The sequence below is a fragment of the Bradyrhizobium ferriligni genome (assembly GCF_056837965.1).
On sequence record NZ_JBXEJO010000065.1, the window covers coordinates 1 to 55,404 of the forward strand.

51 protein-coding genes and 2 tRNA genes are annotated in these 55,404 nt (G+C 62.3%); 34 read left to right on the top strand and 19 right to left on the bottom strand.

The features are described from left to right. Both AC1VNY_RS31375 and AC1VNY_RS31380 read left to right on the top strand, forming a co-directional pair. Positions 1 to 188, top strand: a 188-nt coding sequence (locus AC1VNY_RS31375; RefSeq protein ID WP_482408067.1) for a hypothetical protein, incomplete at its 5' end; no start/stop codon positions are given. A 108-nt stretch (positions 189 to 296) separates the two neighbouring features. Beyond that, positions 297 to 372: transfer RNA gene (locus AC1VNY_RS31380), tRNA-Thr, on the top strand. 752 nt (positions 373 to 1,124) lie between these two features. On the opposite strand, the gene AC1VNY_RS31385 is transcribed toward AC1VNY_RS31380, so the two are convergent. Further along, entirely contained in the window at positions 1,125 to 1,286 is a 162-nt protein-coding gene (locus AC1VNY_RS31385; protein ID WP_482408068.1) for a hypothetical protein, read from the bottom strand. Between the two features lie 249 nt (positions 1,287 to 1,535). Here AC1VNY_RS31385 and AC1VNY_RS31390 point away from each other — a divergent pair, with 249 nt between their 5' ends. From AC1VNY_RS31390 to AC1VNY_RS31425, 8 genes are all read left to right on the top strand, one after another. After that, entirely contained in the window at positions 1,536 to 2,666 is a 1,131-nt protein-coding gene (locus AC1VNY_RS31390) for an SIR2 family protein (RefSeq protein ID WP_482408069.1), read from the top strand. Beyond that, on the top strand, positions 2,663 to 5,413 hold the full coding sequence (locus AC1VNY_RS31395) for a hypothetical protein (RefSeq protein ID WP_482408070.1): 2,751 nt from the start codon (positions 2,663 to 2,665) through the stop codon (positions 5,411 to 5,413). The genes AC1VNY_RS31390 and AC1VNY_RS31395 overlap by 4 nt, the downstream gene beginning before the upstream one ends. A gap of 12 nt (positions 5,414 to 5,425) precedes the next feature. Next, complete coding sequence (locus AC1VNY_RS31400; protein ID WP_482408071.1) at positions 5,426 to 6,385, top strand: MrcB family domain-containing protein; 960 nt, start codon at positions 5,426 to 5,428, stop codon at positions 6,383 to 6,385. 274 nt (positions 6,386 to 6,659) lie between these two features. Further along, entirely contained in the window at positions 6,660 to 6,866 is a 207-nt protein-coding gene (locus AC1VNY_RS31405; RefSeq protein WP_482408072.1) for a hypothetical protein, read from the top strand. A gap of 536 nt (positions 6,867 to 7,402) precedes the next feature. Continuing rightward, the gene (locus AC1VNY_RS31410) at positions 7,403 to 8,071 is read left to right on the top strand and encodes a recombinase family protein (protein ID WP_482408073.1); all 669 of its coding nucleotides are present in this window, start codon (positions 7,403 to 7,405) and stop codon (positions 8,069 to 8,071) included. 758 nt (positions 8,072 to 8,829) lie between these two features. Continuing rightward, positions 8,830 to 9,036, top strand: coding sequence for a hypothetical protein (locus tag AC1VNY_RS31415; RefSeq protein WP_482408074.1), 207 nt, complete (start codon positions 8,830 to 8,832; stop codon positions 9,034 to 9,036). 403 nt (positions 9,037 to 9,439) lie between these two features. Continuing rightward, positions 9,440 to 9,580: a hypothetical protein gene (locus AC1VNY_RS31420; protein ID WP_482408075.1), complete on the top strand. Its 141-nt coding sequence runs from the start codon at positions 9,440 to 9,442 to the stop codon at positions 9,578 to 9,580. Between the two features lie 45 nt (positions 9,581 to 9,625). Then, the gene (locus AC1VNY_RS31425) at positions 9,626 to 9,814 is read left to right on the top strand and encodes a hypothetical protein (protein WP_482408076.1); all 189 of its coding nucleotides are present in this window, start codon (positions 9,626 to 9,628) and stop codon (positions 9,812 to 9,814) included. 562 nt (positions 9,815 to 10,376) lie between these two features. On the opposite strand, the gene AC1VNY_RS31430 is transcribed toward AC1VNY_RS31425, so the two are convergent. From AC1VNY_RS31430 to AC1VNY_RS31440, 3 genes are all read right to left on the bottom strand, one after another. Then, entirely contained in the window at positions 10,377 to 11,774 is a 1,398-nt protein-coding gene (locus AC1VNY_RS31430; protein WP_482408077.1) for an AAA family ATPase, read from the bottom strand. A gap of 117 nt (positions 11,775 to 11,891) precedes the next feature. Beyond that, positions 11,892 to 12,074 (bottom strand): hypothetical protein, encoded by a 183-nt coding sequence (locus AC1VNY_RS31435; protein ID WP_482408078.1) that lies wholly within the window; start codon positions 12,072 to 12,074, stop codon positions 11,892 to 11,894. A 539-nt stretch (positions 12,075 to 12,613) separates the two neighbouring features. After that, positions 12,614 to 13,927, bottom strand: a complete 1,314-nt coding sequence (locus AC1VNY_RS31440; RefSeq protein WP_482408079.1) for a tyrosine-type recombinase/integrase — start codon at positions 13,925 to 13,927, stop codon at positions 12,614 to 12,616. A 683-nt stretch (positions 13,928 to 14,610) separates the two neighbouring features. Here AC1VNY_RS31440 and AC1VNY_RS31445 point away from each other — a divergent pair. Then, the gene (locus AC1VNY_RS31445) at positions 14,611 to 17,244 is read left to right on the top strand and encodes a glycosyltransferase (protein ID WP_482408080.1); all 2,634 of its coding nucleotides are present in this window, start codon (positions 14,611 to 14,613) and stop codon (positions 17,242 to 17,244) included. Here AC1VNY_RS31445 and AC1VNY_RS31450 read toward each other — a convergent pair. Then, a complete protein-coding gene (locus tag AC1VNY_RS31450; protein WP_482408081.1) occupies positions 17,241 to 18,263 on the bottom strand; it encodes a hypothetical protein in 1,023 nt (340 codons plus the stop codon). The two genes, AC1VNY_RS31445 and AC1VNY_RS31450, sit on opposite strands and share 4 nt — an antisense overlap. Positions 18,264 to 18,616: 353 nt before the next feature. Here AC1VNY_RS31450 and AC1VNY_RS31455 point away from each other — a divergent pair, with 353 nt between their 5' ends. From AC1VNY_RS31455 to AC1VNY_RS31470, 4 genes are all read left to right on the top strand, one after another. Continuing rightward, on the top strand, positions 18,617 to 19,636 hold the full coding sequence (locus AC1VNY_RS31455) for a helix-turn-helix transcriptional regulator (RefSeq protein WP_482408082.1): 1,020 nt from the start codon (positions 18,617 to 18,619) through the stop codon (positions 19,634 to 19,636). Positions 19,637 to 20,129: 493 nt separating this feature from the next. After that, on the top strand, positions 20,130 to 21,047 hold the full coding sequence (locus AC1VNY_RS31460; RefSeq protein ID WP_482408105.1) for an NADP-dependent oxidoreductase: 918 nt from the start codon (positions 20,130 to 20,132) through the stop codon (positions 21,045 to 21,047). A gap of 97 nt (positions 21,048 to 21,144) precedes the next feature. After that, positions 21,145 to 21,762: a nitroreductase family protein gene (locus AC1VNY_RS31465; protein WP_092087784.1), complete on the top strand. Its 618-nt coding sequence runs from the start codon at positions 21,145 to 21,147 to the stop codon at positions 21,760 to 21,762. A 21-nt stretch (positions 21,763 to 21,783) separates the two neighbouring features. Further along, positions 21,784 to 22,329: a carboxymuconolactone decarboxylase family protein gene (locus AC1VNY_RS31470; protein ID WP_482408083.1), complete on the top strand. Its 546-nt coding sequence runs from the start codon at positions 21,784 to 21,786 to the stop codon at positions 22,327 to 22,329. A 354-nt stretch (positions 22,330 to 22,683) separates the two neighbouring features. Here AC1VNY_RS31470 and AC1VNY_RS31475 read toward each other — a convergent pair whose 3' ends face one another. Further along, entirely contained in the window at positions 22,684 to 23,736 is a 1,053-nt protein-coding gene (locus AC1VNY_RS31475; RefSeq protein WP_482408084.1) for a polysaccharide deacetylase family protein, read from the bottom strand. A gap of 312 nt (positions 23,737 to 24,048) precedes the next feature. Between AC1VNY_RS31475 and AC1VNY_RS31480 the strand changes: the two genes are divergently transcribed. Beyond that, positions 24,049 to 24,264 carry a hypothetical protein gene (locus tag AC1VNY_RS31480; protein ID WP_456783059.1) on the top strand — a complete coding sequence of 72 codons (216 nt, stop codon included), beginning with the start codon at positions 24,049 to 24,051 and terminating at the stop codon, positions 24,262 to 24,264. A gap of 60 nt (positions 24,265 to 24,324) precedes the next feature. Here the strand turns inward: AC1VNY_RS31480 and AC1VNY_RS31485 are convergent, their stop codons facing one another. Continuing rightward, positions 24,325 to 26,004 carry an MFS transporter gene (locus AC1VNY_RS31485; RefSeq protein WP_482408085.1) on the bottom strand — a complete coding sequence of 560 codons (1,680 nt, stop codon included), beginning with the start codon at positions 26,002 to 26,004 and terminating at the stop codon, positions 24,325 to 24,327. A gap of 197 nt (positions 26,005 to 26,201) precedes the next feature. Here AC1VNY_RS31485 and AC1VNY_RS31490 point away from each other — a divergent pair, with 197 nt between their 5' ends. From AC1VNY_RS31490 to AC1VNY_RS31520, 7 genes are all read left to right on the top strand, one after another. Further along, positions 26,202 to 27,563 carry a hydrolase gene (locus AC1VNY_RS31490; RefSeq protein ID WP_482408086.1) on the top strand — a complete coding sequence of 454 codons (1,362 nt, stop codon included), beginning with the start codon at positions 26,202 to 26,204 and terminating at the stop codon, positions 27,561 to 27,563. An 83-nt stretch (positions 27,564 to 27,646) separates the two neighbouring features. Continuing rightward, entirely contained in the window at positions 27,647 to 29,032 is a 1,386-nt protein-coding gene (locus tag AC1VNY_RS31495; RefSeq protein WP_482408087.1) for a cytochrome P450, read from the top strand. A gap of 41 nt (positions 29,033 to 29,073) precedes the next feature. After that, positions 29,074 to 30,483, top strand: coding sequence for an adenylate/guanylate cyclase domain-containing protein (locus AC1VNY_RS31500; RefSeq protein ID WP_016847257.1), 1,410 nt, complete (start codon positions 29,074 to 29,076; stop codon positions 30,481 to 30,483). A gap of 174 nt (positions 30,484 to 30,657) precedes the next feature. Further along, complete coding sequence (locus AC1VNY_RS31505) at positions 30,658 to 31,161, top strand: tellurite resistance TerB family protein (protein ID WP_016847256.1); 504 nt, start codon at positions 30,658 to 30,660, stop codon at positions 31,159 to 31,161. Between the two features lie 226 nt (positions 31,162 to 31,387). After that, complete coding sequence (locus AC1VNY_RS31510) at positions 31,388 to 32,167, top strand: SDR family NAD(P)-dependent oxidoreductase (RefSeq protein WP_482408088.1); 780 nt, start codon at positions 31,388 to 31,390, stop codon at positions 32,165 to 32,167. 248 nt (positions 32,168 to 32,415) lie between these two features. Continuing rightward, a complete protein-coding gene (locus tag AC1VNY_RS31515; protein ID WP_482408089.1) occupies positions 32,416 to 33,225 on the top strand; it encodes a glutamine amidotransferase in 810 nt (269 codons plus the stop codon). Positions 33,226 to 33,341: 116 nt separating this feature from the next. Beyond that, a complete protein-coding gene (locus tag AC1VNY_RS31520) occupies positions 33,342 to 34,151 on the top strand; it encodes an enoyl-CoA hydratase (protein ID WP_482408090.1) in 810 nt (269 codons plus the stop codon). 114 nt (positions 34,152 to 34,265) lie between these two features. Here the strand turns inward: AC1VNY_RS31520 and AC1VNY_RS31525 are convergent. Then, positions 34,266 to 34,341 (bottom strand) — tRNA-Ala (locus AC1VNY_RS31525). Positions 34,342 to 34,638: 297 nt separating this feature from the next. Between AC1VNY_RS31525 and AC1VNY_RS31530 the strand changes: the two genes are divergently transcribed. From AC1VNY_RS31530 to folD, 3 genes are read left to right on the top strand one after another with little or no spacing between them, the layout of a single operon-like run. Continuing rightward, positions 34,639 to 34,929: a YggT family protein gene (locus tag AC1VNY_RS31530; protein WP_016847252.1), complete on the top strand. Its 291-nt coding sequence runs from the start codon at positions 34,639 to 34,641 to the stop codon at positions 34,927 to 34,929. A 21-nt stretch (positions 34,930 to 34,950) separates the two neighbouring features. After that, positions 34,951 to 35,286, top strand: coding sequence for a DUF167 domain-containing protein (locus AC1VNY_RS31535; protein WP_016847251.1), 336 nt, complete (start codon positions 34,951 to 34,953; stop codon positions 35,284 to 35,286). Position 35,287: 1 nt separating this feature from the next. Continuing rightward, on the top strand, positions 35,288 to 36,172 hold the full coding sequence (gene folD, locus AC1VNY_RS31540; protein ID WP_212058118.1) for a bifunctional methylenetetrahydrofolate dehydrogenase/methenyltetrahydrofolate cyclohydrolase FolD: 885 nt from the start codon (positions 35,288 to 35,290) through the stop codon (positions 36,170 to 36,172). Between the two features lie 154 nt (positions 36,173 to 36,326). On the opposite strand, the gene ppa is transcribed toward folD, so the two are convergent. Continuing rightward, positions 36,327 to 36,857, bottom strand: coding sequence for an inorganic diphosphatase (ppa, locus tag AC1VNY_RS31545; protein WP_028343771.1), 531 nt, complete (start codon positions 36,855 to 36,857; stop codon positions 36,327 to 36,329). Positions 36,858 to 37,022: 165 nt separating this feature from the next. Next, positions 37,023 to 37,532 carry a GNAT family N-acetyltransferase gene (locus tag AC1VNY_RS31550; RefSeq protein WP_028343770.1) on the bottom strand — a complete coding sequence of 170 codons (510 nt, stop codon included), beginning with the start codon at positions 37,530 to 37,532 and terminating at the stop codon, positions 37,023 to 37,025. A gap of 373 nt (positions 37,533 to 37,905) precedes the next feature. On the opposite strand from AC1VNY_RS31550, the gene AC1VNY_RS31555 reads away from it, so the two are divergent. The 4 genes from AC1VNY_RS31555 to AC1VNY_RS31570 all read left to right on the top strand — a co-directional run bounded on the left by AC1VNY_RS31555 (position 37,906) and on the right by AC1VNY_RS31570 (position 41,203). After that, positions 37,906 to 38,373 (top strand): DUF2269 family protein, encoded by a 468-nt coding sequence (locus AC1VNY_RS31555; RefSeq protein ID WP_482408091.1) that lies wholly within the window; start codon positions 37,906 to 37,908, stop codon positions 38,371 to 38,373. 106 nt (positions 38,374 to 38,479) lie between these two features. Next, a complete protein-coding gene (locus AC1VNY_RS31560) occupies positions 38,480 to 39,808 on the top strand; it encodes an SDR family oxidoreductase (protein WP_482408092.1) in 1,329 nt (442 codons plus the stop codon). Next, complete coding sequence (locus AC1VNY_RS31565) at positions 39,805 to 40,212, top strand: thiol-disulfide oxidoreductase DCC family protein (protein WP_482408093.1); 408 nt, start codon at positions 39,805 to 39,807, stop codon at positions 40,210 to 40,212. Before AC1VNY_RS31560 ends, AC1VNY_RS31565 begins: the two co-directional genes overlap by 4 nt. 85 nt (positions 40,213 to 40,297) lie before the next feature. Further along, positions 40,298 to 41,203: an HNH endonuclease gene (locus tag AC1VNY_RS31570; RefSeq protein WP_482408094.1), complete on the top strand. Its 906-nt coding sequence runs from the start codon at positions 40,298 to 40,300 to the stop codon at positions 41,201 to 41,203. A gap of 21 nt (positions 41,204 to 41,224) precedes the next feature. Here the strand turns inward: AC1VNY_RS31570 and AC1VNY_RS31575 are convergent, their stop codons facing one another. The 7 genes from AC1VNY_RS31575 to AC1VNY_RS31605 all read right to left on the bottom strand — a co-directional run bounded on the left by AC1VNY_RS31575 (position 41,225) and on the right by AC1VNY_RS31605 (position 47,710). After that, entirely contained in the window at positions 41,225 to 42,475 is a 1,251-nt protein-coding gene (locus AC1VNY_RS31575; protein ID WP_482408095.1) for a flavin monoamine oxidase family protein, read from the bottom strand. Between the two features lie 193 nt (positions 42,476 to 42,668). After that, positions 42,669 to 44,495: a translational GTPase TypA gene (gene typA, locus AC1VNY_RS31580; protein WP_016847242.1), complete on the bottom strand. Its 1,827-nt coding sequence runs from the start codon at positions 44,493 to 44,495 to the stop codon at positions 42,669 to 42,671. A gap of 274 nt (positions 44,496 to 44,769) precedes the next feature. Next, a complete protein-coding gene (locus tag AC1VNY_RS31585; RefSeq protein WP_482408096.1) occupies positions 44,770 to 44,928 on the bottom strand; it encodes a hypothetical protein in 159 nt (52 codons plus the stop codon). A gap of 88 nt (positions 44,929 to 45,016) precedes the next feature. After that, positions 45,017 to 45,268, bottom strand: coding sequence for a hypothetical protein (locus AC1VNY_RS31590; RefSeq protein WP_482408097.1), 252 nt, complete (start codon positions 45,266 to 45,268; stop codon positions 45,017 to 45,019). Between the two features lie 18 nt (positions 45,269 to 45,286). Then, positions 45,287 to 45,568: a hypothetical protein gene (locus AC1VNY_RS31595; RefSeq protein ID WP_482408098.1), complete on the bottom strand. Its 282-nt coding sequence runs from the start codon at positions 45,566 to 45,568 to the stop codon at positions 45,287 to 45,289. Next, a complete protein-coding gene (locus tag AC1VNY_RS31600) occupies positions 45,565 to 47,010 on the bottom strand; it encodes a radical SAM protein (RefSeq protein ID WP_482408099.1) in 1,446 nt (481 codons plus the stop codon). Before AC1VNY_RS31600 ends, AC1VNY_RS31595 begins: the two co-directional genes overlap by 4 nt. Further along, positions 46,991 to 47,710 carry a prolipoprotein diacylglyceryl transferase gene (locus AC1VNY_RS31605; protein WP_482408100.1) on the bottom strand — a complete coding sequence of 240 codons (720 nt, stop codon included), beginning with the start codon at positions 47,708 to 47,710 and terminating at the stop codon, positions 46,991 to 46,993. Before AC1VNY_RS31605 ends, AC1VNY_RS31600 begins: the two co-directional genes overlap by 20 nt. Positions 47,711 to 47,998: 288 nt before the next feature. On the opposite strand from AC1VNY_RS31605, the gene AC1VNY_RS31610 reads away from it, so the two are divergent. The 4 genes from AC1VNY_RS31610 (at position 47,999) to AC1VNY_RS31625 (ending at position 53,492) form a co-directional block, all read left to right on the top strand. Continuing rightward, entirely contained in the window at positions 47,999 to 49,405 is a 1,407-nt protein-coding gene (locus tag AC1VNY_RS31610; protein WP_482408101.1) for a hypothetical protein, read from the top strand. 265 nt (positions 49,406 to 49,670) lie between these two features. After that, the gene (locus AC1VNY_RS31615) at positions 49,671 to 50,129 is read left to right on the top strand and encodes a hypothetical protein (RefSeq protein ID WP_028343759.1); all 459 of its coding nucleotides are present in this window, start codon (positions 49,671 to 49,673) and stop codon (positions 50,127 to 50,129) included. Positions 50,130 to 50,283: 154 nt separating this feature from the next. Continuing rightward, on the top strand, positions 50,284 to 52,023 hold the full coding sequence (locus AC1VNY_RS31620) for a type I secretion system permease/ATPase (RefSeq protein ID WP_482408102.1): 1,740 nt from the start codon (positions 50,284 to 50,286) through the stop codon (positions 52,021 to 52,023). After that, positions 52,020 to 53,492, top strand: a complete 1,473-nt coding sequence (locus AC1VNY_RS31625; RefSeq protein WP_482408103.1) for an HlyD family type I secretion periplasmic adaptor subunit — start codon at positions 52,020 to 52,022, stop codon at positions 53,490 to 53,492. The genes AC1VNY_RS31620 and AC1VNY_RS31625 overlap by 4 nt, the downstream gene beginning before the upstream one ends. A 15-nt stretch (positions 53,493 to 53,507) precedes the next feature. Here the strand turns inward: AC1VNY_RS31625 and AC1VNY_RS31630 are convergent, their stop codons facing one another. Together AC1VNY_RS31630 and AC1VNY_RS31635 are read right to left on the bottom strand one after the other, a co-directional pair. Further along, complete coding sequence (locus tag AC1VNY_RS31630; protein ID WP_038387713.1) at positions 53,508 to 54,284, bottom strand: response regulator transcription factor; 777 nt, start codon at positions 54,282 to 54,284, stop codon at positions 53,508 to 53,510. Between the two features lie 205 nt (positions 54,285 to 54,489). Next, positions 54,490 to 55,074, bottom strand: a complete 585-nt coding sequence (locus AC1VNY_RS31635; RefSeq protein WP_482408104.1) for a hypothetical protein — start codon at positions 55,072 to 55,074, stop codon at positions 54,490 to 54,492. Positions 55,075 to 55,404: the final 330 nt, after the last annotated feature.

The following is a 55,404-nucleotide window of genomic DNA, read 5'->3' on the forward strand; positions in this document are numbered from 1 at the left end:
AGATGTGTATAAGAGACAGGCCCAAGGCGGCGCCGGCACCGATTCCGGCCGTAATCCCGATCATCCGGGCTCCCGACGACCCCGGGGTCGACGAGGACGGCCCGGTGGACGAATTTGCGGAACAAATCGGCCCGCCCAAGGCCCAGGTGGGCGGTTGGCGCGGATTTCTGTCACGTTTGGGAAGCTAATTCGCGGTTAGGTAACGGCTGTATGGTTCGATAACCGCGTTGTCCTTGCCAATCGGGGTCATGCCCGATATCAGGTGGCCGCGTGATCCGGCCGTTGCCGAACGGTTCGCCGCAATAGCTCAGTTGGTAGAGCACGTCATTCGTAATGACGGGGTCGGGGGTTCGAGTCCCTCTTGCGGCACCACCTTAGTGTCGGATTTCTCGAAGCATTTTCTTCCCGTTTGAAATCAGCAAAAGCCACGACGGTCGTCGTGTAACCACCGCGTAACCACGGGTGGCCCGTTTTGGGCGACGAATGGCATTTGCAAGAGTCCCAAGGACAGGACAGATGGCGGGACTGCCGTCGCGAACCCACTTGGGGGTCTTCTCGTTGTTCGCCATGTTGATTGGCAGGAAATCGCTTGCGAAGCACGCAAATCGAGGTGATTGGGGTCGCCGCGGCACTCCCGTTCGCCGCCGAGGGCGCGGACATCGGCCATCGTAGCCTAACACGCGCAGCCTCGAGCGCCGCCGCGACGGCGGTGGCCCGCTGCGCCGCCAGTCTGGTCTTGCTGGCTGCGCGTCCACGTCCACTTTGTGTCGCGTGCGATGCGAACGCGCGCTTTTTTCAGCGGGAGGCCCTCGTAGCGGCGACGCTGGAATTTTGCTCAAAGAACTTGTGCACCTGTTCTTGCGTCATGTTGGCGTGCGCTTCCAGCAGCCAGTCGTAGAGATCGAAGGAACCGTCATCGCGCAGCCCGCGCGAGGCGTTGTCTTTACCGAAAACCCATCCGTGTAACGGCGCGCGGTCTGCGCTTCGTCTACTGTCAGTGGCATTTCCACGAGCCTAGTGACGACAGTTCGCGGCGATCGCGAGCATGGCTTTGTCGTCGCCCCATGAACTGAGTTCTTTCATCGTCGCGCGGACGGTTTTACCGTCCACGTCAAGCACCTCGATCATTGCGCCGATTTTGACCGTGGGCCGCGGCCGCAGTCGAGCAGTTCAGGCGGCGAACCGTCGAAGGTGGTCGGCACGGTTCTGGCCGTCTTCCACGCTTCCATGAGCCAGAAAATATCGCGGTGCTTATCGTAGCCCTCAAGCGCAGCTTCGATCTCCATTTGCCGCCCGAACGGGTAGTCGTCGATCTTGATGGTTTGCAGGAAGCCGAAGCACGGGTGTGGGAGCGACGATCGGAGGGCTTGACCAGTTCGGTGTGTTGACCGCTGATGCAACCGTGAAGATATGAAGAATTGGGTTCGCGGGGGACGGGCTTGGCATTGCTGGGGCGAGGGACGAGTACCGACATATCTATAGAGGATCGGGTCATAAGCCTTGGCCCTGACTTGGCGGCAATCCCAGAGAGGCTATTGCTGGCCCACGCCCGCGGTGAAGTGCTGTTCATATGCGGGGCCGGTATTTCGCGCCCAGCATTGCCGGACTTCCGACAACTCGTCCTCGACGTCTATCAAATTCTTGACACCGGAGTGCATGCGGTTCTCGGCGGCTTGCCGCGCAACGCATGTAGTCATTGGCAAGCAAATTGCGCTGGCTTGACTGAACGTCAGTCAGCCGAGGTACGGCGTTTCATTGCAGGCGATTATGACGTCGTCCTAGGAATGCTTGAACGCCGATTGGATAACCAAACGCGCGGCGATAGTCGCGTTCGTCGAGAAGTCGCTAACCGACTGCGTCAAGACGGAAACCGGCCGGGGCCTGTGCATCGCGCACTGGTGCGTCTATCCGATCGTGGGGGACCTACGACGGTAATCACAACTAACTTCGATCTGCTTCTCGAAGAAGCTGCAAAGACGGTTCGGCCAAGGGTGAATACCTATTCGCTCGGCTCAATTCCCCGGCCCGGCACACAAACTGAATTCGCAGGTGTTCTGCACATTCATGGAGCACTTGACCGCGATCCTCAGCGCTTTTCCGGACTGGTGCTATCAGATCAAGATTTTGGTGAGTATTACCTGAGGCGCCGTGTCGTTCCGGATTTCATCTACGACGCGGCTCGCCTTTTCCACTTAGTTCTCGTCGGCTATAGCGCGAACGATCCGCCGATGAGATATCTCCTTAATGCTGTCGCAGCCGACGGGCTCCGCTTCACCGATCTTAAGGAGCGGTTCACGTTCTTCGGTACCGACGCCCCCGATCCTGTGGCGCTAGAGGATTGGAAGGCACGTGGGATTACCCCAATTTGGTACGATGCGAATGGCGGCCACAGTACGCTGCGATCCACCTTGGACCGATGGGCGGATTTTTCGGCCATAAACGGCAAGCAAAGAAAAATTGATGCGGCGATCAAGCGGATCGTAAGAAGCACGAGAGCTTCGGCATCGGATGCGGACCGCGATTTGTTTGACCATCTTATAAGGCGAGGCAACGCGAGCGAGCGGGCTCGACTTTCGGCGCTGGCTTCTACCGCAAATGCCGATCTGGGTTGGCTTGATGCGATAGTGAAGATAGGCGCTGAGCAAGAACGGGTGCGCCGCAAATGATCCCCTCATGGGCATATCTCGATGCGCAAGACAGATCAGTATTTCAATCAGCGCTCGCCTTTTTGAACAATCGCCTGGTGGACCCGCGCACGGTCGAATGGGCTGCTCAATTGGGACCGGACAGGCGAGTTGAGCGCGCCGCCATCGAGCACCTTCTGAGCAGCCAAGGTGTCAGCATTAGAGAGGAGCCTTGGGCGACAGCATGGCGCTTCATCGAGGAGAGTTGGTCTGAAAAACCTGTCGAGCGCGGCCCGTCTACCGAGATCTACAACATACAAGAGAGATTGCGTGCTGGTGATCGTTCCGGCGCGGTCATATCGGCAATCGTCGATCTGGTCGCCCCGCGGTTATTGATTAAGCCGATCAGTGCGTCTCGTGGACGATTGGCCAAACTACCGAGAAGTCCACAAACCGTTGGCCAACTACTGGCCGCTCGTCTGAACAGCGGAGAGCTTGTTGATTTGAATGTGCTCGAGCTAGCAAGGCTTGATGACGTGCCATTTCTGAGAGCGCTGGCGAGCGCCTTGGAGAGCGCGGTCGATCGTGGGCTGGACATCGGGCGCCGCATCGGATGGGACGGCGAGCGTCGGATTTGGCTGCTGGGAGATTTGAACCGTGTCTATTACGTCATTCCTGGGCGGCGAACGCCGGATGGAATGGAAGACCCAGACGCCTATCATCATGGCATCGCACCGGCGGTAAAGCTGCTGTACGAGGTTGTCACTCGGCTGGGATACCTCAGTCCTGATGACCAGCTATCGTTTGTTCGCCGCTGGCGGCTAACGAATTCATTGGTGCACACTCGGCTGTGGGCCGCGGCCGCGAGGAATTCGCGACTGGCCTCCGTCGCAGAACTGGCGGAATTCTTCGTAGCACTAAGTGACGACGAGTTTTGGGATGTGCATGTGTACCCCGAAATCGCCGAACTTCGAGCGGAAAGATTTGTCGAACTAGACGCGACGACACAACACAAGCTGACTGTTCGTCTGCGCAAAGGGCCGCCGAGAGGCTTTTGGCCCAAGAAAGCCGAGCCAGATAAAGTCAAGAGCGGACGCCTATATTGGACCATTCGGGAGTTGAAGCGCATTGACCTGGCTGGTGGCAACTTGTCGCGAGAGACTAGGGCGTGGCTGGACGCGGAAATTGGACAGTTTCCCGACTTGGCCGCCATGTCAGGGGATGAAGGCTATCCTGAAGGGCCGAAGATCAGGGATGTCCTTCCGAACCCTGACCATAGCTATGATGTTCTTGTAGGTGTCTCCCGACTTCGAGCTCTTGAAACAGCACTCGGAAGCACCCGCAGTAACTGGAATGATGATCCATCCGCACGCGCCGACGAATGGCTAAGGCAGCCTGCAAAGGTTCAGCTTGTGCTCGGCGACCTCGAAGTTGCGGAACGCGGTGGAGATGAATTCCCGAGAGTATGGGATCGCTTCGGTTGGGCCCACACACCTGCACCTGCGCAGCCTGAAGGAATAGACGCTCCGCCGCGCGATCTGCAAAACGAAGCAGAGCGAGTCCTTGCCCTGCTTGTTCAGTTATCTGACGGAACCATTTCAACTGCCATTCAAGGCGTTAGCAGTTGGCTGGACTACTGGCGCATGCAAGTCGTGGCCTCCCACCTCGGTCTGATCGTGTGGCTGAAGGTTTGGCCGTCCGCGGTCGCGGCGACGAATGGTCAGGGGGAGAGCGACGACAAGCCAGATCTAAGTGTGACGGCTACAGTGTCGGATCGCGATCGAGAGCCCAAGGACCTCGATACGTTGAACACCCCTGCTGGAAAGCTTGTGGGTGTTTTCCTTGCTGCTTGTCCTTCCCTTGATCAAGTACGTGCTCCGTTTGCTGCTGAAACAACAGCGCGTCAAATGCGAGATGCGCTCATCGTCGCTGATGGGCGGAGTGGATTGGTTGCGCGGCACCGTCTAATCGAGGCGCTTCCCTATTTCCTTGGTGCAGATCTTGCGTGGACTCAAGAACATCTAGTTGCCCCGTTGTTGAACGATGACGTGGCTTCGCTCGCCCTCTGGCGTGCCATTGCGCGGGCCACGCGTTTTACAAAGGTCTTGGAAGTCATTGGCAACGCGATGGCGGAGAGGGCCACGGATCGTAGGTTGGGGAGAGAGACCCGCGGACGTCTCGTCTTTAGTTTGGTAGTAGAATCGCTTCATGCGTTTCGTGAGCAGCGCCCGCCCGCAGTTCCCAACTCGCGTATTTTGCAGATGTTACGAAATCTCGATGACGAGGTGAGAGCGACCGCTGCGAATGCCGTACAACAATTCGTACAGGAACTTTCCGCAAAACCAACGCAAGATGGTGAACCAACTTCTGCTGCATCCCTCTTCCGGGCCGCCGCGGCACCATTTTTAAACGATGTGTGGCCGCAAGAGCGCTCACTTGCCACACCCGGCGTGAGTAAGGCCTTTGCTGATCTTCCGGTTGCCTCGGGTGAGGCTTTCGCGGACGCCGTTGAAGTGATCGAACGATTTCTGGTGCCCTTCGAGTGCTGGTCGATGATTGATTACGGTCTCTATGGGGACGAGGGCGGCGTCAAAAAGCTTTCAGTGATCGATGACGAAGCCAAGGCCAGTGCTCTGTTGCAGCTGCTAGACCTTACAGTCGGAACATCCGAGGGGGCGGTTGTTCCCCATGATCTGACCGATGCTCTCGACCAAATTCGTTCAGTCGCGCCCCAGCTAACTAATAGCGTAAGTTATCGGCGCCTTTCGACGGCGGCGCGCCGTGTTTAAAGGATGTTGAACATGCCATTGCGGGAAACACTTCTGCGAATTTCAACAGAATATGCTGGAAGCAAGTTGGCTCCGTTGGAGGGCCATCCGCTTGCACAATTCATACGTGGCGCGGCAGCGGTCGCTGTGTCGGACGCCCTAGGCAGCGACAGCACTGGGACTGTCGTTCAAGGCAGTCCCGGGCAAGGAAATTGGGCGGCGGTACCATGGATCTCGATTTTCGATCAGACGATCACAACGACCGCGACGCAGGGGTACTACGTTGTGTATCTGTTTCACGCCGACAAGCCGGTCCTTCACCTATCCCTCAATCAGGGTACCACTGCGGTACGACAAGAATTCCAGAGTAGAACGCGGGATGTTCTTATTGATCGGGCAGAATTTATGCGGATGCGCCTGCAAGATTTCCGCGAACATTTAGCTGTTTCGACAATTGAGCTTGGATCCGAGGCGCGATTGCCGGGAGACTATGCTGCGGGTCATGCTATGGGAGTCAGTTATGACACAACCAACCTACCCGACGAGCCAACTCTGGTGCGAGACCTCAGACAGGCTGTGCGTGCTTACCGTGCCTTAACATTTCGAGGGGGTCTCGAGACAGACATTGAGCCCCCGGGCGACGTGGCTTCAGAATTTAAACTTCCCGAGAGTCTGTCCGTTACCGAGACGCGCAAGTATATTTATCACCGGAAGATCGAACGAAACCGAACCGCGGCTAAAAACGCTAAGAAGTTTCACGGGACGAGTTGTCAAGCGTGCGAGATGGATTTCGTAACGCGGTATGGCGACATCGGCCAAGGCTTCATCGAAGCACACCACCTCAAGCCAATATCGTCGCTCGAAGAGGGAGTGCCCGTAAAATACGACGTAGCATCCGACTTCGCGGTGCTTTGTTCAAACTGCCATAGAATGATCCACCGGGCCGACGACCCAAGCGATCTTGCGAGCTTCAGAGCGTTGATCAAACCCTAAGCTGGTGAATTGGAGCATTGACCTCTCAAGGGGTAGCGGGCCCCCGCAGGGCATCTGGTAGGTCTTGGCCCGTGGTCTCGAAGCTTCTCGCACGCTAACTCGGCCAGTACTGGCGGGCCCTCTTCCATCAGGAGGGTGCGCGCCTTCTGTGTTAAGCTGTTCGCGCCGCTATCGCGGCGCCGGATGCGGTTTTAATACCTGCGCCAACAGGAGGGGGGGAGGCTAACCCCGTAAGTATATGCCTCGAAAGAAAATACCTGCCGATTTGCGGTCATTGGCCCGGGGGCACACCGAGCTATGCATCAAGGTGCTCGCGGGGATCGTCAGCCAAGAAACCGTGCCACCGGCGGCGCGCGTGTCGGCGGCAGGCATTTTGCTGGATCGCGGCTGGGGCCGCGCGCAGCAGCCTCACACCGGAGAGGACGGCAACGACATCCGCGTCACCATCCGGCAGATCGTCGAGGGTAGCGGCAACCAATGAAAGTTGAACCGGCCTCGCGCCCCTTAGACGCCCATGCGCCTTCATCGTCGGCGATGGGGTTTAGGTTTTGGAGGGTTTGTCCCGGTGATTGCCCGATACCACGCTGCGTCCGACTGTGCGCGGGCCTTTGCGGCTGCAAGGTCCGATTGTCCTCGATAGAGCTGACTTAAGCCGAGATAGCAGTCGGTACGCTCCGGTCCTTTGGGGATCGCCTCGCAGTTCACCTGCGCGCTTGCGAAGGCGGGAAAGCTGGCCAGTAACATGGCGAAAACGACACGCGTGGCCCAATGTGTCATTCCGTCTCCAATCGTCACAAAAACCCCGAGGCGCGCCTTATTCGGATAATGCCCTATACACGGAGGCTCGGCCGATCTTTTAGCGACTTTGCAATGGCCGTTGCCCCACATGCCATCCGACTTCATTTTCTTGGAAACTTTGCTGTTGTCAGCGCCTTGCTGTAAAGCTGCAGTAGGAGGTTGACAGAACAGGCGCGCCCAGATACGCGTTGACAGGTTTACAGCGTCAACGAGGAACCGATGGCCGTTTACTCGTACACCCGCGTCTCGACCACTGCACAGGCCGAGGAAGGCGAAAGCCTCGGTGCCCAGCAGCGCCGGGTCGAGGGCTATGGCATGCAGTACGACCTGACCATCGACCGGCATTTCGTCGAGCGCGGCGTTTCCGGCTCGGTGCCGCTCGACGAGCGACCGGAGGGCAAGACGCTGCTCGCGATCCTCAAGCCCGGCGACGTGATCATCACGCCGAAACTCGACCGCATGTTTCGCTCCGCCCTGAACGCGCTCGGCGTGCTCGAAAGGCTGAAGCAACAGGGCATCAGCCTGCACATGATCGATCTCGGAGGTGACGTAACCGGCAACGGGATCTCGAAGTTGGTGTTCACCATCCTGAGCGCCGTCGCCGAGGCGGAGCGCGACCGTATCCGCGAGCGTATCGCCGACGTGAAGCGCGATCAAAAGACGCGCGGTCGCTTTCTCGGCGGCAGCCGACCGTTTGGCTGGCAGATCGCCGCCGACGGATCGCTTGAGCCACTCGAAAGCGAGCGCAAGGCGCTGCGCGCAATGCGCCGGATGCAGAAGGCGGGCAAGAGCCTGCGCGCCATCGCGACCGCGATGCAGGAGCGCGGGTTTGCAATCTCGCACCAAGGCGTCAAAAAGGCGCTGGCGCGCGTCGGCGAGGCCGCGTGATCCATGGCCAACATCGTCGGCGGGGTGGGGGCCTCGGGGGATATGTCGGGATTGAAATCGGTCAGGTACCGGGACCGGTTAGTGACACTTGTTTTTCACCCCGGCGGCTCGCTCGCTGCAGCATATCCGGCAAGCGGCTCGTCGAGGTCGACCCCAACGCCAGCGCGCTATTCATTCGCGCCTACGACGAGGCGGGCGCTGCCTGTTTCCATCCCCAGTGGCCGCTTTGATTTTCGAAGTGGCCTGTTTTGGTTTTAACCGAAGGGCAACTGAGCCTTAGCCGTTGTTCTCAGTAGAGCTACTGAACGGCACATCGGATGTTCTAGCTCCACCCGTTCCGCTCGACGGCCAAACGTTCTTGCCCGGGGTTCTCAGTGGGCGTGAAAGTTGCAATGGCACAAACTGCACTATGCGACCGCGCCACCTCGACTTAACGTATGCTGGTGACTTGAGGTTGTGCCATGACAGAATCGCTAGTCCGGGCGGGCATCATTATCTTGGGGCTATGCCCAATCGCGATAGCCGCCGTCGCGCTATTTATCTGAGCACGGAACTGGCCCGATCCCTTGGGCTGGTAGATGACCCCAGCAACAAAGCCCCTACTACCCCCACGTTGCTGGGGTCGCTCAGGCCCAGTTCCTCGACGGCCTAGGAACGCGGCAATTCGTTAACAATCCATCACCGCACGGTTCCCGGTATTTATCGGTGATGAGAACGCCCGGTCAGCGCTCCCGCCTCCTCTAGGAATGGAGCAGCGCATGACAAAACGTCGTCGCCGTTTTAAGCAGACCAGCACCTTCGAAGAGCGCCTTGCCGAAGAGGCTGCTGAGCTGCGCAAGGTCGCCGAGACTCTCCCCCGGAATTCAAAGAAGCGGGATGAACTCCTGCGAAAAGCCCGGCAGGATGAGACGACCCTGCATATGACCGAATGGCTGAATTCGCCCGGCCTGAAACCGCCGACTTAGCGCCGTTGAGTGCGCAAAGCTTTGGCGGATGAATGCCGCAGAAGAGCGGACAAATGCCGCGCGAATGCCGATCGGGCCCAGACCGAGTTCGATGCAGTAGCGTGGCTGGACCTGGCCTCCGATCGGATGAAGCTGGCGGACGCCTTGGAGCAAGAGGATATCCCGCCTTGGAAACAGTAAGGCCGCCTCAGTTGGCTTCGAGGCCGGGTAGGCGCGGCGCATCCGCGTTGGCTCTCCGACTGGAAAGTCGCTAAGAATACGAATGCCGTTGATGACATCTGGAAGGCCTACGACCGTGGCGACCTCAGCATTGGACAAGCACGCGACGCAATCTACGAGTTTGCGGGCGGAATTGGATTGCCTGAGTGGGCAGGAGGCGGCGCTGCGGCTCGCTCTCCGTTCCATGGATCAACATACCGGTAGCCTCGCTGACGCCTTCATCCAGATCAACTGGTGGGGCGAGGACCCCGGGGAGATCGAGCCCGAGGAGCAGCACATCATCGATCTGCTGCGCGCCTACGACCGCGAACTCGGACGCGGCTAACACCACCCGTTGAATTTCGTCCTGCTCAAACCGAGGAGGAACGCAGTGAATCTTGAGATCGAAGTGCCGCGCGCCGACGAGGTCGACAAGCAGATCGATGACGCAGGAATCGACACGCTGCCGTACACGAAGTGGGGGCGTTACAGACTTTCGCTTGAGGCGGAGGACCTCGCCAAGCACCGCGACCTCCTCAAGCAGCTGATGGAAGCCTCGTATCAACGCAGGGCACCGTGAATCGCACGGATTGACGGGCCTTGTTGATCGGGGCGACGGCTCGCAGGCCATTATGACCTAACACGCCCCGCCTCCAACGCCGCCGCAAAATCACAAACGGAGGCCCGCCCGTTAGGTCGGGATAAAAAACGCTTGGAACTCCTGTACCGGTTAATAGCCGTTGCTTTTCAACCACGGGCAATTCCCGGTAAACTTGCCGACGCCTTCAGCAACCCCCAGACGTTCATCGCCGACCGGAACGGCGCCGCTGGTCCGAGGTCGCGACCAGCCCTGCGCGAAGGCCGCTGCGGCGCATCATTAATGTTTGTAACACCAAATCGGTGGTGGTTGTCGGCGTCGGTATTGGCGCCGCTTTCGATGTTGTTGTCGGCGGCGGCGTCGTTGTGGCCGTGGGGTCGTGCCGGTGTTGGTGCCGTGGTTGGTGTCGGGGGTACACCGGCTCCCCGCGTAAGAACACGGGCATCTCGGGGAGGGGCACGGCACAGCCCGGAGTCCATACTTGCTCAACTTGCTCAAGTTCTCTCGCCTGAACACGTTGAGCAACGATGGAGATTTTGAGCAACTATGGCAGGGACCAGATGCTCTTTCCGTCAGCACCAAACCCATCCCTCGCCGGTTTGATGCCGAGAGCTGTCTGCGCCCGGCGAATGGCTGCCCACGAGATGCCGTCGTCAATAGCCTTCCGCTTTATGTCTTTGGCGGAGACAGGCCCACCGCTAAGCAGATCCGTCAGGAAGTCAATGGCTTCCGCCTTTGCAGACCAGCTATCACCGTGGCCGTCCAGCGCCGCCAATGCTTGATCGGCGGTCATCGTGATGGGCGTGGTCTCGTACATGATACGAGAGGTGGCGATTTCCTTTCCATCGTGAGCGACAAGGCAGCCTTCGATCCGGTAGGCGAGCCCGTCTTGGTCAGGTCCGATATTCATTTTGGACGGGATCAGCAACCTTCGGGCTCTATCATTCTCATCAGGGGTGACGATGTATGCGGCGCGGGCTTGATTGACGAACGCCACGCTGCCGATGATCCGGTTGTTTGCGCTTCCGCCTGTTGTCTTGTTGAAATGATTATTGCAGATAACCGCCACCCTCATCCTCGACGCCATCTCGCCCAGCGGGTCAAGAACCGCCCGAACATCAGCATTCGTGTGGCTATTGACTTTACCAAGGTAGCTGGTCACGGGGTCCAGCATGATTGCGCGGACATCGCCGTGCTTTCGTATCTCAACCTCAAGCGTCTCAAGGTCGGCCTGCAGGTTAAACCCGCGTCGCTTATTATTTTCGTCCATAAGGGACCGAACCACGTGGATGCGGCTTAAGTCCGCGCCAGCGGCCATCAGTCGGGGCGCGATGGTATCACCAAGGTCATCTTCAGAGGCGAGGATGATCACGCTTCCGGCAGGACCGGCGGACGCACCATCGGGCCACACCTCGCCCGTGGTTATTCTCGCCGCCCAGTCGCAGAGGAGGGTGGATTTGCCAATCCCACCATTTCCTGCCAGCGCAAACACTTTCCCGACGGCGATCCGATTTGGCCAAAGCCATTCAATCGGAACCGGAGCGACATCGGCCATGCAAACAACCTCAAGCCGGGCGTGGCGCGCAGGCACGTCGGCGCGGTTCCGGCGCTCCAATCGCCCGGTGATTTCTGCCGCCTCGTCGGCGATCTTCCTGTCGGCTTTGCGGAAGGCGTCAGAAATGGTTTGCTGGATACCATCGTCGCCGCCGAGCAGTTTTTCGAGGCTGTGGCGTTGCGCCAGTTCTGTCAGCGCGTCGGCAACGGCGGCGCGGTCGGCCCCGTGGGCGACATAGCCTGCGCCCTCGCTACAGCAATTGCAGAACACGTCGGCACGCTTGTCAGGTCGAGCGTTTGAGATCATGCGACCCCAACTGCGATAACCATCGGCGAAGTTACTGAGGCACGCCCCATAAGGGCGGTCAGTCAACTCGGTGCGTGTCATGTCGGCCTCCCTTCGCACGGAAAGGCCGGTGCTTGCGCAGCTTTCAGCGGACGCTTAGATAGGGACTCGATGTTCCGTCTATTTCCCGGTCCTGTGCTTCAGCCGCGCGGGACCGGCTTATTTTTCAACTGAACGCTGTTCCTGCTGCGGCTTTGCCGACGCTCGAAATTCGGAAGAAGAGCGCACCTTGGCCGAAAGCTTGGCCAGCGCCCATTCATCGAGATCATCAGGCTCGTACAGCGGAAACTTTCCTGCCTTGCGATACGCAGGACCACCTCCGACCACCGCGAGTTTGGCCAAAGTCTTAGGAGAGCATGGTTGCCCGTGCTCGTCCCGGACGTACTTGGCGGCGTCCCTGCGACGAGTGGAATGCGACGAGTAGGAGTGCGGGAGTGGTCGTTCGCGACCGCGACGCCATCAGCCCGCATGACGGTGTTCGTCATGTTCGATCCTTTCAGATCAAGGGATGTTTTGGGTCGCTCGGAAAGTTCGTCCGAACAGCGCGGAATAATCTGATCGCCTTAGGGCCTGAACCCTTGGCAACCTAGATACCCTACAGCCCGGTGTTTGAGACCGGCGCGGCTGCGCGTCTGAGGCGCTGGCGAATGGAGGGACTGAGCCTCTGGTGCGCGTCTGAGGCGCTGGGAGTGAGGGTCTGAACCCTCTGCGTTGCGCTTCTGAAGCGCCTGTAACACAAATCATATCCGAGTTAGGCAGTCCGTCAACAGGCGAACGCTGCCGATCAAAAGTTGGTCACTGCGCACCACCGAAAGCTTGCGGGCGAGGCGGTACTACTTCCGCCGGTTGCGTTCCGGCCATCATGTCCGCGACGAGATCCGCTATTCGCGCCGCGACCGACCTTTAACTTGCAAGGGAACAATATCTGCGCCTACGCCGCTTCTTTCTCCCATTGCCGACGCCAGTTGGCTCGCAATGTGCTCTGACGCCTTTCTCAACGGATCAGCATCCAAATGCGCATAACGTTGGGTCGTCACCGCTTGCGTGTGCCCCAACAACTTGCCGATGATTGGCAATCCCAGCCCCGCACCGGCACCTACCGACGCATGGGTATGCCGAAGGTCGTGGATGCGTACGCCTGTCAGGCCAGCCCGGTTCGACACTGCCCTCCACGGCTTCTTGAGATCGGCGCGCGGCTGGTCAGGAAATGTCCCGGCAATAACGTAATCACTCGCGCGTGGTAGTCCACGCAAAATCGCAAGTGCAGGCGCGTTCAGCATAATTGTCTTCTTGCCGGTCTTGCTGGTCGGCAGCAGAAGTAACCCGCGCTCAAAATCAATATGGTCCCACTTGAGGTGCAGAATTTCCCGGAGGCGGGCACCCGTAAAGATCAGCAGACGTAGTGCGGCGGCGGCATGCGGGCCAATGACGGTTCGACGGTTGGCCTCCTTCGGAGCGTGCTTGGCCTTCGGCTTCGATTGATCAACCGCATAGAGCAGCCCGACTGTTTCGGCTTCCCGGATGGCCTCACCGATGCGTGCCAATTCTGCCGTGGTCAAATATCGCTCGCGGCCCTCTTCTAAAAAATGTTCGATCCCCCGACACGGGTTGAACCCGACCGGCACAGCGTGGATCTTGCCAGCGAAAGTGAAGAGACTGCTTAGGACGCGCAGCAAGCGGTTGGCCTGATAGGGCCGGTGGGCATTTTTGATATGCAAGCGCTGTATTTCAGCTGACGTGATCTTGCCAGCCTTACGCTTTCCCAGCTCCGGCAAGACCAGCCGCTCCAACAGGTCCCGATACGAGCCTGCCGAGGATGCCGAGCGCTTGGCTTCGACGTGTTCGGTCAGAAATTGCTCCGCCACCTCCGAAAGGGTGGATGCGCGCTTGTCAGCAGCCCGCTGAGCAGCCGGATCGGCGCCATGGGCAACAGAGCCGAGCATTTTTTTAGCGAGCGTACGGGCCTCGTCAGGCGTGAGGGTGCCAACCTTCGCCAGTGTGAGCCGACGTGTCGGGGCTGCGCGACCGCTGCCAGCACGATATTTGACGACGTAGGACATAGCGCCCGTCGTTTGGACGCGTACCCCATATCCGGCCAGCGACCCGTCCCAAGCAAAATACTCGCTGGCGCGCGGCTTAAGACTGTCGATCAGGCGCTTCGTTATTTGACTGTTAGCCATCGTTTCAGGAACCACGGAACCACCGCGTAACCACCGATTGGCTATCACGGGTAACCTTGGGCGATCACGATAAAGCAGAAAACCCCCGCCACAAGGGCTTTTTCAACTTTCGGTAATGATGAGTAATCTCCGGAAATAGCTGAACCCCTAATTCGTAATGACGGGGTCGGGGGTTCGAGTCCCTCTTGCGGCACCACTCTCCGGGACCATTCCCCGCCTCCATACGCAGGCGAGATTTACTCGCCTGGATTCTCACACGGCACAATCTGCATATGATTGCAATCGCGGCCAGTCCGCCTGCTGCGCGCCCGGTTGCCCGGATCCGATTGGCGACTGTGGTGGCCCCCGGGCGCGTCAGGACGCCACACAACCCCGGCGGGAGACGCGAAAACACGAAGAAAACGCCGCACAATCCCGGTAGTATCGATGTGGTGCACACCCGCGCCGAGACGGCGCGGTATTCAGATGGGTCGCGATGAGCGTGGCGAGGTCGACGCGCATGCCAATCCGGAACCCGCGTCGCGCATCCGCCGGTAGTGACTCGAGCGCCACACCAACCGAACTCTAGCGTGCAAGCCGACTAAATGATTGGTGAGATGAGACGCGACATAGAGCAGAATGACTGTCGCGGAATCGATGTTCGTTGATTGTGCGTTTTCGTGCGGAAGACTTAGTGCCTGAAATACGATTGCCGGGGAATGACGTTGGGACCGAAGGATCGCGATAGCGAATTTCAACTACAGCTTGCCTTCCTGAGGGAGTTCCAACGCGCCCATAACCGCCCGCTGCGCGTCCTGCATATCGGCAATATCGCGAACAACGCCTACAACAATGCCTTGATTCAGCGGCGCTTCGGAATCGAAGCGGACGTCATTTGCTATAACTACTATCACGTCATGGGTTGCCCAGAATGGGAGGCCGCAAGCTTCGACGGCAACGTCGACAACATGTTCCCGGATTGGTGGGCCACCGAGTTGGGCGGTTGGCGGCGACCGGATTGGTTTGTGCAGGGCCCCGTTCTCGATTGCCTCTCGTACCTTCGTGCCAAGAACGCCGGCGACAGCGGAGCCGCAGCATTCTTTTGGACCCTGCTGCAGGCACGATATTGGGAGATGCTTGATGGCATCGCTGCCGCAGAGAGCCGGGTCCGTCCACCGATGCCGGAGCATCTGGCAGACACGATTTCAATTGCGCGCGATTTTCAGGACTTCCAGTCAAGTCAGGCATCCAGAATCCCGCAGCCTCTCGATCAGCCGGCCATCGTCCTGCCAGAGGCGGTCATAGAGCCTGAGTCTGCACTCTCCCGCATTTCGCCGGCCTCATCGAAGGCGGCCGCGCCAGATCCGCAGATTGAGCAGGGCCGAGCTCTCGCCGACGAATATCCAAATCCCGAAGGACCAGGCCGCCTCGTATCAACTTATCGCTCCCTTCTGACGAAGTACGTATTTGTTCATTTGCGGCGTGAAGCGGAAACCGGCGTTGTCGCCGGGCCGAGTTTGGCGGTCGCCATTTGGCGAGGTCAGAGACGCAGCCGCGGCTTGCCGCGCTTTGGATTCGAGTTTCCCGCTGCTGTCTTCACGATCTCAAATCCCGACGCCGCGACGCCGGCTGCAAGCGAAAGCAATAGGGATGGGACGATTCGCGATACGTCGTCACCAAATTCCAAAGGCCCAAGTCGCCTCACATCGATCTATCGCTCCTTACTGACGAAATATGTGTTTGTGCATTTGCGGCGTGAAGCGGAAACCGGAGTTGTCGCCTGGTCGAGCCTAGCGGTCGCAATTTGGCGAAGTCAGAGGCGCAGTCGCGGTTTGCCGCGTTTCGGCTTCGAGTTTCCTGCTGATGTCTTCACGATCTCAAATCCCGACGCGGCGACGCCGACTGCAAGCGAAAGCAATAGGGATGGGACGATTCGCGATACGTCGTCAGCAAATCCCAAAGGCTCAAGTCGCCTCACATCGATCTATCGCTCCTTGCTGACGAAATATGTGTTTGTTCATTTGCGGCGGGAAGCGGAAACCGGAGTTGTCGCCTGGTCGAGCCTGGCGGTCGCAATTTGGCGAAGTCAGAGGCGCAGCCGCGGCTTGCCGTGCTTTGGCTTCGAGTTTCCCGCTGATGCCTTCACGATACCGGATCCCGACGTCGCGGCGCCGATTGCGGGCGAAAACAACGTCTTCACGATCCCAACTGCTGACGCCCTGACGCCGGCCGCAGACAAAAGCGTGGCCGCTGACGTCGGTTCATCAGTCATTCCCATGGCGACCCGCCCGGAGATCGTCGATCGCCCGGAGTTCCGCTACTTCGAAAAGTACGGCAAGGGAGAGGATCGAAACGCCTCGCAACGTGCGGCACTGCTTGGTAACGTGTTGCAACAGTTTACGGATTATCCGGCAGAAGCCCTCGTCTCTGTCGAAGCTTTCGCATCCACCATTGCCAATGAATTCGCTGACGTATTGGAGCAATACGACATCATTCAGGGATATTCGATCGACGGGTTCATTCCGTTCATCAACGGATTCAAAAATTACACGTGTTACGAACATGGCACGTTGCGAGAGGTGCCTTTCGAGAAAAGCTACAATGGCATTCTTTGTTCGGCGTCGTACAAGAATGCGGCTTTCTCGTTCGTGACCAATTCGGACGTGCTGCCGTCTGTGCAGCGGCTGAAATTGAAGAGGGAGCGGACCGTTTACCTTCCGCATGCCTTCGACGATGAAAAGATTTCGACCTTCCGGGCAGGACTCAAGCTTCCGAAGCGGGACTCTAGGGTCACCACATTCTTTAGCCCCACGCGCCATCACTGGCACGCTGCACCCGCCTCAATGCAGAAGGGCAATGATCTCTTCTTGAGGGCGGCCGCGCAGGTTGCGCAAACGGATCGCGATTTTCGCATCATCCTGGTCGAGTGGGGCGTTGATGTTCACCGAAGCAAGGACCTGATTCTGGAACTTGGAATCAAAGATATGGTTTCGTGGATACCGTCGTTGAACAAGGCGGAATTGCGACAGCTTTACTGCGCGAGTGACGTCGTCGTCGATCAGTTCAGGATCCCGGCGATCGGCGGAGTTACCTTTGAGGCAATGGCGCTCGGACGTCGCGTCATAACGAATCTCGATGAAACCCAATCGGCCGAGTTCTTCGGAGCGGCGCCGCCTTGCCTGGCCGCCGACAGTGTCGAGACGTGCACGGCCCGGATTCTTGAGGTTCTTTCTGATCCGCTGGACGATAATCGCCGCGGCGATGCCGCGCGTCTGTGGTTCGAGAAATGTCATTCCGCGCAACGCGTCGTCGCGCTTCAATTGGCGGCCTATCAGACGATTTGCGCCGCCTAGGCCCGCGCGCCGCATAGTGCGCTCATGATCGCAATCGCCAGCAGGCCGCCTGCCGCGAGCCCGATTGTCCAGAACCGATTGGCGACCGTGGCGCCGACGCCGTGCGCGATCAGGACGCCGCGCAATCCCGACGCCAGATGGGCGAGCACGAAGAACACGCCGAGCGCGTAGTGCGGCACCAGGCGAATGCTCCAGGCATCGTGGATCAGTCCGGTCGGTGCACCCGATGCCCAGGCCCAGTTGGTTTCGATGTGGTGCACGGCCCGCGCCGAGACCAATGCGGAGTTCAGATGGGTGAGGATGAATGCCGCGAGATAAATGCCGGAGCCGATCTGAAACACGCGGTAGGCATCCGCCGGCAGCGAGCTCCAGCGCCAGGCGAGCCGCACCCCGACGGCGACCTGGAACAGCATCAGGCCGACGAGGATCGGTTCGACGAGGGACGATCGATAGACCGTGCGCCCCATCTTCATCACGGCGGCATGAACCTCGGGTCCGAGTAGGCCCAGCAGATGATTGGTGAGGTGAAACGCGACGTAGAGCAGGATCACCGCTGCGGCGACGCCGTGCGTCACGCGCCATTTGGCGATGGATGGCGCAATCGCGGCTGATCCTGCCGGGCGCTCTTGCTCACCGCCGAGCAGCACATAGAGACACGCGACCGCCCAACCCGCGACCCATACAAGCTCGTCGCTGACGGGGATGTGCAGCAATCCGAGACCGACGCCGGTCAGTACGAACAAGGGCGGCGCGGCGATGCTGAGATAGGCGAGCCGTCGGGCGCGCAGCTCGAACGACGAAGGCTCGGCCATGGTCATCCAGTACGCGCAGGCAAGACCCAGCAGGGGCGCGGCGGTCGCGGCCAACAGGCAAAGCGCCGCCAGGACCAGTCGTCCGAACGACACCGAACCAACAGCAGGAGAGACCGCGAAATGAAATGCATCGAGCAGGAACGGATAAGCCATCGCTCCAGCCGCCGGGATCATCGAACGCAGCTTTTCGGCGGCCGTATTCGCCAAGCCATTGTCGCCCGACCGTACGCGACCTTGTTCGAATGCACTCACAGAGCTCTCCAGGGTTCGGGCATCGTGCAAGAGAGGGCCGAACCGACGAATCTATTCCCGGATCATCGTCGGAGGCACGGCACGCAAGCTTGTGCTGTAGATGCTAGCGTGTACGGGCGCGGCGTGGCGCCGAGACCCTATCTCAAGGTGCAAAAACTACAGCGATGCTGTCCCACCGATAGGACCAAGTTCCAACAATCCGACTGGACCACGCCAAAACTCCTTTCGGCGCGCCACAAAATCCAGTTCAAGGGTGAAGACAGATTCGCCTAGCGGATTCACGGGTTGATCTTGTAGGCAGGTTGCTTATGCAAAACACGGCCAAATCGCGGGCCGGAAGCGGACAGGGCGAGCGGCCAGATTCGCGGATCGCCGTCTCTGCCTCGAAGCTCGCCACCGCTGATCTCAACAACCTCATGCGGGCACTTGAGATCGATGTCGTCGCGCTCACCGAAATGCTGATTCCATCAGGCCATCGCGCCGAGATGGGGACGATCGATGCGCCGGCGGTCCATTACACCATTAGTGGCAGGGGACGAATTTCGATCGGCGATGGGCCTTGGATGTCGCTCGAACCCCATCTCCTCATCATCAAGCCTCCGAGTACCCCGTTCGTAATCGAAGTCGACGGAACCAGTGGCCCGAAGAGGCTCATCTCCCGCGATTGCTGGAAGCAGCATGACAGCGTGTTGCGTATCGCAACACCGACCGAGCAGCCCGAGATCATCCAGATCTGCGGCTTCTTCAACGCATCCTTCGGACAATCCGTCGGGTTGTTTCGCGAATTGCGCGAGCCCGTGGTCGAGAAGTTCGAGCCGACGGACAAGATCGACCTGAAGCTTCGCGAAGCGGTCGAGGAGCTTTGCGTGCAGGAAATCGGTATGGGCGCCATGACGGCGTCCCTGCTAAAGCAGGTCATCATCGCCCTGGTGAGGCGGTCGATGAAGTCCTCCCGCAGCTGGACTGATCGGTTTTCGATTCTCGCGGATCGGCAGATCACGCGTGCATTCGCCGATATGGTGGCGCGTCCGGGGGCCGTTCATACGGTTCAGAGCCTTGCGCATTGCGCGGGTCTGAGCCGGTCGGCATTCATGGCGAAGTTCTCGGAGATCTTTGGCCGTTCGCCGATGGCCATCCTTCGGGATCTCAGGATGCGGCAGGCGGCGCTCGATCTCACGACGACATCAGCCCCAGTCGATGTTGTGGCCTACAACGCCGGCTACGAAAGCCGGTCAAGTTTCGTGCGAGCATTCCGCAAAGCCTACAACGTTGAACCTAGCGAGTACCGGCTGCGCGTGAAGAAAGGTGGGAGTGGTAAGGGCACTTGAGCCAAATACCGCCTCCGAGGCATCTCTCCCGTCAAGTGTGCGATTTTAGATGGGCGTGCCAATAGCGACATCCGCTCATCGATTGAAACTGTTCGTCGGGCCATCAGCGTTGGCTGAACTAGCTGCCTGATCGAAGAAAAAAACTGGAAACAGCAAAGGCCGAAAGCAAGCCGCGTGGGCTCGTGCATGCCCGACGCTGCGCCCCAACCGGGCTCTTTCCCGTTCCCTAGCCAGATTCGCGCACACTCGGCGACTGATCCTCGGCGTTGGCCAGCTCTGGAGTCCAGAATGCGTGTCCGCGCGTCCAGGAACGTCCGACGCGGGTTTCATCGCGCCGGGACCAGTGGCAACGTGGCTTTAGGAAATGCGCCGCGTCGAAGGCATCGATTCAATATCCAAGGTCATTGGAGCCATCGAGTTTCGCCTTCCTGTTTTCGCTCGTCTGAAAAGGAGTTCGGAAGATGATGAGCTGCCACACTCAGGCAGGTGCACGATGAAGGCAATCGTTGTGACGGACCAAGCGGCGGGAACGGCCGGAATGAAGCTCGTGGAGCGGCCCGAGCCGCAGGCCGCGATAAACGACGTCGTCGTTGAGATTCATGCGGCGGGATTCACCCGGGATGAGCTGACTTGGCCCTCGACTTGGACCGATCGCCGCGAGCGTGACCGAACACCGTCGATCCCCGGCCACGAGTTGGCTGGAGTGGTCAGCGCCCTCGGCTATGGCACGACGGGGCTGTCGGTTGGACAGCGGGTATTCGGTCTCGCGGACTGGTATCGCGACGGCGCCTTGGCGGAGCATGTGGCCATCGAGGCGCGCAACGTCGCGCCGTTGCCGGGCGATGTCGATTTCACGGTGGGCGCGGCCCTCGTGATGCCAGGCCTTACCGCGTGGCAGGGGCTGTTCGATCACGGCCGGCTTCGGGCGCGGCAGAGCGTCCTCGTGCACGGTGCCGCCGGCGTCGTCGGTTCGATGGCAACCCAGCTCGCACGTGAGGCTGGCGCTTACGTCATCGGTACCGGACGCGCTGCCGGCCGTCAGACGGCTCTCGACTTCGGCGCACAGGAGTTCGTCGACCTCGACAACGACACTCTGGAAGATGTCGGCGGAGTCGATCTGGTGTTCGATGTCCTTGGCGGCGACATCGCGAAGCGGTCCGCGCGCGTGATTCGAGCCGGAGGAACGCTGGTGACCATCGCCGGTCCGACTGATGCACGCCCCGCTGACGGCCGGACGATAGACTTCGTCGTCGAACCCGATCGCGCCCAACTGAGTGAGATTGTCCGGCGGGCGCGTGACGGACGAGTGCGGACAAACATCGGCAGCGTGGTTACCCTCGACGATGCCGTTGCTGCCTTCAACCCGACCGAGCGGGCCAGCGGGAAGACGATCATTTGCGCTCGTCCGTGAGCGGCGCGCGCCTATCGATGAATGCGGCCGGCCGGCTCTCAAAGAGAGCGAAAGCACTCTCGTGCCTCAACCTATCACTTCACTCCTAGGACCAACCATGACCAACGCTGTTATCGAATGTATCCTGAGCCGCAGCTCTACCAAGTATTACGACCCTGCCGCCACCCTGAGCGACGACCAAATCCGAGAGCTCGTGCGAATCGGCACCGCCGCACCGACATCCTTCCACATGCAGAACTGGCGCTTCATCGCCGTGCGCACGCCTGAAGCCAAAGCCCGGTTGAGTCCGATGGCTTGGAATCAACCCGCGATCACCGACGCAGCCGTTACCTTCATCGTCTGCGGCCAGTTGGCCGATTCCAGCGTAATACCGGAGCGCCTGGCGCCGCTGGTAGAATCGGGCGTCATGCCGGCGAAGATGGTGCCGGAATGGGAGATCCCCGCGCGCAATCTGTACATGGAGTACCCACAGCGCCAGCGCGATGAAGCGCTACGAACCGCCTCCTTCGGCGCGGCAGCGATCATCTATGCGGCCCGCTCGCTAGGCCTGGGGTCGACGCCGATGATCGGTTTCGACGCCGAACCGGTGCACCGCGAGTTCGGATTGGCGAAGGACGAAGTGCCGGTCCTGCTGTTGGCCGTGGGTCCGGAGCGTCCGGGAAACTGGGCGCAGAAGCCGCGCCGTCCGGTGGCCGATGTGCTGGACCTGGTATGATACGATCTACGGAGATTACTGATGGCTCGAACTGCATTGCCAACACCGGCTCAGGTGCCGGCAGATTCGAAACCGACCCTCGATGGATTCACCAAGAACATCGGGTTCACTCCGAATATGATGGCGACCTTCGCGCTGAGCCCGATCGCGTTCAACGCATGGGCTACACTGCTCAGCTCTTTGAGCAAGGCGCTCGACTTGAAGACGCGTGACAGCATCGGCCTCGCTGTCTCCGAAGTGAATGGGTGCAACTACTGCCTGACGGTTCACAGCTTTACGGCCGAGCATATGGCCAGGCTGCCGGCTAATGAAATCATTCTCGCTCGGAAGGGTCATGCCAGTGATCCGAAGCGGGACGCCGCTCTCCAGTTTGCGCGCAAAGTCATCACAACCCGCGGCAAGGTCGGTGACGCCGATATGAAAGCCGTCCGGGACGCCGGCTACACAGATGCGAACGTCATGGAGATCGTCGCGCTAGTGGCCATGTACTCCCTGACGAACTTTTTCAATAACGCGTTCGATCCCGAGCAGGATTTTCCCGCCGTTGCGCCGGCTGGCTCGATCTGAACTCTATCCGATCGCATCAGCGTTTCCGAAGATGGTTGGAGGTTTCATGTGATGGGAGCGTAAGACGGGACATTTCATCTCGGCCGATCCGAACACCCGCTACGCCCGCGCCTGGGCACTCAAACGGTTAGTCTGGAGACGGCATCCGCCGGCTCCTTTGCATGGGGTTGTTTTCGATATTTTTGTGGGAGCCGCAGCCACCGGGCGTGATGGTGCCTCTCTTGAAGGCGCACAGGCCTTTCCAGGCTGTCGCTCACATCGTATCGGGCCGGGAGAAGGTGGCTGCGACCAGAAAACGAAAACGCCCCTGGATTGGGTCCAAGGGCGCTTTGGGTTGAGAGTGCGTTCGCTGCGTTACTCGGCGACCGTCTGCACGACGTTGCCGATCGGCCGGCCCGTTGCGATCGGCTTCTCGGTCTTCGCCATCATCGCGTCGTATTCGGGCAGCGTCTCGAGCTGGGTCTTGGCCTTCATCCAGACCACCTTGTAGCCGCCGGCCTTGAGCTTGCGGAGCAGCGTCGGCAGCGCCTGCGCGGTGTGCTTCTGCAGGTCGTGCATCAGGATGATGCCCTTGTGCTCCTTGTCGAGCTTGGTCATCACATTGTTGATGACCTCGTCAGCGCTCTTGGACTTGAAGTCGTTGGAGTCGACGTCGACCGAGAACATCGCGATGTTGCGGGTGCCGAGATAGGCGGTTGTCGCCGGGGTGTGCGCCAGCGCCGGGAAGCGGAAGAACGGGGCCGGGTTGGCACCCAGCGCCAGCTTTACCGCGCTGAAACCCTTCTCGATCTCGTCCTTGGCCTGCTGCTCGGTGATCTTCTTGCCGGCCAAGTGCGCATGCGACCAGGTATGGGCGCCGATGGTGTGGCCGGCGGCGGCAACCTGGCGGAGGATGTCCGGGTGATAGGTGGTGTGCAGGCCGATCGGGAAGAACACCGCCTTGGTGCATTCGTCGGCCAGCGCCTTGAGCACGGCCGGCGTGGTCGGCCACGGACCGTCGTCGAAGGTCAGCACGACCTCCTTGTCGGTCAGGAAGTCATACTGCTTGTACTGCAGGAAACCGAAGCCCGGGCCGCCATTGGTGTCGACCACGACGGTGCGGCTGATGCCGAGCGCATCGGGGTTGGCGCATTTGGGCGCGGCCGCGACGGGGGCCGGCACCGGAGCAGGAGTGGCGGCCGGTGCCGCGGCCTGGGTGGCATCGGCGCGCTTCGACAGCGCGGCGGTCGTCTCGACATCGTCCTTGGCGGCCTGTTTTGCCGCCGCGGGAAGCGGATCGGCCTTGGCCGCAGCCGTGGTTTGCGGAGGAGCCGCGTCGGCACGCGGCGAGGAGGTCCAGAACCACACGCCGGCGATCACGATCGCCGTTACAACACTGGCCAGCATCAGGCCCAACGCACTACGCATCGCTACACACTCTCTCGGAACTTAAGGATACGCCACAGCCGTAACGAGCGATTAATGCCAACAAGGTCTTAACGCGATCCCAACAAGGCGCCGGAAGGACAAGAAAAAGGAGGCGTTACCATGCGTGATGACGGTCACAGTCGGTTTCAAGCTTCTTCGCGACAAGGAAACGCTATAGAACCGGCGTCGCATTCCCTGGAGCCGTTTCCGCTCCGATGAAATCGGAACGGGGCTCCGGATTCCTTATTTGACGCGTTTTCTTCACGCGAACCGGCACCACCTCGCGCGAAAACGCTTGAGAGGCTTTGAGAGATGACCCGATTTCTGCTTGCCGTCGTTCCGCTGGTTTTGTTGACGTCGGCCGCCTCGGCGCAGCAGCAGGGGCGCGATGCCTGCTCGCGCGATGCCTCGCGGTTCTGCCGCGCCCATCTCAGCGAGGGCGATCAGGTCGTGCTGGCGTGTTTGAAGGAGCACCGCAGTCGCCTCAGCAAGGCCTGCCAGCAGACGCTCGCCGATCACGGGCAGTGATTCCAGCCGTCGTCATTCCGGGTTTGATGCTTCGCATCGCCCCGGAATGACTGCCTGGACCTAAGTGCTGCTCCCCGCCGCTGTCGCGACCACCGGGATCACCTCCTTGGCGGCGCGATCCGGGGTCTCGTCCTTCCAGCGCACCGATCCGAACGGACGCTCCAGCATCCGGCGCACGCGGATCGGCTCGGCGCCGATGTGGAAGTCGGCCGCCTTCTGATGCAGTTCGCGCTCGATCTGCGTGGCGCGGTTGCGCTGGCGCAGGAAATCGAGCCAGGTCGGGCAATGATAGCGCTCGGTCCACAATTCGGGATCGGCGATGTCGCGGGCGATCGACCAGCCATAGGCGCCGTTGCGCTGGCGGCTGAGCTGTACGTCCTGCATCACATTGTGGAAGGCGCGGGCATTGTCCTGCGCCACCCGGTATTCGATCTCGACCACCAGCGGGCCGCTGCGCCCACTCAGTTGCAGCCGCACCTCGGGATCGGCCAGCGCATCCGTCGCGTCCTCGTTGCGCGCGCCGATCGGCGGCATCCTGAGCCAGATGCCGAGCACTGGCGACAGCAGCATCAGACCGGCGGAGATCAGCAGCGCCATCTCGACGCCGCCCACGTCCGTGATGCGGCCCCAGCACCAGCTTCCGATCGCGATGCCGCCGGCGATCGCGGCCTGGAAGGCGGCCAGCGAACGGCCCGCGACCCAGCGCGGCGCGGAGAGCTGCACGCCGATATTGAACAGCGCGATCGCCAGCATCCACACCGCTCCGGCAACGACCAGCGCGGCGGCGGTGATCACCGGCTGCTTGCTCACGGCAACCGCGGCGATCGCCGCGCCCATCGTCAACGCACAGACGCGTATGGCGGCTTCGCCGCTGAGCCGGCTGCGAATCTCGCTGATGTTGAGCGCGCCGATCACCGCGCCCATGCCGAAGGCGCCGAGCATGATGCCGTAGGTCTGCGCGCCGCCATGCAGGAGGTCGCGCGCCACCAGCGGCATCAGCGCCGAGACCGAGCCGCCGATGATGCCGGTCACCATGGTGCGGGTCAGCACGATCTTGATCGACGGCGAATTGGTGATGTAGCGCACGCCGGAGACGATGGCGCGGTTCAGCCGCTCGCGCGGCAGCCGCGACGGCTCGCTGACGCGATTCCACAGGAACAGCACGACGAGCAGCGGCAGATACAGCACGGCATTGGCGGCGAAGGCGGCCACGGCGCCCGCGGACGCCACCACGATGCCGCCGATCGCCGGACCGAAGCTGCGCGCGATGTTGTAGCTGATGCCGTTCAGCGCGACCGCGGCGGGCAGCGTCTCCGGCGGCACCTGCTCGCTGACCGAGGATTGCCAGGCCGGGCCGAACAGCGCCATGCCGCTGCCGACGACGAAGCACAGCGCGAGCAGGATGTTCGGCGTTACCAGATTGAGCCAGGCCAGCACGGTCAGGGTGGTGGCGCCGGTCAGCGCAATCGCCAGCGACACCAGCGCGACGATGCGGCGGTCGTGCATGTCGGCGATGGCCCCGGCCGGCATCGAGATCAGCATCACCGGCAACATCAAGGCGGTCTGCACCAGCGCGACCTTGTCGGCCTCCGTGGTCATCTGCGTCATCGCCCAGGCGGCGCCGACGCCCTGGATCAGGATACCGAGATTGGAGAGCAGGCTCGCGAGCCAGATTCGCCTGAAGATTGAATGCCGCAACGGTGCAGTGATACTGTCTGAGCGATCGCGCGGTTCGGTCATATCCAGTTCCGGTTGGCCTGCTATGGCTTGTTGGACGATTCCGGCTGCACCAACTGATGCCCGCGAAACGCGGGTCCTGTCCAGCGATTACGGTATCCTTGGCGGGGATAGGACACAGCTAAAGCACTGAAAGACCTGAGGAAGGCCAAGGGACGGTCAAGGGAAGGTCAAAGGAAGGCCTGGGGGAAAGGGGACCGATGGCGCTGTCGCGGCGGAGAATCTTGCAAGGGGCCGGCGCCCTGTCCCTGCTGGCCGGCCGTATTGGCGCCCCGGCCTCGGCTCAGCCGGCGGCCGCCGGTGACACCCCGCCGATCCTGTTCGTGCATGGCAATGGCGATCACGCCCCGCTCTGGATGACGACGTTCTGGCGGATGGAATCGAACGGCATGCCTCGCGAACGCATGGCGGCGATCAATTTCACCGATCCGCTGGCGCGCACCGACGACAAGATCGAGCAGGCGAGCCGCTCCTCGACCGAGGACCAGCGCCGCGAGCTCGCCGAGGCGATCAGGGAGCTGAAGCAGAAGACCGGCGCGCCGCGGATCGCACTGGTCGGCAGTTCGCGCGGCGGCAATGCGATCCGCAACCACATCAAGAATGGTGGCGGCGGCGACATCAGCCACGCGGTGCTGTGCGGCACGCCCAATCACGGTGTGTATGCGTGGGACGACGGGCTCGGCAACGAGTTCAACGGACGTGGTCTGTTCCTGCGCGGACTGAACGATGGCGACAGCGAAGTGACTGTTGGCACCGCATTCCTGACGCTGCGAAGCGACGGCCTCGACAAATATGCGCAAGCCGACGGCCGCTTCGTCGGCAAGCCGGGCACGCCGACCAACGTCACGACGGAAGGCCCGGCGCTGAAAGGCGCGACCAATCTGGTGCTCGGCGCGGTCGATCATCGCGAGACCGCCTTTCATCCGCGCGCCTTTCGCGAGATCTACAAATTCATCGCAAGCCGCGAGCCGTCGCGGATCGGGATCGTGCCGGAGACGGCGGTGAGGCTGAGCGGCCTCGTCACGGGTACGCCGGGCGGCGTGCCGACCAATCGGCCGGTGCCGGGCGCCACGGTCGACATCTATCATGTCGCGGCGGAGACCGGCGAGCGCATCGGCGGCCCGCTGCACAGCTCGCAGACCGGCGCCGACGGCCGCTGGGGTCCGGCGCAGGTCGACCCGTCGTGGCCGCTCGAATTCGTGCTGACGTCACCCGGTACGGCGACGACGCACATCTATCGCTCGCCGTTTCCGCGCTCGTCCGAGATCGTGCATCTCCGCGCGGCGCGGCCGCTGGGGCCGGCCGATGCCGGCGCAGGCGCGGTCGTGCTGATGTCGCGGCCGCGCGGCTATTTCGGCCTGCCGCGCGATATCGTGCTGTTCGACGGCAAGGAGCCGGCCGATGTAAAGCCCGGCGTGCCGACGGATTCGGTGACGACGCTGCGGCTCGCCGCGGACGATGTCGGCCGTCCGGTCGCCGCGATCTTCAACGGGGAACGCATTATGATGCGGGCCTGGCCGGCGTCGGAAAATCGGATTGCGGTCGCCGGGCTGACTTATTAGGTCTGGTGGAGGGTCCGCGCGCCTTCTTGGCGCCGGGATCGCAAGGCCGGATCGGCCGTCGCGTGAGGCAGGAAGCGAGGACCATGAGCATAGCCGAAGTCTACGATATCACGGTCACGCGGCGTCCCCTGGTCCCGCCGGCGCCGCCGCGCGCGCCGGACGACATGGGCGCGTTCGCGCGCATGCGGGTGATGCGCAACTCGCCGATCGAGACCTGGGGCCAGCGCGCCTATGAGGACGACATCGTCCAGGGCCGCTTTCTCAACCATTCGAGCTTCATCCTCAACACGCCGGATGCGATCCGCCATGTGCTGGTCGACAATTACGAGAACTACACCCGCACGCCGGCCGGCCTTCGCGTGCTGCGTCCGATGCTGGGCGAGGGGCTGTTGATCGCCGAAGGGCGTGCGTGGAAACATCAGCGCCGCACGCTGGCGCCTGCGTTCACGCCGCGCGCGGTGACGACGCTGGTGCCTTACATGATCGCGGCGGTCGACGAGACCATCGCCAAGCTGAAGTCCGCGAGTGGCGGCCCGGTCGATCTGCGCGAGGCGATGCAGCGGATGACGCTGGAGATCGCAGGCCGCACCATGTTCTCGTTCGGCATGGATCGCCACGGCGCCGCGCTGCGCGACTTCGTGATGGAGTATGGCAACACGCTGGCGCGGCCGCACATGCTGGATTTGGTACTGCCGTTGAACTGGCCGACGCCGCAGGATTTCCGGCGCGCCCGTTTCCGCAAGCGCTGGACCGCGTTCGTCGGCATGCTGATGGCCGAGCGACGTGCGGCCGGCAAGGATGAGAACGCGCCGGCGCGCGACCTGTTCGACCTGATGGGCGCCGCGCGCGATCCTGAAACCGGCGAGGCCTTTACCGATGCCCAACTCGGCGACCAGGTCGCCACCATGATCCTGGCCGGCCACGAGACGACTGCGACCGCGCTGTTCTGGGCGCTCTATCTGCTGGCGCTCGATCCCCTGACCCAGGAGCAACTGGCAGCAGAAGTCGGGAGCGCGGCGACGTCTGGCGCGCTCGACATCGAGCGGCTGAAATTCACCCGCGCGGTGATCGACGAAACCATGCGGCTTTATCCGCCGGCGTTCCTGATCGCGCGTGCAGCAGGCGGTCCCGATACCATCGCGGGCCGTCCGGTCAGGAAGGGTGACGTAATCCTGATCGCGCCGTGGCTGTTGCACAGGCATGAGAAGTTGTGGCGCGATCCGAACGCGTTCGTGCCGGCGCGGTTCATGACGGGAACGCCGCCCGATCGGTTCGCCTATCTGCCGTTCGGGGTCGGCGCGCGGGTCTGCATCGGTGCGCATTTTGCGCTGGTCGAGGCGACGCTCGCGCTTGCGAAGATTGTCGGCGCATTCCGCGTCGCGCTGGCGGACAAGGATCCGGTGCTGCCGATCGGCGTGGTGACGACACAGCCGAACCGCTCGCCGGTGTTTACGATCAAGCCGCGCTGACCTTGCGCGGCGGTGTCCCAATGCTCATCTAGGGGCTCACCATGAGCGATACGCAGGCCCATTTCGCAGTCCTCAGGCAGACGACCGATCCGGCCGTCGTCGATGCCATGCAGCAGTTGATCGCGGACGGTCACGATCGGGATCTCAATCGCATCAATCTGCTGGATTTCTCGAACCGGACCGGGCTCGACCAGGAGAAGGTGATCTCCGGCTTCCTGCATGCGTCGCGGCTCGGCCTGTTCGACATGAGCTGGAATGTGCTGTGCCCGGGCTGCGGCGGCGTGCTCGATGCGCATTCGACGCTGAAGTCGTTGCGCCATGACGACTACAATTGCGCGCTGTGCGCGGCCGGATACGAAGCGTCCGTCGACGATCTGGTCGAGGTCGCCTTCACCGTCAGCCCACGCGTGCGCCGCATCGGCGCGCATGATCCGAATACGCTGCCGATCTGGGAATATGTCCGCCAGATGTTCTGGAGCTCGGGCATCGAGCTCAACGAAGACTCGCTGGAGCGCCTGCTCAAGGAGGTCACGCTGGAATCGCTGGAGTTGCCGGCCGGCGAGAAGGCGCTGCTATCGCTGCAATTGCCGAAGCAGTTCCTGATCGTGTTCGAGCCGGTGACGCACTCGGCGCATTTCTTCGACGTGCAGGGCGAGCCGACCACGGAGCGCCAGCAGTTCTCGATCGTGTTCAACAAGCTGCAGGCGCCGACCGGCACTACGGTGCTGCGGCCGGGGCCGCTCCGGCTGTCGCTGGACAACCAGACCGACACCCGCGTCCTGCCTGCGGTGTGGGTCGCGGCCGATGCGTTGCATGAACTGCTCGGCAAGCGCAAGCCGATCCTCACCGCGAAGCGGATGCTGTCGAACCAGACCTTCCGCGACGTGTTCAAGGCCGACAATCTCACCGTCGACCAGCGGCTGAAGATCACCGCGCTCACCTTCCTGTTCACCGATCTCAAAGGCTCGACCGCGCTCTATGAGCGGGTCGGCGATCTCGCCGCATTCGATCTGGTGCGCGCGCATTTCCACGCGCTGCTCGAGATCATCGCTTCCGAGCACGGCGCCGTCGTGAAGACGATCGGCGATGCCGTGATGGCGACCTTCATCCGGCCAGAGCATGCATTGTCGGCGGGCCTGCGCATGCGGGCGGCGATGAAGCAGCTCAACACCGAGCGCGGCAAGGAGGATCTGATCGTCAAGATCGGTATCCATGAGGGGCCATGCCTCGCGGTGACGCTGAACGAGCGGCAGGATTATTTCGGCCAGACCGTGAATATCGCAGCCAGGGTGCAGAGCCTGTCGACCTCGCAGGAAATCCACTTGACCCAGCCGGTGATGGAATCGGCTGAAGTCGCGGGCATTCTCGATCGCGCCGCGATCAAGCCGATCCAGAAGGAAGCGGCACTGCGCGGCATTGCCGACAAGCTCGTGGTGTACGAGATACCGTAGTCATATTGCTGAAACGTAATGCTTGCCGAAACGTAATGTCGCAGCGGGAACCTGCGCGGATTGCACCGGTTCTGTTTCCACGCCATATAGATTTCAACGGAGCATGATCCGGAAATACGTGTAGCCGGATAGATCACGCTCAAATCAGGCAGGCTTCATTCCACAGAGAGAACGATGCTCGACGGACTTCGCCAATTCATTGCCGATATCGTTTCCCCCGATGCTCAGGCCGACCGCACCTTCGATGACGGCGACTATCGCCTGGCGGCGACGGCGCTGCTGGTGCATGTCGTCTCGCTGGACGGCGAGCCGACGCCTGCCGAGACGCGCAAGCTGCACGGCCTGATCGAGAGCCGTTTCCAGCTCGATCGCGGCGCGGCCGACAAGCTGATCGCCTCTGCCATGCGCGTCGAGGGCGAGGCCGTCGATCTCTATCACTTTACCAGTGTGATCATGCGCTCGGTGAACGAGGAGGGACGGCTGCGCATTGTCGAGATGATGTGGGAGCTGGTCTATGCCGACGGCCAGGTCAGCGAGTTCGAGGACAATGTGGTCTGGCGCGCCGCGGATCTGCTCGGCATTTCCTCGCGCGACCGCATCGATCTCAAGCATCGGGTCGCCGAGAAGCAGGCGGCGCTGCCAAAGGGCCCCTGGGGTACGGCGGACGCCGCAATCTGACGCGATAGCCCGCGCCGGCGGACGCATCGTCACCGGTATCACGGATGACGAAATTTTAATGTCCGCCGCGATTGTGGGCGATCCGACTGAAAATCTGGCGTTTCATCACAAAACCAGTGCCTCGCCGCTGTCCACAAGCTTACACACGGCTTGCGTCCCACCGCATCCCTATGCTCTCGTCGCCTTGTTGGGGACCTCACTAGAATTTGCAGTAAGAGTTTGAAACGTGACCGAGCGTGTGACGCTGATAACCGGGGCATCGGCGGGCATAGGCACCGAACTGGCGCGCGTGTTTGCATCGAATGGTCACCGTGTGGCGCTGGTGGCGCGGCGCGCCGACCGCCTGAAGGCGCTTGCCGACGAGCTCGGGGCCAAGGGCGGCGCAGCGCCGATTGTGATCCCCTGTGATCTCCAGCACAGCGATGCGGGCGATCGGATCGCGCAGGCTCTGACCGACGCCGGGGTCGAGGTCGAATTTCTCGTCAACAATGCCGGCTTCGGCCTGTTCGGCCGCGCCATCGAGCGCGACCGCTCCGAGCAGCTCAACATCATCAATGTCAATATCCGCGCGCTGACCGATCTGACGCTGCGCTTTGCCGACCAGCTGATCCGCAACCGCGGCGGCATCCTCAATCTCGGCTCGATCGCCGGATTTCTGCCGGGCCCCGGCATGGCCGTGTACTACGCCAGCAAGGCCTATGTGCTGTCGTTTTCCGAGGCGTTGCGCTGTGAGCTGGCGCCGCAGGGCGTGCGTGTCACCGTGTGTTGCCCGGGCCCGGTACCATCGGAGTTTCAGGATCGCGCCGGGTTTGCCCCCGGATTCGATTCCGCCATCCTCAACGTTACGCCGGAAGAGGTGGCTCGCCAGGCCTATCGCGGGTTGATGGCCAACAAACGCGCGGTGCTGCCCGGCGCCTTCATCAAGCTGGTGCCGTTCCTGCTCCGGCTGTTTCCGCGCTCCTTCATCCTGACGGCGGTCGGCGGATTTCAGCTCCGCAAGCGCTAGAGCTTTTCCCGTTCCGATGGAATCGGAACGGGGCTCTAGATTCTTGTTTTGACGCGTTTTCTTCACGCGAACCGGTATCCACTTCGCTCGAAAACGCTCTAGCTGCCCTGAAAAACGTCCCACGCGTCGCCGTTAAGGCTGTTTTCTGGCCCGCGATTTGCTTCGTCTGGGTGTGCGCAAACTCACACGATGTTAACGACCACTTAGCTATGATCGCGCCTTACGTGCCGAAACTTTAAGCAGAGGCAATGTCGTTCCGGTCTGACCAGAGCCGCGTCGTGGTGCCCTTCGCCAGCCGAAGGCCGACCTCGGCCACGGCTGAGGTCTCGGACCAGACCCCGCTGCGGCCGGTGCTGATCGTGCTGCATCAGGAGACATCGACTCCCGGCCGGATCGGCAACGCCCTGCGCGAGCTGGGCTACCGCCTCGACATCCGCCGCCCGCGCTTCGGTGACGCGCTGCCCGCAACGCTCGACGCGCATGCCGGCGCGGTGATCTTCGGCGGTCCGATGAGCGCCAACGACGGCGACGACTACGTGCGGCGCGAGATCGACTGGATCGCCGTTGCGCTGCGTGAGCAGCGCCCGTTCCTGGGGATCTGCCTCGGTGCGCAGATGCTGGCGCGGCAGCTCGGCGCCAAAGTCGCGCCGCATCCGCAAGGCCGTGTCGAGGTCGGTTATTATCCGGTCAGGCCGACCGATGCGGGCCGCGCGCTCTGCCCGGACTGGCCGGCGCGGGTCTATCACTGGCACGGCGAGGGATTTCAATTGCCCGCCGGCGCCGGCCTGCTTGCGGCGGGCGATGATTTCCCGGTGCAGGCGTTTCAGTTCGGCAACGCCTTCGGCCTGCAATTCCATCCCGACGTGACCTACGCCATGATGCATCGCTGGACCACACGCGGTTGCGCGCGGATGGATTCGCCGGGCGCACAGCCGGGCCATCTGCACTTCGCCGAGCGCGCCGTCCACGATGCCGCCGAGCGCGCGTGGCTGAAGCATTTCATCGACGGCTGGATCGCGCGCGTTCCGCAACGGCAGCTGCTGCAGGCCGCGGAATAGCCGCCACGCGGAATTTCGCGCCGGCTTTTCATTCTCGTGAATGTGTTACTGTCGGCCGCCGGGCGCAGGCCGTATCGCCGCGCGTATCAATAACAACAAGGCACAGGGAGATCGCCGTGAGCTACGAGCACATCCTCTATGAGGTCAGCGACAGGATCGCGACCATCACGCTCAATCGCCCCGATCGCATGAATGCGTGGACCGCGATCATGGAGCGCGACGTGCGCCACGCGATGGAGGCGGCGGCCAACGACGACAACGTTCGCGTCATCGTGCTGACCGGCGCGGGCCGCGGCTTCTGCGCCGGCGCCGACATGGACGCGCTGAAGGGAATCGATCCCAACGAGGTCAGGCGCGGCGAGAACATCCCGTTCGACATGAACCGGCGCGCCGACTGGCAGACGCGCTACGCCTACTACCCCGCGATCAGGAAGCCCGTGATCGCGATGCTCAACGGCGCCACCGCCGGCATCGGCCTGGTGCACGCGCTGTATTGCGATTTGCGCTTCGCCGCCGACACCGCGGTGTTCACCACCGCCTTCGCGCGGCGCGGCCTGATCGCCGAACACGGCATCAGCTGGATGCTGCCGCGTATCGTCGGCCACGCCAACGCGCTCGATCTGTTGATGTCGGCGCGGCGCGTGTCGGCCGAGGAGGCGTTGCGCATCGGCCTCGTCAACCGGCTCTCCTCGCCGGAGAAGCTGCGCGAGGAAACCTATGCCTACGCCCGCGACCTCGCCGATTTCGTCTCCCCGAGCGCGATCGCGGTGATCAAGCGCCAGGTCTACGACGTGCCGTTCCAGACGCTCGCCGAAGCCACCATCGATGCCAACCGCGAGATGCAGATCGCGCTGAGGGGCAATGATTTCAGGGAAGGCGTCGCGAGTTTTGTGGAGAAGCGGCCGCCGCGGTTTACGGGGACGTGAGGGGGGAGTGCCGGGTTAAAGGTCCGTCTTCGCCCTTTGGGCTTCGCCGGACACCACGCTTCGCCCTTCAGGCTCCTGCGCGGCTGCGCCACGCGTAGCCCGAAGGGCGAAGCGTGGTGGAGCCAGGCGGGATCGAACCGCCGACCTCGTCATTGCGAACGACGCGCTCTCCCAGCTGAGCTATGGCCCCATCGCGGCCGGGTGTTGCTGAGTATCCCGGCCGTCAGTCGGGCGCCATTTACAGTCCCGCCCAAGGTCAAGTCAAGAACGGTGAAAGCGCGGTTTTCGGCCCATCCCGCCGGGAACTTCCCTTGTTTGCGGGGGGATGAACCGATATTTAGAGCGTGATCCCGACCCGGCGGACCGCGCCAGCCCCCAGTGCATAGCGGTTTTCCGAAACGATCCTGCTCAATCAAGAAGCGCGATGGCGGCTCAGTCCGGTCTCGTTGCGCTTCAATCGGTTGTCTTACCCGCGAGCCCCCCTCATATGCGCGCTGTTCTCGACATCGTCATCATCATCCTCGACCTCTATGTCTGGCTGCTGATCGCCTCCGCCATCCTGTCCTGGCTGGTCGCCTTCAATGTGGTCAACACGCGCAACCAGTTCGTTTCCGCGGTGGCCGAGTTCCTCTACCGGATCACCGAGCCGGTGCTGCGGCCGATCCGCAACGTGATGCCGAATCTGGGCGGGCTCGATATCTCGCCGATCATCGTGATTTTGATCATCATGTTCATCCAGCGGGTGATCGCCTATTACATCTATCCCAACGTGATCTGACCCTTTCTCGACGGGGCCTTGATGGATCCGTGGCGCTATTCCACCGAGGGCATCAGCATCGCGCTGCGCGTGACGCCGCGCGGCGGTCGCGACGACATCGACGGGATCGAAACGCTGGCCAACGGCCGTTCGGTGGTGAAGGTGCGGGTGCGCGCCATCGCCGAGGGCGGTGAGGCCAATCGTGCGGTGACTGAGCTGCTGGCCAAGGCGCTCGGCGTGCCGAAGGCCAGGGTGAAGCTGTTGTCCGGCGCCACCTCGCGGCTCAAGCAGGTCGCGGTGGACGGCGATCCGAAAGGGCTCGGCGATACGTTGAGGAAACTGACGGCGGCCAAGCCGAACCAGCAGACAAGGGACTGACATGACTGCCCGCATCATCGACGGAAAAGCCATCGCCGCCGAGCTTCGCGCCCGCGTCGCCGACGAGGTCGCCCGCGTCAAGCGCGACCATGCGCTCACACCGGGGCTCGCCGTCGTGCTGGTCGGCCATGATCCCGCGAGCGAGGTCTATGTCCGCAGCAAGCACACCCAGACCCAGGCCGCCGGCATGGCCTCGTTCGAGCACAAGCTGCCGGAGGACGTGTCGCAGGCCGATCTCCTGGCGCTGATCGCGCGGCTCAACCGCGATCCCATGGTGCATGGCATCCTGGTGCAGCTGCCGCTGCCGAAATCGCTGCACACCGAGACCATCATCAACGCGATCGATCCGGCCAAGGACGTCGATGGCCTGCACCCCAGCAATGCCGGCCGGCTCGCCGGGGGCCTGGCCGCGCTGTCGCCCTGTACGCCGCTCGGCTGCATCATCCTGACCAAAAGCGTGCACGCCTCGCTCGAGGGCATGAACGCGATCGTGATCGGCCGTTCCAATCTGGTCGGCCGTCCGCTGGTGCAATTGCTGCTGAACGAGAACGCGACGGTGACGATCGCGCATTCGCGCTCGCGCGATCTGCCGAAGCTCTGTGCCCAGGCCGATCTGGTCTATGCCGCGGTCGGCCGGCCCGAGATGGTGCGAGGCGACTGGCTGAAGCCGGGCGCGACGGTGATCGATGTCGGCATCAACCGCATCCCGGTGCCCGGGGGCAAGCCGAAACTGGTTGGCGATGTCGCGTTCCAGGAAGCCCTCAATGTCGCCGGCGCAATCACGCCGGTGCCCGGCGGCGTCGGGCAGATGACGGTGGCGTGCCTCCTGGTCAACACGCTGCGCGCCGCCTGCGCGATTGCCGGCCTGCCGGCGCCGGCGGTGTGAAATGCTCCCTCGCCCCGCTCTTGCGGGGAGAGGGTTGGGGTGAGGGGCCCCTCTCCGAGGTGGGATTGTCGAGAGACCTGTACCCCCTCACCCGGATCGCATTCCGCTCCGCTACATGCGATCCGACCTCTCCCCGCAAGCGGGGCGAGGTTAGTCACTTCTTCTTCGCGCGCTCGATGCCTTCGAGGATCAGCTTGCGGGCTTCGTCGGCGTCGCCCCAGCGCAGCACCTTCACCCACTTGCCCTTCTCGAGGTCCTTGTAGTGCTCGAAGAAGTGCTGGATCTGCTGCAGCGTGATGTCCGGCAGGTCGTTGTAGTTCTGCACCTTGTCGTAGCGCTGGGTCAGCTTCGATGACGGTACCGCGATGATCTTCTCGTCGCCGCCGGCCTCGTCCTCCATCAGGAGCACGCCGACCACGCGGACGCTCATCACCGCGCCCGGCACGATCGCGCGGGTGTTGACGATCAGCACGTCGCAGGGATCGCCGTCGCCGGACAGCGTGTGCGGGATGAAGCCGTAATTGCCGGGATAGCGCATCGGCGTGTAGAGGAAGCGGTCCACCACGAGCGTGCCGGCCTCCTTGTCCATTTCGTACTTGATTGGCTCGCCGCCGACGGCAACCTCGATGATGACGTTGACGTCGTGGGGCGGATTTTTTCCGATCGATATGGCGTCGATACGCATGGATTGCTCCGCGTGGCCTCTGGAAGTTGAGAACGATGTGATTTTTTGGTTGGCGCCGCCGGGCCGCAAAACGGCACCAGCCCCGGCCTTGAGGCCGGGCTGGCCGACGCGCGCAGCGCTTGAGGCTGGTTTAGCCTTGCTGCAGCTGCGAGAGAAGCAGGATTTTCAGTTCGCCCAGGCGAAAGCGACCTTGTCGAGCGACTTGGGCCCGAACCGCTCCGAGGAGCGCGCCACCATCCGGCCGCCCAGCGCACGGTAAAACTCGGTCGCCGGCTCGTTGTCGGACAGCGCCCAGATCACCATGCTCTTGAGGCCGCTCTGCATCAGGTCGCGGCGGGCGGAGGCGAACAGGCGCCGGCCGAAGCCAAGTCCCTGGAATTCCGGTCGCAGATAGAGCTCGTAGATCTCGCCTTCGAAATGCAGGCTGCGGGCGCGGTTGCGGCCGTAATTGGCGTAGCCCGCGACCCGGTCGCCGAACACCAGCACGCTGACGCGGCTGCCCTTGCGGATGGCGCTGTCCCACCACTGCGGGCCGCGGCGATTGATCAGCTTTTCGAGTTCGGCGCCGGGGATGATTCCCTGATACGCCGAGCGCCAGGCTTCGTCATGGGTAGACGCCACCGCCGCCGCGTCTGCAGCTTTGGCCGGCCGGACCTCGATTAGCGTTGTGCTCATGGGTGTAATCAAAGCAAGTCGGCGGGCCGCCTTCAAGGTCCATCGTTAATTATCGGTTAATCTGTGGATTTTCTGCATCAGTGTCGTGAGAACTTGTTCCGAAAGAGGACACTTGCCGGAGTTCAAGCGGCCAACCGCCGATCCGGAGCTGTGCAAAGCGTGTATCGCGAGCGCAGTATGACATGGCCATAGCTGGAAAAAGCTCATTCGGGGCTGATTCGCGGCCGGGATTCTGCGAGCGAATCCAGACGCGATGTGGGTACTCCGACCGCGCCACGCCTGCGCCGCCGCAGTGGATTTTCGCGCCCGACCGGCCTATGGCAGCGGCGGTATTTGTGCGCGCCGAAGTTGGCCCGATCACGAGCGGACTGCGATGACGCTCTACTTCCTGATCAAATATCTGCACGTGCTCGGCGCCATCGTGGTCCTGGGCACCGGGACCGGCATCGCCTTCTTCATGCTGGCGGCGCACCGCACGCAGGATGCGGTGTTCATCGCGCGCACGGCGGCGACCGTCGTGATCGCGGACATGATCTTCACGCTGACCGCCGTGCTGCTGCAGCCGGTGAGCGGCGGACTGCTGATGCTGCTGTCGGCAACGAGCATCACCGAGCGCTGGCTCGTGGTTTCGCTTGCGCTCTACGCGCTGGCCGGCGTGTTCTGGGTTCCCGTCGTCTTCATGCAGATCGAGATGCGCAACCTCGCGCAGGCGGCCGTCGAAAAAGGTCTTCCGCTGCCGCCGCGTTATTTTGCGCTGTTTCGCCGCTGGGTCCTGTCCGGTATTCCCGGCTTCGGCTCCGTGATGATCATCCTCTGGCTGATGATCGCGAAACCATTTTAGTCCAGTGTCGTCATTCCGGGGCGATGCGAAGCATCGAACCCGGAATCTCGAGATTCCGGGTTCGCTTCGCGCCCCGGAATGACCACACCAGATAGTCCAGGGCTCCATGAGTGACGACGCATCACACAACATCCTCGTGCTCGGCGCGTCGGGCCTGATCGGGCGCACCATCACCGACGATCTGAGGGCGCGCGGCTTTCACGTGATCGGCATCGCGCGGCACTTCGCGCCGGCGCAGAAAATGAGCGCGGCCGACATCGAGCTGCCTGTCATGTCGATGGATGCCGCGGCGCTGACGCAGCTGCTTCGCACGCACGAGGTCGACATCGTCGTGAACTGCCTCGGCGTGCTGCAGGATGGCCCGGGCAGCGACACCCGCGCGGTGCATCGCGACCTCGTCGCGCGGCTGTTGCAGGCAATCCGTGACAGCCACCGCGCCATCCGTCTCGTCCACATCTCGATTCCCGGCACGGCCGATGCGGACCGCACCGCCTTCAGCGCCACCAAGCGCGAGGCCGAACGGCTGATCGCGGCGTCCGGGATTCCTCATGCGATCCTGCGCCCGGGCTTCGTCATCGCGCCTTCGGCCTATGGCGGCAGCGCCATGCTGCGCGCGCTGGCCGCGCTGCCGGTCGATCTGCCGGCCGAGGAGGCCGCGACGCCGTTCCAGCCGGTTGCAATCGAGGATATCGCCGCCACCATCGCCTGGCTTGCGGCGCGCGATGTCGCCGATGAAGCGGTGCGATCGGTGACATGGGACCTGATGCAGCAGCAGCCGATTTCGCTCGGCGGCGTCATCGCCCAGTTCCGCCGGTCGTTCGGCACGGCAAAGCACCTCCGCATCGCGACACCGTCGTTCCTGATCGATCTCGGCGCCCGCCTCGGCGATCTCGCAAGCCGCCTCGGCTGGATGCCGCCGCTGCGCTCCACCGCGATCGCCGAGCTGCGCCGCGGCGTCACCGGCGATCCCGCAGGCTGGATGCAAGCGACCGGCATCGTGCCGAAGACAATCGCGCAAGCGGTCGGCGGGCGCCCCGCGACCATTCAGGATAAATGGTTCGCGCGGCTGTTCCTGATCAAGGCGCTGATCTTCGTAAGCCTCGTGCTGTTCTGGGTCGCATCCGGCTTCATCGCGCTGGTGGTCTCCTATGACGCCGCGGCAGGCATCTTGCGCGCGCACCAATTCCCGCCCGCCTTGGTCGGACCGGTCACGGTGCTGACCAGCCTGACGGACATGAGCATCGGGGCGCTGATCGCGATCCGCCGCACCGCGGCGTTCGGTCTGATCGCAGGCATCATCGCCTCGCTCGGCTACATGGCGGGATCGGCGATCCTGACGCCCGATCTCTGGATCGAGCCGCTCGGCGCGCTGGTGAAGACGGGACCTGCGATCGTGCTGATGCTGGTCGCGCTGCTGACCCTGGATAACCGATGAGCATTTGGCCCGACGACGACGTGATCCTCTATGACGGCGTCTGCATCTTCTGCTCGCGCTGGGTCCGCTTCGTCATCGCCCGCGACACGGCACGCCGCTTCCGCTTCACGCCGATCCAGTCCGGCTACGGCACGCGGCTGGCAAGGGCGTTCGGCATCGATCCTGACGACCCCGACACCAACGCCGTCGTCCATGGCGGCGTCGCCTATATGAAATCCGACGCGGCGCTGACGGTGCTGAGCCATCTGCCCGGCTGGGGCTGGACCCGCACACTGTTCGCCGTGCCCAAGCCGCTGCGCGACGCCGTCTACAGCCTCATCGCCCGCAATCGCTACCGCATTTTCGGCAAGTACGAGACGTGCTTCGTGCCGGATGCGGATATGCGGGCACGGGTGCTGGAGTAGAGGCTGGAGGTCGGAGACTATCCAAATAATAAGAGCCACTTTAGATTGAATGGCGCTGAGATAGTTGTGCGCGAAGGTTTCGTCTATGGCCAAGGCAGTTTTTACTTCAAAGGTTACGCCGAGCTACAAGGACCTGCCCGAAGAGAGGTATCACTTTCCGCGCACATACCTCAATTATGTCCAGCAGACCGTCGGCGACTATATCGTCTACTATGAACCACGAAGATCGAGCTCTGACCTTTCAAGTAGGGGAGGTCGTCAATCGTATTTCGGTGTCGCTCGCGTTGGTTCAGTGATTGAGGACGTCGAATTACCAGACCATTACTTTGCAATTATCGATAGCGCGACGTATCTGGATTTCGACACGGTCGTCCCGTTTCAGGAGCAGGGCGAATACTACGAGAGTGCGCTCGAGAAGGATGACGGCAGCACCAATAAGGGGGCGTTTGGTCGAGCTGTACGGCTCATCCCCGATAATGAATTCGACCGGATCTTGCGAGCTGGGTTTGCGCCAATTCTTGGCGAGGTGCCTTCGCTGGAGGCGCCGTCGCCACCTGGATATTCCGAACCGCCAACACCGTTCGAACGACCAGTTGTCGAAATGGTTGTTTCCCGGCCGTTTCGAGAAAAATCATTTATGCACAGTGTACGAGCGGCCTATTCCAACAGATGTGCCATTACAGGTTTGCGGTTGATCAACGGCGGGGGCCGCCCCGAAGTGCAGGCGGCACACATTCAGCCAGTGGCGTCAAACGGACCCGACTCAGTTCGAAACGGGCTGGCGTTGTCCGGAACAGTGCACTGGATGTTTGATCGAGGGCTGATCTCAATTGGCGACGATTACAAGATACTAGTTTCCAAGAACCACGTTCCGGAAGATGCTGTTAGGCTTCTCAATCAAAGCGGTTTGATCAATCTTCCGAAGGATCAAACCCTTTATCCAAACCCGCACTATCTGAAATTTCATAGAGACGTTGTTTTCAAAAAGTGAGGCGGCCTTGCTGCCGGGCAGCTATTCGGGTCGGTTGGTCGCCGTCACCACTTCCTTCGCCGCCCGCTCCCCCGAGTCCCGCGCGCCATGCGCGGTCGAGAAAAACTCCGGCGACGTCGCTTCGCCGGCGAAGAACAGCCGCCCATTGACCGGCGCGGCCAGTACGGCGCGCTTGTCGGCGTGGCCGGGCAGTGCGTGCGAGTAGGAGCCGCGGGCGAACGGGTCGTGGGCCCAGCGGGATTCGCTGAGCGGCTTCAGCTTGCGGCGGAAATCGCTGCCGAGGAAGGAGACGATCTCGTCGATGCTGTGCGCGGCGATGGCGCCGTCGCCGGCATTTTCGAGCTGTCGCGCAAAACGGCCGCCGAAGAAACCTTCGATGCAGGGCTGGCCGAACGGGCGGATGTGATAGGTGCCCATCTCGGTGCGCATGGTGGCGCCGCGCAGATTGCCTTCCTTCGGCAACTCCTCGGGCTCGGCGAGCGCCAGCGTCACCTTGTCGGCGAGGCCGAGCGGCAAGCCGCGCGCGGCGTCGAGCTTGTCCGGCAGCGCAGGCGAAAAGCGGATCGCCTGATCGGCGATCAGGTTGGTCGGCACGGTGACGATCACCTTGTCCGCCTGAAGCACACCGCGCGAGGTCTCGATGCGGATGCGCTTGCCGGAGTGATCGATCAGCCTGACCTCGCAGTTCAGCGCGACCGGCACCTGCGCGCCATAGGCCGCGACCAGCGTGCCATAGCCGCGCCGCACCCGCCAATTGATGTCGGTGTCCTCATAGGCATCGACATCGAGGATCGAGACCTGGTCGAGCTCGCTGCCGTTCACATAAGTGGAGATCGCATCGATCATCGGGTTCCAGCGGTTGCCGGGCTCGAGGTACAGGCTGGCCGGGCAGTCCTTGCCCTGCTGCGCCGCCTGCTCGATGCGGTCGTAGAATTGGTCGAGTGCGTGCGTGAAGTCGTCGCGAGCGGCCTGCGGGAACGCCTCGCCGTAGGCGCGCTCGCGCCACGGCGGCAGGTCCTTGTTGAGTTCGAAGTTGAGTTGCCGGGCGATGCCGACAAAGCTGTTCCGGTCGGCGGAGTGCAGCCAGCCGCAGCCGACGTCGAACACCACGTCAGGCGCGGCCTGAATCGTATGCGCGCGGCCGCCGAGGCGGTCGCGGGCTTCCAGCACGATCGTGGAGAGGCCCGAGTCCTTCAGCGCATTCGCGGCACCGAGGCCTGCGGCGCCGGCGCCGATGATGGCAACATCGACCGTGGAGGGAAGGGAATTCATGTCCCGGCTCTAGCACGTCTGGAAAGACGCCTAAAGTCACCCCACGCATAACTGTCATCACCCGCGCATGCGCATGCGGGTGATCCAGTATTCCGGAGGCAGATGAGATTAAGCCGACAGGCTGCGGCGTACTGGATGCCCCGGTCAAGCCGGGGCATGACAGTGGGGCTTACGCCATCGCTTAAGCTACAGCTTACGCTACAGCTTCCTTGGCCTTTTCGGCGCGCTTGCGGTCGTTCGGGTCGAGGTGCTTCTTGCGCAGCCGGATCGACTTCGGCGTCACCTCGACGAGCTCGTCGTCCTCGATATAGGCGAGCGCCTTTTCCAGGGTCATCCGGATCGGCGGCGTCAGGCGCACCGCCTCGTCCTTCGAGGTGGTGCGGATGTTGGTGAGCTGCTTGCCCTTCAGCACGTTGATCTCGAGGTCGTTGTCGCGGGTGTGCTCGCCGACGATCATGCCCTTGTAGACCTTCCAGCCCGGCTCGATCATCATCGGGCCGCGGTCCTCCAGCTTGAACATCGCATAGGCCACCGCTTCGCCCTGGTCGTTGGAGATCAGCACGCCGTTGCGGCGGCCCTGGATCTCGCCCTTGTAGGCGGCATAGCCGTGGAAGATGCGGTTCATGATCGCGGTGCCGCGGGTGTCGGTGAGCAGCTCGCCCTGGTAGCCGATCAGGCCGCGGGTCGGCGCGTAGAACACCAGCCGCAGGCGGTTGCCGCCGGAGGGGCGCATCTCGATCATTTCGGCCTTGCGCTCGCTCATCTTCTGCACGACGACGCCGGAATGCTCCTCGTCGACGTCGATCACGACTTCCTCGATCGGCTCCTGCCAGGCGCCGGTCGCCTCGTCCTTCTGCAGCACGACGCGCGGGCGCGACACCGAGAGCTCAAAGCCCTCGCGGCGCATGGTCTCGATCAGGATCGCGAGCTGCAATTCGCCGCGTCCGGAGACTTCCATGGAATCCTTGTCGGCGGCCTCGACGACGCGCAGCGCGACATTGCCCTCGGCCTCGCGCATCAGGCGGTCGCGGATCATGCGCGAGGTCACCTTGTCGCCTTCGGTGCCGGCGAGCGGCGAGTTGTTGACGATGAACGACATCGACACCGTCGGCGGATCGATCGGCTGCGCCGGCAGCGGCGTCTCGACGGTGGGATCGCAGAAGGTGTCGGCGACGGTGCCCTTGGTGAGGCCCGCGATCGCGACGATGTCGCCGGCCTCGGCCTCCTCGAGCGGCGTGCGCTCAAGGCCGCGGAAGGCGAGGATCTTGGTCAGGCGGCCGCTCTCGATCAGCTTGCCGTCGGCGGACAGCACCTTGACCTGCTGGTTCGGCTTGATCGAGCCCGAGGAGATGCGGCCGGTGATGATGCGGCCGAGATAGGGGTTGGCCTCGAGGATGGTGCCGATCATGCGGAACGGACCTTCCTCGACCTTCGGCGGCTCGACGTGGCGTACGATCAGGTCGAACAGCGGCTGCATGCCGAGGTCCTTCGGACCCTCCGGGCTCTCCGCCATCCAGCCCTGCTTGGCCGATCCGTACAGGATCGGGAAGTCGAGCTGTTCTTCGCTGGCGTCGAGCGCCGCGAACAGGTCGAACACCTCGTTGATGACTTCGGTCGGGCGTGCGTCGGGACGGTCGACCTTGTTGATCACGACGATCGGCTTCAGTCCGATCTTGAGCGCCTTCGACACCACGAATTTGGTCTGCGGCAGCGGGCCCTCGGCGGCGTCGACCAGCACCAGCGCGCCGTCCACCATGTTGAGGATACGCTCGACCTCACCGCCGAAGTCGGCGTGGCCGGGGGTGTCGACGATGTTGACGCGGATGTCCTTCCACTGCACCGAGGCGGCCTTGGCCAGGATGGTGATGCCGCGCTCGCGCTCCAGGTCGTTGGAGTCCATGGCGCGTTCGGTGACCTTCTGGTTCTCGCGGAAGGTGCCGGATTGCTGCAGCAGGCGGTCGACGAGGGTGGTCTTGCCGTGGTCGACGTGGGCGATGATGGCGACGTTGCGAAGGTTCATGGCTCTTCTTCTGGTCGTGCAATGGTCAGATGCGCGATCTCGCCGGACCAGTTTGGCCGGCCGCTCGCTCGCGTGGCCCATTCGGGCCCGGATCACGCTCATACCCAAGAAATTTGACGGGGACGCATCACCCCAAAAAGGAAGCCCGGTCAGAGGACCGGGCACCTTGCGCGTTGCGGCGCAATATAGTCAGAAAACGCCAAAAAACAATGATTTATTGGGTGTTTGGAGGGCTGATTTTCGTTCCAAAGGCGGTTTTGAGGGCTTTCAGGTCTTACTTCCGGGTAATCGCGAACACGATCAGGCCAAGCCCGCCCAGCGCCACCATCATCACGAACATGGTGATGGGGTCGCCGGCCCCGGCGCCCATCTTGGCGTTGAGAATGGCGCACAGGACCCCCGGGATCAGCAGGATCAGCCCGACGACCAGCATGATGGCGGTCAGGCAGCCGTTGCGCTGCCTGGGTTCCGGAGGCCTGTATGGCGGGGGTGTGTCGGAATTGCTCACGGGATTTGCCGATCTAGCGCTCTCGCGGACGCGTCGCCAACCAGACCAGCCAGCCACCAACGAGGGCGATCGCGAGAATGACGAGCAGGATAGGGAGGTCGGCCGCTCTGAACGTGATGCCGGATTTGAGGCCAGCCATTACGACGCATAAGGCGGGAAGCAACAACACGATGCCGATCAGCAGCATCAGCATCGACAGGCAGCCTTCCGCGGCCGAAGGCGGCGTCGATGATCGTTCCGGGGGCGGCTCGTCGGTGTCGGACATGCGTCGTCGAATGGTCCGTCAGCTCCGTCCCTTGATCGCGGCGCGGATCAGCATCACGCCGGCGAAGCAGACCGCGAGCCCGAGCAGGATCAGGAAGAGAATGGAGGGATCGGTTTTCGACTCGCTCAGGACGCCGAACCCGAACAGAAGGGCGCAGAGCCCGGGCAGCAGCAGGACCAGCCCGAACAGCACCATGAACGCGGTGGCGCAGCCGCTGCGTGGCGACGGTGGCGGCGGGATGTATTGGTAGGGTGGCTTCGGTGGTGCAGGCGGGATGGGCGGTGGATTGGTCTCGCTCATCGCAGCACCTCCTCGCTTCGCCGGGCTTCACGGTAGGTCTGGCCGGCCATCGCGGCGCGGATGCCGTCGATCTTTCCGTCACGGTAGAACAGATTGTAGGTGTCGAACGGGATGATCGCGCCGCTCTCGGTGACGAAGTGGATGCAGCTTCGCTTGACGTTGCCGACGCAGAAATTGAAGCGGTCGAGAAATTGCACGATGGTGACGCGGAACACGTTCTCGTAGCTCAGCCCCTCCGGCACCTCGAAGCTCGGCAGGCAGCACAGCAATTCGCAGACTCGCTCCGAGGTGTTCAGCGGCCCCGACGACAGCGAGAACAGGTCGACGAACTTCTCCCGCAACACCGGATATTTCTCCGGGCTGATGGTGTTGGGCATCACCGCGATGAGCTGCTCCTGCGGGATCAGCGAGGTCAACGGCAGCACCTTGTCGCCGTTGCGCAGGCCGTAGCCGATCGAGATGCTCTCGGGATTGCAGGGCAAAGGGATCATGTCGTTCGCGCCGAACACCCCGGTCTCGATCACGCGCCGGCGGATCTCCGACAGCATGATGCGGTCGGTGTCCTTGTCGAAATGCTCGTTGCGGCCGGCGTCCTGCACCGGCTGCAGCGTGACACCGCGGACGCACGTCCAGGTCAGCGCGTGGCGGACGATGTCGCCGATCTCGCCGTCGTTGACGCCGCGCTTGATGGTCGCGACCAGCGTGGTCGAGACGCCGTGGCGCTCGAGATTCTCCAGTGCCTGTTGGCGGATTTTTCGCAAATCCGCGCCGCGCAGATTGACCAGGGCCTCGCGCCTCAGCGAATCGAACTGCAGATAGACCTCGAGCCCGCGCTTGTTCTCGGCGAGCTTCGCCACGAAGTCGGGCTCGCGCGCGATCCTGAGGCCGTTGGTATTGACCATGACATGGCGGATCGGGCGGGCGCGCACCGCATCCAGAATGGCGAAGAAATCCGGATGAAGCGTCGGCTCGCCGCCGGAGATCTGCACCAGGTCGGGCTCGCCCTCGCTCGCGACCAGCGCGTCCAGCATCTTCTCGATCTTCGCCAGCGGCGTGAAGCTGGTGCGCGCCGGCGAGGAATCCGCAAAGCACACCGGGCAGGTCAAATTGCAATGCTCGGTGATCTCGATCAGCGCCAGGCAGGAGTGCTGCTCGTGGTCCGGGCACAGCCCGCAGTCATAGGGGCAGCCGAATTCGGTGTGGCGCTGGAACGCGAGCGGCCGGTCGCCGGGCTTGATGAAATCCTTGCACAGTCGCCAATAGGCCGCATCCGTCGAGACCAGCGTCGACTGCACGCCATGCTGCTTGCAGCGCTTCTCGTACCAGACCTCGTTGCCTGATATCTGGATCTTGGTCGGCACCAGGGCCAGGCAGGTTTCGCAGAGCGACTGGGTCTGGCCCCAGAAGATGTAAGGGCGTGCCTTACGCAGCGGCGCGTTCATGCTTCAAGCTCACATTCGGCGCCGTCGCCAGCATGACGGCGGCGTAAATCATGACAAACAGCGACAGCAGGTGAAACAGCGAGAATGGTCCGATCAGTGCGCCATAGGGCTTGATGAACTCCCACAGGAAGCGCTGCAGCCCGTAGCAGAACAGCACGAGGTAGAATCCGTTGGTGATGACGGCGGCATTTCGGTTCAATACCGCCCAGACATAGAATGCCGCGAACCCCGCCATCGCCAGGCTTTCATAGAGCTGCACCGGATGGCGTAGCACGCCGTCGCCGAAATCATGGCCCCAGGGCAGCGTGGTCGGTGTGCCATAGGTGAAATCCTCGAGCCCCGCGAAATAGCAGCCGAGACGGCCGACCGCGACGCCGATCGCAAGCGGCAGCGCGAACCGCGCGCCGGTGCGCAGCGAAATCCCGTGCCGCCATTTGTAGAGCTCGATCGCGGCGATGCCGCCGGCCAGCGCGCCCTCGACCGAGCGGGCGACGCCCGCGATGCCCGAGAACCACAGGTTCAGCGTGCCGAAGATGTAGGCGCCGATCCCGGCGCCGAACAGCAGCGCGGCGATGTAGGGCAGCTCGAAGGATTGCCGGGGGAATTGCAGCCCGCGCAGGCGCGACAGCCACCACATGGCGAGCGCGGCCGCGCCCCATGCTGCAACGTCGAAAACGGCGTGAAGTTCAGCCCCACTCATGAGGCGAGTGTAGCGTGATTTTCGCGGTCCGCGATAGCGGCTTCCCGATTGCAATGGCGGGGCAGGTTATCAACCCGCCCGCCTGGGAGCGGCGGGCTGATGGACCACGCTGGCGACGCCGGCCCGCGCAAAACGACAGAGGCTGTAACCGCGCCCGAACGGATATAGCCGATGTTACGGCGTCCATCCGAAGCGCTATATCCGAACTGACGGCTGGGCTTTCGACCTTCCCAGGATGACATTCTGTCCGGAGTGCAGAAGCCGTCCCGATTGCGCGGAGCGATTGCGATGAGGAAGGCTACGATGGATTTTTCGCGGATGTCGGATGGGATCCGGCTGCATCACGGCTCTCATCGCCACGATGGGCACGATGGTGACGACGAGCCGGGTCCGGCACCGAGCGGCCCGTTTGCAGGGCTCGATGCGCATCCCGCGACCGCGAATTCCCCGTCTTATGACTCTGGCCCAGGCCTATCCGACCATCCCACCGCGTCGGAGGTCGGCACCGGCGGCCACGTCGGCAACCACGCTGCGGCGAGCCTGGACACTTCGGCAACGAAGCCTGCCGCCGGCGCATCCCATTCCGCGACCGGCATCGCTTCGATCGAGAGCGGGGCGAACACCGCCGGGAACGGCGGAGACGGTTACTTTTACGGAGGTATCATTCACGCATCCCTGTTGATCTATGAACCGATCAACATTTCGGTGAATTTGGGATACGGCTCGGTCGCCGTGGCCAATCAGTCCAACGATTTGAATGTCGATCAATCCGCCTTTCAGATGGCCGGCGTCGGCGGACATGGTGGGAATGACAACCTTGCATCGGGAGGCAGCATCAGTGCTTCCTTGAGTGCTTCCCTGGGCCCCGGCGTGATCGGGAGCGGCGACAACGGCGCCGGAAATGGCGGCAGCGGCTATTTCTCGGGTGCGTTGGTGGACGCTCCCGTCGTGATCTATCATCCGATCAATATTGCGGTGGCGAGCTCAGGCGGCACGGCCTATGCAAGTCAATCGAACACAGTCGACATCGATCAATCGGCTACGCAGATCGCGGGCGTCGGCGGCAGTGGCGGAAATGGCAATGTGGCCGTCGGCGGCAGCATCATCACGCTCGACCCCAGTTGGGGATCAAGCAACGGAGGGAGCGTCTGGGACGTTCAAACGGGCGGGAGTCAGGCCGGCAACGGCGGCGACGGCGCGTTCTACGGGAGCCTCGTGCATTCCTCGATCGTAGTGTACGACCCGATCAACATCGCAGTTGCGGGCTATGGCTCCAACGTTCATTCAGTCCAGACGAATGACGCCGACGTGGATCAATCCGTACTTCAGATCGCCGCCATGGGCGGGCACGGTGGCAATGGCAACGCCGCGACGGGCGGCCATGCAAGCCTTCTCTCCCACGGCTTGTGGGGCGGCTCCGACACGATTGCAACCGGCTCGAACGGCGCAGGCAACGGCGGCAACGGCTATTTTGCCGGCAGCCTGATCGATGTCAGCGTCGCGATCTATGCACCCATCAATATCGCAATCGCGGGGCCCCATTCGACGGCCGTGGCCGATCAGGTCAACAACGTGCACATCGACCAGAGTGCGGTCCAGATTGCCGGACTTGGTGGGGACGGCGGCAACGGCAATCTCGCGCTGGGTGGCGATCTTTCCGCCCATCTTCTGTCGGATATTCACCTGTTGGCATAGCGAAACATCGCACCGCTCGCGCAGGCCGGTCGCAAGGTAGCGGACTCCCTGCGCGTGCAAATCTCGCGCAGAGCCGCCTCCCCGATGCTTCGAGCCCCGATGTCGCGCGACGAACGTCATACTTTCGTACGTAGGTCGACCAACCCGGATGGTGTCCGATTTGACATCTATCGGCAGCGCGCATCGCCGGATCAGACTCGCCCGTGCGCGTCCGCCTGATCGGGATGGATGATGCGCGACAGCCAACACAAGGACGGAGGCTCAAATGTTGCCCAAGGCGATCAGCATCTCGGATTCGATCGAATTCAAATCGATCAACACCGGTGGTCAAAGTGTCGGAAATGGCGGCGACGGTACCTTCAAGGGAGCCATCATCAGCAAGCCGACCCTCAACTTCGATCCAACCAACAAGGCAGAAGGCGCCGATGTGCATGTGAACACCGGCGACCACGTCACTCAGACGGCAGATTGGGACGCCGGCGGCGCAAACGCGACGGCCTCGGTGTTTGCGAAGGCCCATGGCGGAAGCGCCGAGTCGAACGGAAGCCAGAAATCCTACAGCGGCCACGATACCTCCAAGGTATATGCCAATACGGACGCCACTCAGATCAACAAGCTCGCGGTGGACCAGCACCAGGAGGTCCTGGCCGGCATCGGCGGCAATGGCGGAGACGGCAACGCCGCGCTGGGTGGAGAAGTGAGCTTCCACCTCGATACATTCTGACCATCGGCTCGTCCGACCGTGGCGGGACCGGCGGTTGCTGCCGGTCCCGCAGTTCAAGCCGATGCCCCGCCGATGCCCTGCCGATGCCCTTCCTGGCAGATCGCGTTGGCCGTCGGGCAAGTGCGCCGGACTTCGATTTCAGGCGGTGACGATCATGCTGATGCAGCCCATTCGGTTGCCTGTCCTGCCGCAGATCCCGACGCCACTGCACGCGGCCCTTTGGTCCAGTGCGGGACCGCTTGGTCTCGTATTCGCGTATAGCTGCAGCTACAATCTGCTTTTATTTGCGCCCTCCATCTACCTTCTTCAGATCTACGACAGGGTGTTGTCGAGCCGGAGCGGCGACACGCTGCTCCTGCTCACGCTCATTGTCGCGATCACGGTCGTGGTCGGCGGCGTGTTCGATGCCTTGCGGCGCGCTGTCCTGGGTCGCCTTGGCGCCTGGCTCGACGATCGGCTCCGTCCTTGCGTGCTTTCGGCCAGCCTCGAATCCGCGTTTCGCAGCGATTGGACGCGGGCGTCAGACGCATATCGGGATCTCACCGCGCTGCGCCAGTTCATCGATTCCGGCGCATGTCCGATGCTGTTCGACGCACTCTGGGCGCCCCTATTCCTCCTGGTCCTCTTTCTCATCCATCCCCTGCTTGGCGTGGTGGGCGCCTGCTGTGTGGCTTTCCTCTTCGCTCTCACGGTTGCCGGAGATCTGGTTACCGAGGACGTTCTGCTCAGATCCGGCGCCGCGCTGTCCAGAAGCTACGGCCGCCTCCAGGCCGCCGCAGGCAACATCCACATGATCCGCGCCATGGGAATGCTCGATAGCGCTGCGCGCACGATCTACCATGACGCGCAGGAGGCACGCAGACAGCACGATGTGGCAGTCCGGCGAAGCGAGATCGTGATGCTGGTCACCAAGCCGGTCCGCGCGCTGTCGCAGGTGTTGATAATGGGGGCTGCCGCGTGGCTTGTCCTCGATCACGGAAAGAGTCCGGCGATCATTTTTGCTTCGACACTGATGTTCAGCCGCGCGCTCGCGCCGGTCGAAAGTGCGATCGCAGGCTGGAAGTCACTCAGGACGGCCGTGAGTGCCTGTCAGCGGCTCGGCGCGGTTCTCGCCGCGTCCCCCGCCGCCGCCGGACAGCAGGATCCGGAGGTTTCGCAGCGGCAAGCGTCGAGCGGTCTCGTTGTCGACAACGTCGGCGTGAGGCTATCGGGGACCAACCACCTTTTGCTGAACGGTGTCTCGTTCACGCTCGCGAGCGGAGAATGCCTTGGCATTATCGGTGCGTCCGGGTCAGGCAAGTCCCTGCTTGGCCGGGTGATTGCCGGGCTGTCGACGCCAACTCACGGCTGTGTCCTGCTCGACAATACCGACGTCTCGCTGCTTCGCGAGGGCCTGAGCGGCCACCGTCTCGGTTATCTCCCCCAGGACATCGACCTGCTCGGCGATACGATAAGCGATATCATCGCGCGGCTTGATGATGCCGATCGGCGGAAGGTCGTGGAAGCGGCCAAGCTGGTCGGAATTCATGAGGCGATCATGCGCCTGCCGCACGGGTACGACACGGTGATTCACCGTGAAAAATCCCTCTCGCGCGGATATCGGCAGCGCCTCGGTCTTGCCCGGGCCTTTTTCGGCGGTCCACGCCTGATCGTTCTCGACGAACCGAATGCCAGTCTCGATTACGGGGGCGAGCGAATGCTGCTGGACGCGATCGAGCGCATGAAGCTCGCCGGTGTCATCCTGGTCGTCGTCACTCATCGTATGGGTCTCCTCGCAGCCACAGACAAGATTGCCATTATGGAAGAGGGGGCGGTCGTCGCTTTCGGCGACAGCGAGGAAATCTTTGAGCGGCACCTGAATCGCCCTCAGGTTACATCGCGGATTGCGCCATGATCCGGAATCCTCTCACCATCTGGAGGCTTCCCACGATATCGAGGCTACCCGCGATCTGGGACCAGCTCGTGCGAACGCCGGCAAGTCCCGCGCTTGCCGGACGATCCGGGGTCGTGGTTACCGCGATCGACGATTTCGAGCCTCTCGAATATCCATGGTGTGCGACCCCGACACCGATCTCCCCGCGTGGACGGCTTCGCCGTATCACCCTGGCGGGCAACCTGCTGGTGCTCTGCTTCATGCTGGGGCTCGGCACATGGGCGTGCCTCGCGCCTCTCGAAAGCGCCGCGATCGCTTCCGGCGTCGTGGAATCAGAATCGAGCCGCAAGACGATTCAGCACCTGGAAGGCGGGATCGTCAGGAAGATCCTGGTTTCGGACGGCGATATCGTGCGAAGCGGACAGACGCTGATCGCGCTGGACGACACCCGGCCCGGCTCGGAGGTGCAAAGCCTTCAAGGCCAGTTGTGGGATGCAATTGCTCGTGCCGCACGGCTTCAGGCCGAGCAGCAGAACTTTGAGAGCATCGCAATCCCGAGCGCGCTGGAACAGGACAGCAAGCGAAATGGGGTAGCCGCCGCCGCGGTATCGGCGCAGCAGTTCATTTTTCAGGCGCGCCGGCAGGTTCATGAGTCGCAGCTTGCGGTCATTCGCGAACGGAGGCTTCAAGTCGAGAGGGAGATCGAAGGCCTCAAGGCTCAGCAGAGCGCCACCGGGCAGCGGGTCGACATCGTCCGGGAAGAACTGGATATGGTCACCACGCTCGTGAACAAGGGACTCGAACGGCGGCCGCGGCTTCTGAACCTGCAACGTGAACTGGCCGACGTTGAGGGGCGCCGCGGCGAGATCACCGCGCAGATTTCTCGCGCCGGCCAGGTCATCAGCGAGCAGCAGGCCACATTGTTCAAGCTCGAGAGCGACAGGCAGAACGAGATCGCACAGTCGCTTCGTGAGGCGCAGAACCAGATGTTCCAGCTCCGCGAGCGGTTGCTTGCGGCCAGGGATCAGCTATCGCGAACGGAGGTGAAGGCGCCTGAGGACGGCGTGATAACCGACTTGCGGATTCATACAGCGGGCGGCGTCATCGGGGCGGGTGCTCCGCTCATGGAGCTGGTGCCCCGGCAAGACCGCCTCATCGTGACCGCCCGCCTGAGGCCCGAGGACATTGATGTGGTTCATCCCGGCCTCAATGCCGAGGTGCATCTGGTGCCGTACAATCAGCGTCGCGTACCGCGCCTGAAGGGAATCGTCGTGCATGTATCGGCAGACCGGCTACTCGACAAGCGTACCGACCAGCCATACTACGCGACCAAGATCCGGATCGACGACGCGCAGATCGCCGCAAACGACTTCCAGATCGTCCCCGGTATGCCGGTTCAAGTGTTCATCACCACGGGGCGCGGTACCGTCGCACTTTACGCGCTCAGGCCCCTGCTCGACAGCTTCCGCGGTGCATTCAGAGAGGATTGATCCCGCTCAGGGTGACTAGGTCTCCGGCATTGGGGCTGTACCCGGGTCGTGATCGCGATTCTGCGCGAGCGACCGGCCGCGCCAGCGGAGGACCGCTTCCGTGCGATTGTGAGCGGCGCATTTCCTCATGATATGCTGAATGTGCATTTTGACGGTGCTTTCCGAGAGCTTCAATTTGGCTGCGATCAGCTTGTTGGGCAGGCCGAGCTCCAATTCCGCCAGAACGTGCTGCTCTCGAGGCGTGAGACCGCTCCTGTCGATGGCCGCCCTGGCTGCCTCGTTCATCAGATATGCGGACGCAAGCCCGCGCGCGTCCGGCGGATCGAAACCCGGCATCCTGTTCATTTCGGCGACCGGCAACGGCCGGTAGACGCCGCCGACAAGAACAAGGCGCAAGCCGGCTATGACGACCTCGATTGGTAGCGAGGTGGGAAGAAAGCCGCGAACACCCCGCTGCATCGCGGCTTGTGCGGTCGGCTCGTCGTCATGGTTTGACAGGATTGCGACGGCGGCATTGGGACAGTGCTCGGCCACGAAGGCGAGATCGTCCTCGACCGAGGGATCGCCGATGGGCTTGTCCGCGATGCTCAGCAGCACCAGACGAACGTCGCGGGCCGACATGCAGTCCAGGCCTTGGACCGTTGCCATGTCGAGGATCTCGAAGTCGGCCAATTCCCGCCTGAGGACGTTGAGAATACATGTGCGGGGCAACAGGTGCGGCTCGATGATCACCAGAACCGGTACGTGAAGCGCTCCATTGAGCCGTTTTGAGGAGTCCGTTATGTCGTCCATGATTTCCTCGGAATGAAAAGAATTTCTGCGACAGTCCCATCGATGCGTATTGCGCATTTACCGTTGCGGCATTCATCCTGAATGCATCATCACGCGCAGCCCCGACATCAGGATCGCATCCATTGCGGGATAGCCTGGCGCCTCGGTGGAAATTCTTTCCGCTCAAATCATTTGGACGCGCGCCGCGGCGCGGTCGACGCATCCCCTATTTGCAGATATTTCGATACGCCGTTGACGCCGCCGACCCCGATTTGCCGTCGACGACATACGCTTCATCCTCCTTCACAAGATACAGAAACGGCCTCCCTCCAGTCTCTCCGCCCGACGTACTTCTTCCTTTCACGCGCCCGCAAATCGTATCCACGGCGCGTCCGAGCGTGTTCTTTCGCATGGCGCGCTTCATGTCGCTGAATTCGGCCGATCCCGGATCCTCTATCTGCGCTGCAATCGTGACCTTCGCTTTGGTGAGGACAGGATCTGCCATGTCTGCGGCGCGTTCGGGTGTCGGGACGTTGATCCTCGTCCGCGGGGACGCCGCCTTGGCGAGGTCGGCCGGTCCGTGCTTCTTCGATGATGGTCTCCTGCCGGATTTTGCCGGGGTTGCAGACTTCGATTTGACGATCGCGGGAGCTGGCGCTAACGCCGCCGGCATGGGCTCTGTGGGTCGGGCGACTGCAACCTTGTCGAAACAGGGTCTTGACCCACACCCAACGAAATACCCTCGGGAAGGCGCGAACCAGCCAAAGCCGATCAGGATTCCTGCCAGCGCTCCGACAACAAGCAGTCCCATCCGATTTCCCCTCCTCGGGAGCTCGGCTCGCACTCATTACTAGGACTAATTCCGCGCTGGTGATCCTATCTGTTGCGCAAAAGCGTTAAGCGCTCATTAAGCGCGCGGGTTGGGGCGATAGGGCGAACCCCTACGGCGATGTCGGGTTTAGCGCCGGCTTCCGGAAGCATGGCGGATGCGACGAATTATGCGTACACACCCTAGCACTACTTTGGCAGAATTGGTTTGCGCCACTGTTTTTCAAGGATTTGCTTTCGGCAATACGGGCACTGCTGAGACGGCGGTCGAAGGATGAGATCAACGATGGCGTGACGTACGGCGGGCATGGTT

Bases quoted from the DNA above. Each gene is read 5' to 3' on its own strand.
- AC1VNY_RS31385 (WP_482408068.1), bottom strand. From the start codon at position 1,286: ATGGAGATCGAAGCTGCGCTTGAGGGCTACGATAAGCACCGCGATATT.
- AC1VNY_RS31395 (WP_482408070.1), top strand. From the start codon at position 2,663: ATGATCCCCTCATGGGCATATCTCGATGCGCAAGACAGATCAGTATTT.
- AC1VNY_RS31400 (WP_482408071.1), top strand. From the start codon at position 5,426: ATGCCATTGCGGGAAACACTTCTGCGAATTTCAACAGAATATGCTGGA.
- AC1VNY_RS31410 (WP_482408073.1), top strand. From the start codon at position 7,403: ATGGCCGTTTACTCGTACACCCGCGTCTCGACCACTGCACAGGCCGAG.
- AC1VNY_RS31415 (WP_482408074.1), top strand. From the start codon at position 8,830: ATGACAAAACGTCGTCGCCGTTTTAAGCAGACCAGCACCTTCGAAGAG.
- AC1VNY_RS31420 (WP_482408075.1), top strand. From the start codon at position 9,440: ATGGATCAACATACCGGTAGCCTCGCTGACGCCTTCATCCAGATCAAC.
- AC1VNY_RS31430 (WP_482408077.1), bottom strand. From the start codon at position 11,774: ATGACACGCACCGAGTTGACTGACCGCCCTTATGGGGCGTGCCTCAGT.
- AC1VNY_RS31445 (WP_482408080.1), top strand. From the start codon at position 14,611: ATGACGTTGGGACCGAAGGATCGCGATAGCGAATTTCAACTACAGCTT.
- AC1VNY_RS31455 (WP_482408082.1), top strand. From the start codon at position 18,617: ATGCAAAACACGGCCAAATCGCGGGCCGGAAGCGGACAGGGCGAGCGG.
- AC1VNY_RS31460 (WP_482408105.1), top strand. From the start codon at position 20,130: ATGAAGGCAATCGTTGTGACGGACCAAGCGGCGGGAACGGCCGGAATG.
- AC1VNY_RS31465 (WP_092087784.1), top strand. From the start codon at position 21,145: ATGACCAACGCTGTTATCGAATGTATCCTGAGCCGCAGCTCTACCAAG.
- AC1VNY_RS31470 (WP_482408083.1), top strand. From the start codon at position 21,784: ATGGCTCGAACTGCATTGCCAACACCGGCTCAGGTGCCGGCAGATTCG.
- AC1VNY_RS31475 (WP_482408084.1), bottom strand. From the start codon at position 23,736: ATGCGTAGTGCGTTGGGCCTGATGCTGGCCAGTGTTGTAACGGCGATC.
- AC1VNY_RS31480 (WP_456783059.1), top strand. From the start codon at position 24,049: ATGACCCGATTTCTGCTTGCCGTCGTTCCGCTGGTTTTGTTGACGTCG.
- AC1VNY_RS31485 (WP_482408085.1), bottom strand. From the start codon at position 26,004: ATGACCGAACCGCGCGATCGCTCAGACAGTATCACTGCACCGTTGCGG.
- AC1VNY_RS31490 (WP_482408086.1), top strand. From the start codon at position 26,202: ATGGCGCTGTCGCGGCGGAGAATCTTGCAAGGGGCCGGCGCCCTGTCC.
- AC1VNY_RS31495 (WP_482408087.1), top strand. From the start codon at position 27,647: ATGAGCATAGCCGAAGTCTACGATATCACGGTCACGCGGCGTCCCCTG.
- AC1VNY_RS31500 (WP_016847257.1), top strand. From the start codon at position 29,074: ATGAGCGATACGCAGGCCCATTTCGCAGTCCTCAGGCAGACGACCGAT.
- AC1VNY_RS31505 (WP_016847256.1), top strand. From the start codon at position 30,658: ATGCTCGACGGACTTCGCCAATTCATTGCCGATATCGTTTCCCCCGAT.
- AC1VNY_RS31515 (WP_482408089.1), top strand. From the start codon at position 32,416: ATGTCGTTCCGGTCTGACCAGAGCCGCGTCGTGGTGCCCTTCGCCAGC.
- AC1VNY_RS31530 (WP_016847252.1), top strand. From the start codon at position 34,639: ATGCGCGCTGTTCTCGACATCGTCATCATCATCCTCGACCTCTATGTC.
- AC1VNY_RS31535 (WP_016847251.1), top strand. From the start codon at position 34,951: ATGGATCCGTGGCGCTATTCCACCGAGGGCATCAGCATCGCGCTGCGC.
- folD (WP_212058118.1), top strand. From the start codon at position 35,288: ATGACTGCCCGCATCATCGACGGAAAAGCCATCGCCGCCGAGCTTCGC.
- ppa (WP_028343771.1), bottom strand. From the start codon at position 36,857: ATGCGTATCGACGCCATATCGATCGGAAAAAATCCGCCCCACGACGTC.
- AC1VNY_RS31550 (WP_028343770.1), bottom strand. From the start codon at position 37,532: ATGAGCACAACGCTAATCGAGGTCCGGCCGGCCAAAGCTGCAGACGCG.
- AC1VNY_RS31555 (WP_482408091.1), top strand. From the start codon at position 37,906: ATGACGCTCTACTTCCTGATCAAATATCTGCACGTGCTCGGCGCCATC.
- AC1VNY_RS31560 (WP_482408092.1), top strand. From the start codon at position 38,480: ATGAGTGACGACGCATCACACAACATCCTCGTGCTCGGCGCGTCGGGC.
- AC1VNY_RS31565 (WP_482408093.1), top strand. From the start codon at position 39,805: ATGAGCATTTGGCCCGACGACGACGTGATCCTCTATGACGGCGTCTGC.
- AC1VNY_RS31570 (WP_482408094.1), top strand. From the start codon at position 40,298: ATGGCCAAGGCAGTTTTTACTTCAAAGGTTACGCCGAGCTACAAGGAC.
- AC1VNY_RS31575 (WP_482408095.1), bottom strand. From the start codon at position 42,475: ATGAATTCCCTTCCCTCCACGGTCGATGTTGCCATCATCGGCGCCGGC.
- typA (WP_016847242.1), bottom strand. From the start codon at position 44,495: ATGAACCTTCGCAACGTCGCCATCATCGCCCACGTCGACCACGGCAAG.
- AC1VNY_RS31585 (WP_482408096.1), bottom strand. From the start codon at position 44,928: ATGCTGGTCGTCGGGCTGATCCTGCTGATCCCGGGGGTCCTGTGCGCC.
- AC1VNY_RS31590 (WP_482408097.1), bottom strand. From the start codon at position 45,268: ATGTCCGACACCGACGAGCCGCCCCCGGAACGATCATCGACGCCGCCT.
- AC1VNY_RS31595 (WP_482408098.1), bottom strand. From the start codon at position 45,568: ATGAGCGAGACCAATCCACCGCCCATCCCGCCTGCACCACCGAAGCCA.
- AC1VNY_RS31600 (WP_482408099.1), bottom strand. From the start codon at position 47,010: ATGAACGCGCCGCTGCGTAAGGCACGCCCTTACATCTTCTGGGGCCAG.
- AC1VNY_RS31605 (WP_482408100.1), bottom strand. From the start codon at position 47,710: ATGAGTGGGGCTGAACTTCACGCCGTTTTCGACGTTGCAGCATGGGGC.
- AC1VNY_RS31610 (WP_482408101.1), top strand. From the start codon at position 47,999: ATGAGGAAGGCTACGATGGATTTTTCGCGGATGTCGGATGGGATCCGG.
- AC1VNY_RS31615 (WP_028343759.1), top strand. From the start codon at position 49,671: ATGTTGCCCAAGGCGATCAGCATCTCGGATTCGATCGAATTCAAATCG.
- AC1VNY_RS31620 (WP_482408102.1), top strand. From the start codon at position 50,284: ATGCTGATGCAGCCCATTCGGTTGCCTGTCCTGCCGCAGATCCCGACG.
- AC1VNY_RS31625 (WP_482408103.1), top strand. From the start codon at position 52,020: ATGATCCGGAATCCTCTCACCATCTGGAGGCTTCCCACGATATCGAGG.
- AC1VNY_RS31630 (WP_038387713.1), bottom strand. From the start codon at position 54,284: ATGGACGACATAACGGACTCCTCAAAACGGCTCAATGGAGCGCTTCAC.
- AC1VNY_RS31635 (WP_482408104.1), bottom strand. From the start codon at position 55,074: ATGGGACTGCTTGTTGTCGGAGCGCTGGCAGGAATCCTGATCGGCTTT.